Origin of the sequence: Streptomyces sp. NPDC005492 (assembly GCF_040605995.1) — a bacterium.
In the GTDB taxonomy this organism is placed as follows: Bacteria; Actinomycetota; Actinomycetes; order Streptomycetales; family Streptomycetaceae; genus Streptomyces.
Genome location: NZ_JBEXDX010000036.1, coordinates 1 through 56,599, shown reverse-complemented (window position 1 = coordinate 56,599; position 56,599 = coordinate 1). Strand labels below are relative to the sequence as shown.

General features: G+C 68.5%; 55 protein-coding genes and 1 tRNA gene (1 of these 56 cut by a window edge). 27 read left to right on the top strand and 29 right to left on the bottom strand.

Annotated features, from left to right (window positions below):
* A protein-coding gene (locus ABZT04_RS34460; RefSeq protein WP_356061255.1) for a DUF5819 family protein crosses the window boundary here: on the bottom strand, positions 1 to 446 show its 5' portion. 400 nt of this gene lie to the left of the window's left edge; the window shows 446 of its 846 coding nt (coding positions 1-446); its start codon is at positions 444 to 446; its stop codon lies beyond the left edge, outside the window.
* Positions 447 to 849: 403 nt separating this feature from the next.
* Here ABZT04_RS34460 and ABZT04_RS34455 point away from each other — a divergent pair, with 403 nt between their 5' ends.
* On the top strand, positions 850 to 1,992 hold the full coding sequence (locus tag ABZT04_RS34455; RefSeq protein ID WP_356061328.1) for an acyl-CoA dehydrogenase family protein: 1,143 nt from the start codon (positions 850 to 852) through the stop codon (positions 1,990 to 1,992).
* A 33-nt stretch (positions 1,993 to 2,025) separates the two neighbouring features.
* On the opposite strand, the gene ABZT04_RS34450 is transcribed toward ABZT04_RS34455, so the two are convergent.
* From ABZT04_RS34450 to ABZT04_RS34435, 4 genes are all read right to left on the bottom strand, one after another.
* A complete protein-coding gene (locus ABZT04_RS34450; RefSeq protein ID WP_356061327.1) occupies positions 2,026 to 2,355 on the bottom strand; it encodes a rhodanese-like domain-containing protein in 330 nt (109 codons plus the stop codon).
* A 14-nt stretch (positions 2,356 to 2,369) separates the two neighbouring features.
* Positions 2,370 to 3,215, bottom strand: a complete 846-nt coding sequence (locus ABZT04_RS34445) for a J domain-containing protein (protein WP_356061325.1) — start codon at positions 3,213 to 3,215, stop codon at positions 2,370 to 2,372.
* Between the two features lie 235 nt (positions 3,216 to 3,450).
* Positions 3,451 to 4,860, bottom strand: coding sequence for a DUF2252 domain-containing protein (locus ABZT04_RS34440; protein WP_356061253.1), 1,410 nt, complete (start codon positions 4,858 to 4,860; stop codon positions 3,451 to 3,453).
* Positions 4,861 to 5,003: 143 nt separating this feature from the next.
* Entirely contained in the window at positions 5,004 to 5,366 is a 363-nt protein-coding gene (locus tag ABZT04_RS34435) for a helix-turn-helix domain-containing protein (protein ID WP_356061251.1), read from the bottom strand.
* 117 nt (positions 5,367 to 5,483) lie between these two features.
* Between ABZT04_RS34435 and ABZT04_RS34430 the strand changes: the two genes are divergently transcribed.
* Positions 5,484 to 6,134, top strand: a complete 651-nt coding sequence (locus ABZT04_RS34430) for an NAD(P)H-dependent oxidoreductase (RefSeq protein ID WP_356061249.1) — start codon at positions 5,484 to 5,486, stop codon at positions 6,132 to 6,134.
* 255 nt (positions 6,135 to 6,389) lie between these two features.
* Here ABZT04_RS34430 and ABZT04_RS34425 read toward each other — a convergent pair whose 3' ends face one another.
* From ABZT04_RS34425 to ABZT04_RS34410, 4 genes are all read right to left on the bottom strand, one after another.
* Entirely contained in the window at positions 6,390 to 6,620 is a 231-nt protein-coding gene (locus tag ABZT04_RS34425) for a hypothetical protein (protein ID WP_356061247.1), read from the bottom strand.
* Between the two features lie 7 nt (positions 6,621 to 6,627).
* Positions 6,628 to 7,092: a hypothetical protein gene (locus tag ABZT04_RS34420; protein WP_356061245.1), complete on the bottom strand. Its 465-nt coding sequence runs from the start codon at positions 7,090 to 7,092 to the stop codon at positions 6,628 to 6,630.
* 770 nt (positions 7,093 to 7,862) lie between these two features.
* Complete coding sequence (locus tag ABZT04_RS34415) at positions 7,863 to 8,528, bottom strand: DNA-processing protein DprA (RefSeq protein WP_356061243.1); 666 nt, start codon at positions 8,526 to 8,528, stop codon at positions 7,863 to 7,865.
* Between the two features lie 1,102 nt (positions 8,529 to 9,630).
* Positions 9,631 to 10,266, bottom strand: a complete 636-nt coding sequence (locus ABZT04_RS34410) for a LysE family translocator (protein ID WP_356061241.1) — start codon at positions 10,264 to 10,266, stop codon at positions 9,631 to 9,633.
* Between the two features lie 293 nt (positions 10,267 to 10,559).
* Here ABZT04_RS34410 and gntD point away from each other — a divergent pair, with 293 nt between their 5' ends.
* The gene (gntD, locus tag ABZT04_RS34405) at positions 10,560 to 11,600 is read left to right on the top strand and encodes a guanitoxin biosynthesis L-enduracididine beta-hydroxylase GntD (RefSeq protein ID WP_356061239.1); all 1,041 of its coding nucleotides are present in this window, start codon (positions 10,560 to 10,562) and stop codon (positions 11,598 to 11,600) included.
* A gap of 50 nt (positions 11,601 to 11,650) precedes the next feature.
* On the opposite strand, the gene ABZT04_RS34400 is transcribed toward gntD, so the two are convergent.
* The gene (locus ABZT04_RS34400) at positions 11,651 to 12,679 is read right to left on the bottom strand and encodes a histidinol-phosphate transaminase (protein WP_356061237.1); all 1,029 of its coding nucleotides are present in this window, start codon (positions 12,677 to 12,679) and stop codon (positions 11,651 to 11,653) included.
* A gap of 676 nt (positions 12,680 to 13,355) precedes the next feature.
* On the opposite strand from ABZT04_RS34400, the gene ABZT04_RS34395 reads away from it, so the two are divergent.
* The 9 genes from ABZT04_RS34395 (at position 13,356) to ABZT04_RS34355 (ending at position 23,283) form a co-directional block, all read left to right on the top strand.
* Positions 13,356 to 14,783: an amidase family protein gene (locus tag ABZT04_RS34395; protein WP_356061235.1), complete on the top strand. Its 1,428-nt coding sequence runs from the start codon at positions 13,356 to 13,358 to the stop codon at positions 14,781 to 14,783.
* Positions 14,773 to 16,284, top strand: coding sequence for a glutamine synthetase family protein (locus ABZT04_RS34390; RefSeq protein WP_356061233.1), 1,512 nt, complete (start codon positions 14,773 to 14,775; stop codon positions 16,282 to 16,284). Before ABZT04_RS34395 ends, ABZT04_RS34390 begins: the two co-directional genes overlap by 11 nt.
* Complete coding sequence (locus ABZT04_RS34385) at positions 16,284 to 17,477, top strand: saccharopine dehydrogenase C-terminal domain-containing protein (protein WP_356061231.1); 1,194 nt, start codon at positions 16,284 to 16,286, stop codon at positions 17,475 to 17,477. Before ABZT04_RS34390 ends, ABZT04_RS34385 begins: the two co-directional genes overlap by 1 nt.
* Complete coding sequence (locus ABZT04_RS34380) at positions 17,474 to 18,823, top strand: SidA/IucD/PvdA family monooxygenase (protein WP_356061229.1); 1,350 nt, start codon at positions 17,474 to 17,476, stop codon at positions 18,821 to 18,823. The genes ABZT04_RS34385 and ABZT04_RS34380 overlap by 4 nt, the downstream gene beginning before the upstream one ends.
* Positions 18,820 to 19,221, top strand: coding sequence for a cupin domain-containing protein (locus ABZT04_RS34375; protein WP_356061227.1), 402 nt, complete (start codon positions 18,820 to 18,822; stop codon positions 19,219 to 19,221). Before ABZT04_RS34380 ends, ABZT04_RS34375 begins: the two co-directional genes overlap by 4 nt.
* Positions 19,214 to 20,842 carry a class I tRNA ligase family protein gene (locus ABZT04_RS34370; RefSeq protein ID WP_356061225.1) on the top strand — a complete coding sequence of 543 codons (1,629 nt, stop codon included), beginning with the start codon at positions 19,214 to 19,216 and terminating at the stop codon, positions 20,840 to 20,842. The genes ABZT04_RS34375 and ABZT04_RS34370 overlap by 8 nt, the downstream gene beginning before the upstream one ends.
* A gap of 91 nt (positions 20,843 to 20,933) precedes the next feature.
* Entirely contained in the window at positions 20,934 to 21,725 is a 792-nt protein-coding gene (locus ABZT04_RS34365) for a hypothetical protein (protein WP_356061223.1), read from the top strand.
* Positions 21,726 to 21,730: 5 nt separating this feature from the next.
* Positions 21,731 to 22,027, top strand: coding sequence for a PqqD family protein (locus ABZT04_RS34360; protein ID WP_356061221.1), 297 nt, complete (start codon positions 21,731 to 21,733; stop codon positions 22,025 to 22,027).
* Positions 22,000 to 23,283, top strand: a complete 1,284-nt coding sequence (locus tag ABZT04_RS34355; protein WP_356061219.1) for an MFS transporter — start codon at positions 22,000 to 22,002, stop codon at positions 23,281 to 23,283. The genes ABZT04_RS34360 and ABZT04_RS34355 overlap by 28 nt, the downstream gene beginning before the upstream one ends.
* A gap of 46 nt (positions 23,284 to 23,329) precedes the next feature.
* Here the strand turns inward: ABZT04_RS34355 and purB are convergent, their stop codons facing one another.
* From purB to ABZT04_RS34335, 4 genes are all read right to left on the bottom strand, one after another.
* The gene (purB, locus tag ABZT04_RS34350; protein ID WP_356061217.1) at positions 23,330 to 24,643 is read right to left on the bottom strand and encodes an adenylosuccinate lyase; all 1,314 of its coding nucleotides are present in this window, start codon (positions 24,641 to 24,643) and stop codon (positions 23,330 to 23,332) included.
* Positions 24,644 to 24,658: 15 nt separating this feature from the next.
* The gene (locus ABZT04_RS34345) at positions 24,659 to 26,497 is read right to left on the bottom strand and encodes a BTAD domain-containing putative transcriptional regulator (protein WP_356061215.1); all 1,839 of its coding nucleotides are present in this window, start codon (positions 26,495 to 26,497) and stop codon (positions 24,659 to 24,661) included.
* A 43-nt stretch (positions 26,498 to 26,540) separates the two neighbouring features.
* A complete protein-coding gene (locus ABZT04_RS34340) occupies positions 26,541 to 27,008 on the bottom strand; it encodes an NUDIX hydrolase (RefSeq protein WP_356061213.1) in 468 nt (155 codons plus the stop codon).
* A gap of 165 nt (positions 27,009 to 27,173) precedes the next feature.
* Positions 27,174 to 27,305, bottom strand: a complete 132-nt coding sequence (locus ABZT04_RS34335; protein WP_356061211.1) for a hypothetical protein — start codon at positions 27,303 to 27,305, stop codon at positions 27,174 to 27,176.
* On the opposite strand from ABZT04_RS34335, the gene ABZT04_RS34330 reads away from it, so the two are divergent.
* Positions 27,304 to 27,450, top strand: a complete 147-nt coding sequence (locus ABZT04_RS34330) for a hypothetical protein (protein WP_356061209.1) — start codon at positions 27,304 to 27,306, stop codon at positions 27,448 to 27,450. The genes ABZT04_RS34335 and ABZT04_RS34330 overlap by 2 nt on opposite strands.
* 23 nt (positions 27,451 to 27,473) lie before the next feature.
* On the opposite strand, the gene ABZT04_RS34325 is transcribed toward ABZT04_RS34330, so the two are convergent.
* Complete coding sequence (locus ABZT04_RS34325) at positions 27,474 to 28,706, bottom strand: GNAT family N-acetyltransferase (protein WP_356061207.1); 1,233 nt, start codon at positions 28,704 to 28,706, stop codon at positions 27,474 to 27,476.
* Positions 28,703 to 29,791 carry a methyltransferase gene (locus ABZT04_RS34320; RefSeq protein WP_356061205.1) on the bottom strand — a complete coding sequence of 363 codons (1,089 nt, stop codon included), beginning with the start codon at positions 29,789 to 29,791 and terminating at the stop codon, positions 28,703 to 28,705. The genes ABZT04_RS34325 and ABZT04_RS34320 overlap by 4 nt, the downstream gene beginning before the upstream one ends.
* Before the next feature lie 148 nt (positions 29,792 to 29,939).
* Between ABZT04_RS34320 and ABZT04_RS34315 the strand changes: the two genes are divergently transcribed.
* Entirely contained in the window at positions 29,940 to 30,932 is a 993-nt protein-coding gene (locus tag ABZT04_RS34315; protein WP_356061203.1) for a nucleoside hydrolase, read from the top strand.
* Positions 30,933 to 30,966: 34 nt separating this feature from the next.
* Here the strand turns inward: ABZT04_RS34315 and ABZT04_RS34310 are convergent, their stop codons facing one another.
* Entirely contained in the window at positions 30,967 to 31,407 is a 441-nt protein-coding gene (locus tag ABZT04_RS34310; RefSeq protein ID WP_356061201.1) for a hypothetical protein, read from the bottom strand.
* A gap of 235 nt (positions 31,408 to 31,642) precedes the next feature.
* Here ABZT04_RS34310 and ABZT04_RS34305 point away from each other — a divergent pair, with 235 nt between their 5' ends.
* The 4 genes from ABZT04_RS34305 to prs all read left to right on the top strand — a co-directional run bounded on the left by ABZT04_RS34305 (position 31,643) and on the right by prs (position 35,006).
* Complete coding sequence (locus ABZT04_RS34305; protein ID WP_356061199.1) at positions 31,643 to 32,605, top strand: hypothetical protein; 963 nt, start codon at positions 31,643 to 31,645, stop codon at positions 32,603 to 32,605.
* Positions 32,606 to 32,893: 288 nt separating this feature from the next.
* Positions 32,894 to 33,397, top strand: a complete 504-nt coding sequence (locus ABZT04_RS34300; RefSeq protein ID WP_356061197.1) for a ribose-5-phosphate isomerase A — start codon at positions 32,894 to 32,896, stop codon at positions 33,395 to 33,397.
* Positions 33,397 to 34,068 carry an orotidine 5'-phosphate decarboxylase / HUMPS family protein gene (locus ABZT04_RS34295; RefSeq protein WP_356061323.1) on the top strand — a complete coding sequence of 224 codons (672 nt, stop codon included), beginning with the start codon at positions 33,397 to 33,399 and terminating at the stop codon, positions 34,066 to 34,068. Before ABZT04_RS34300 ends, ABZT04_RS34295 begins: the two co-directional genes overlap by 1 nt.
* Positions 34,065 to 35,006 (top strand): ribose-phosphate diphosphokinase, encoded by a 942-nt coding sequence (gene prs / locus ABZT04_RS34290; RefSeq protein WP_356061194.1) that lies wholly within the window; start codon positions 34,065 to 34,067, stop codon positions 35,004 to 35,006. Before ABZT04_RS34295 ends, prs begins: the two co-directional genes overlap by 4 nt.
* Positions 35,007 to 35,067: 61 nt before the next feature.
* Here the strand turns inward: prs and ABZT04_RS34285 are convergent, their stop codons facing one another.
* The 3 genes from ABZT04_RS34285 to asnB form a co-directional block, all read right to left on the bottom strand.
* Entirely contained in the window at positions 35,068 to 35,688 is a 621-nt protein-coding gene (locus ABZT04_RS34285) for a histidine phosphatase family protein (protein WP_356061192.1), read from the bottom strand.
* A gap of 2 nt (positions 35,689 to 35,690) precedes the next feature.
* Complete coding sequence (locus ABZT04_RS34280; protein ID WP_356061190.1) at positions 35,691 to 36,575, bottom strand: metallophosphoesterase; 885 nt, start codon at positions 36,573 to 36,575, stop codon at positions 35,691 to 35,693.
* A gap of 145 nt (positions 36,576 to 36,720) precedes the next feature.
* Entirely contained in the window at positions 36,721 to 38,916 is a 2,196-nt protein-coding gene (gene asnB, locus ABZT04_RS34275) for an asparagine synthase (glutamine-hydrolyzing) (protein WP_356061188.1), read from the bottom strand.
* A 422-nt stretch (positions 38,917 to 39,338) separates the two neighbouring features.
* On the opposite strand from asnB, the gene ABZT04_RS34270 reads away from it, so the two are divergent.
* Positions 39,339 to 39,767: a GNAT family N-acetyltransferase gene (locus ABZT04_RS34270; RefSeq protein WP_356061186.1), complete on the top strand. Its 429-nt coding sequence runs from the start codon at positions 39,339 to 39,341 to the stop codon at positions 39,765 to 39,767.
* A gap of 657 nt (positions 39,768 to 40,424) precedes the next feature.
* Here ABZT04_RS34270 and ABZT04_RS34265 read toward each other — a convergent pair.
* A tRNA-Leu gene (locus ABZT04_RS34265) sits at positions 40,425 to 40,508 on the bottom strand.
* A gap of 420 nt (positions 40,509 to 40,928) precedes the next feature.
* Here ABZT04_RS34265 and ABZT04_RS34260 point away from each other — a divergent pair.
* From ABZT04_RS34260 to pknB, 6 genes are all read left to right on the top strand, one after another.
* The gene (locus ABZT04_RS34260; RefSeq protein WP_356061184.1) at positions 40,929 to 41,780 is read left to right on the top strand and encodes a DUF3662 and FHA domain-containing protein; all 852 of its coding nucleotides are present in this window, start codon (positions 40,929 to 40,931) and stop codon (positions 41,778 to 41,780) included.
* 10 nt (positions 41,781 to 41,790) lie between these two features.
* Entirely contained in the window at positions 41,791 to 42,312 is a 522-nt protein-coding gene (locus ABZT04_RS34255; protein ID WP_043675935.1) for an FHA domain-containing protein, read from the top strand.
* A 98-nt stretch (positions 42,313 to 42,410) separates the two neighbouring features.
* Positions 42,411 to 43,943 carry a Stp1/IreP family PP2C-type Ser/Thr phosphatase gene (locus ABZT04_RS34250; protein WP_355920011.1) on the top strand — a complete coding sequence of 511 codons (1,533 nt, stop codon included), beginning with the start codon at positions 42,411 to 42,413 and terminating at the stop codon, positions 43,941 to 43,943.
* Positions 43,944 to 43,973: 30 nt separating this feature from the next.
* On the top strand, positions 43,974 to 45,410 hold the full coding sequence (locus ABZT04_RS34245; protein ID WP_355919849.1) for an FtsW/RodA/SpoVE family cell cycle protein: 1,437 nt from the start codon (positions 43,974 to 43,976) through the stop codon (positions 45,408 to 45,410).
* Positions 45,407 to 46,894, top strand: a complete 1,488-nt coding sequence (locus ABZT04_RS34240) for a penicillin-binding protein 2 (protein ID WP_356061181.1) — start codon at positions 45,407 to 45,409, stop codon at positions 46,892 to 46,894. Before ABZT04_RS34245 ends, ABZT04_RS34240 begins: the two co-directional genes overlap by 4 nt.
* Before the next feature lie 170 nt (positions 46,895 to 47,064).
* The gene (gene pknB / locus ABZT04_RS34235; protein WP_356061179.1) at positions 47,065 to 49,059 is read left to right on the top strand and encodes a Stk1 family PASTA domain-containing Ser/Thr kinase; all 1,995 of its coding nucleotides are present in this window, start codon (positions 47,065 to 47,067) and stop codon (positions 49,057 to 49,059) included.
* A gap of 68 nt (positions 49,060 to 49,127) precedes the next feature.
* On the opposite strand, the gene ABZT04_RS34230 is transcribed toward pknB, so the two are convergent.
* The 6 genes from ABZT04_RS34230 to ABZT04_RS34205 are packed head-to-tail and all read right to left on the bottom strand — an operon-like array spanning position 49,128 to position 53,296.
* Positions 49,128 to 49,880, bottom strand: a complete 753-nt coding sequence (locus ABZT04_RS34230) for a class E sortase (RefSeq protein WP_356061177.1) — start codon at positions 49,878 to 49,880, stop codon at positions 49,128 to 49,130.
* Positions 49,881 to 49,892: 12 nt separating this feature from the next.
* On the bottom strand, positions 49,893 to 50,966 hold the full coding sequence (locus tag ABZT04_RS34225; RefSeq protein ID WP_356061175.1) for a class E sortase: 1,074 nt from the start codon (positions 50,964 to 50,966) through the stop codon (positions 49,893 to 49,895).
* The gene (locus tag ABZT04_RS34220) at positions 50,963 to 51,601 is read right to left on the bottom strand and encodes an aminodeoxychorismate/anthranilate synthase component II (protein WP_356061173.1); all 639 of its coding nucleotides are present in this window, start codon (positions 51,599 to 51,601) and stop codon (positions 50,963 to 50,965) included. Before ABZT04_RS34220 ends, ABZT04_RS34225 begins: the two co-directional genes overlap by 4 nt.
* Entirely contained in the window at positions 51,598 to 51,795 is a 198-nt protein-coding gene (locus ABZT04_RS34215) for a hypothetical protein (protein WP_026150117.1), read from the bottom strand. Before ABZT04_RS34215 ends, ABZT04_RS34220 begins: the two co-directional genes overlap by 4 nt.
* A gap of 16 nt (positions 51,796 to 51,811) precedes the next feature.
* A complete protein-coding gene (locus ABZT04_RS34210; protein ID WP_356061170.1) occupies positions 51,812 to 52,495 on the bottom strand; it encodes a class E sortase in 684 nt (227 codons plus the stop codon).
* Between the two features lie 21 nt (positions 52,496 to 52,516).
* Positions 52,517 to 53,296, bottom strand: coding sequence for a DUF881 domain-containing protein (locus tag ABZT04_RS34205; RefSeq protein ID WP_356061168.1), 780 nt, complete (start codon positions 53,294 to 53,296; stop codon positions 52,517 to 52,519).
* Between the two features lie 142 nt (positions 53,297 to 53,438).
* Between ABZT04_RS34205 and crgA the strand changes: the two genes are divergently transcribed.
* Positions 53,439 to 53,693, top strand: coding sequence for a cell division protein CrgA (crgA, locus tag ABZT04_RS34200; RefSeq protein ID WP_356061166.1), 255 nt, complete (start codon positions 53,439 to 53,441; stop codon positions 53,691 to 53,693).
* Positions 53,694 to 53,976: 283 nt separating this feature from the next.
* On the opposite strand, the gene ABZT04_RS34195 is transcribed toward crgA, so the two are convergent.
* Together ABZT04_RS34195 and ABZT04_RS34190 are read right to left on the bottom strand one after the other, a co-directional pair.
* Positions 53,977 to 54,888, bottom strand: coding sequence for a rhomboid family intramembrane serine protease (locus ABZT04_RS34195; protein WP_356061164.1), 912 nt, complete (start codon positions 54,886 to 54,888; stop codon positions 53,977 to 53,979).
* A gap of 97 nt (positions 54,889 to 54,985) precedes the next feature.
* Positions 54,986 to 55,513: a peptidylprolyl isomerase gene (locus ABZT04_RS34190; protein WP_356061162.1), complete on the bottom strand. Its 528-nt coding sequence runs from the start codon at positions 55,511 to 55,513 to the stop codon at positions 54,986 to 54,988.
* 315 nt (positions 55,514 to 55,828) lie between these two features.
* Between ABZT04_RS34190 and ABZT04_RS34185 the strand changes: the two genes are divergently transcribed.
* Positions 55,829 to 56,548 carry a DUF5324 family protein gene (locus tag ABZT04_RS34185; RefSeq protein ID WP_356061160.1) on the top strand — a complete coding sequence of 240 codons (720 nt, stop codon included), beginning with the start codon at positions 55,829 to 55,831 and terminating at the stop codon, positions 56,546 to 56,548.
* Positions 56,549 to 56,599: the final 51 nt, after the last annotated feature.

Genomic DNA, 56,599 nt, shown 5'->3' with positions numbered 1-56,599 from the left:
ACGTCCGCGCGGACCTCGACCTCGATGTTCTGCTGCAACGGGTTCGGCGCGAACAGCTTCCAGTTCTGCTCGAACTCCGGGTAGATCCATTCGTCGATCGCCGTGCCGTGCTGCTTCGTCACCGTGTTCGACGGCGCGACATGCAGGAACACCATCCCGAGATGGACGAGCGCGGCGACCGCGACGACCGCGACCGCCAGCGCGGCACCGACCTGATAGCGCAGGGACAGCGCGGCGACTCCGATACGGGCGTCGGGGTACGCGGGGTCGTCCGAGGAGGCCGGCGGCTGCGGCTCGGGCGAGGGCGGCGACGGGGAGGCGTGCGGGGGCTGCTGGGCGGGCACGTGCGGACCATCGGGGGCGGAGGACGGGCGCGGGCCCTCGCCCGCGGAGGCAGGCGTCCGCTCCCCCTCGGGGGCGTTCGAGCCTCCGTCGTTCGCGTCCATTCCGCCCCGTCTCCGATTCCCGTCGGTCTTCCGGCCACCGTTCCCGCCCGGCCGGAGGGCCCCGCGGCGCTCCACGCCTACCGCGCCCCGCTGTCGCACGGAACGGTACTCAGGCGCACGCCCCGGGCACAGTGCTCCGCCTCACAGGCCACACACGTTGTCCACAGCGGCTGCCCGCAGGTTATCCACAGCCGTTGACACCTCTCCTCGGCGCATCCCACCATGACACAACGGGACCGAACGATCGGTCGGCCAACCCGTGCCCGGACAGCGGATACCCATGGCGCACACCCAGGAGGTGCGACCGTTCCCTTCTTCTAGAACCTGTTCTATCTTGACGCTCCGTCAGATCCAGTCGGACGCCCGGCCGTTGGCCGGTGTGCGTGCGGGAGGGCAGGGGACCGTGGACTTCACCTTCAGCGAGGAGCAGCGGGCGGCGGCCGAGGCGGCGGCGGGGGTGTTCGCCGATGTCGCACCGGACGGGGTGCCCAGTCCGGCGGACACCACGGGCGCCGTCGCCGACGACTTCGACCGGGCGCTGTGGGCCAGGCTCGCCGACGCGGACCTGCTGAGCCTGCTGCTCGACGAGGCGTACGGCGGAGCGGGCCTGGACGCCGTCGCCCTGTGCCTGGTGCTGCGGGAGTCCGCGAAGGTGCTGGCCAGGGTGCCGCTCCTGGAGAGCAGCGCGGCCGCGGCGGCCGTACAGGCCTACGGCGGCGAGGAGTTGAGGTCCGCCCTGCTCACCCGGGCCGGCCGCGGCGACCTCGTGCTGACCGTGGCCGCGCACGGCCGTACCGGCCACGACCCGGCCGAACTCGCCGTGACCGCACGGCGGGACGGCGACCGGTGGCTGCTGGACGGGATACAGACGGCGGTGCCCTGGGCGCACAACGCGGACCTGGTCGTCGTACCGGCACACACGGCCGACACGGACGCCGACCGCACCGTCCTCGCGCTGGTCGCCCCGGACCGGGAGGGCGTCGTACTCGCCGAGCAGATCTCCACCACCGGCGAGCGGCTCGGCGAACTGCGCCTGGAATCCGTGCCGGTCGCGAGGGTCGACGTCATCGACGCCGACGGCGCCTGGGAGTGGCTGCGCGATCTGCTGACCGCCGGCACCTGCGCGCTGGCCCTCGGGCTCGGTACGGCCGTACTGCGCATGACCGGCGAGTACACCAGCAAGCGGGAGCAGTTCGGGTTCCCCGTCGCGACCTTCCAGGCCGTCGCCGTACAGGCCGCCGACCGCTACATCGACCTGCGCGCGATGGAGGCCACCCTGTGGCAGGCCGCGTGGCGCATCGCCTCGGGCGCACCGGGCGCGCTGCCCGCCGCCGCGGACCTGGCCGTGGCGAAGATCTGGGCCTCGGAGGGGGCACGACGGGTCGTGCAGACCGCGCAGCATCTGCACGGCGGGTTCGGCGCCGACACCGAGTATCCGCTGCACCGGTACCACGCCTGGGCCAAGCACCTGGAACTGTCGCTCGGCCCGGCGGCGGCACACGAGGAGGCACTGGGAGACCTGCTGGCGGCCCACCCGCTCGGCTAGGCGCCCAATTGCTCCCGACAGCTACGGCTACAGCTACAGCACGAAGCCCGGCTGACCCTCGTCCGTGACGACGGGTCGGCCGGCCGCCGCCCACACCTGCATGCCGCCATCCACGTTCACCGCGTCGATGCCCTGCTGGGTCAGATACATCGTGACCTGGGCCGAGCGCCCGCCGGAGCGGCAGATCACGTGGACCCGGCCGTCCTGAGGCGCGGCCTCGGTCAACTCGCCGTACCGGGCCACGAATTCACTGATGGGGATGTGCAGCGCCCCCGTGGCATGACCGGCCTGCCACTCGTCGTCCTCGCGGACGTCCAGCAGGAAGTCGCCGTCCTTGAGGTCTCCGACCTCGACTGTGGGCACACCAGCTCCGAAACTCATGGCCCGACGCTACCCGACGGGCCTTCCGACGCGTGCGGCTGTCCGAGCAGCGTCGCCAGCTCCGCCTCCCGCTCGGCGACCTGGGCGAGCAACTGCTCAGCGATCTCCTCGAGGAGACGGTCCGGGTCGTCCGGGGCGATCCGGAGCATGGAGCCGATGGCGCCCTCCTCCAACTCCCGGGCGACGAGCGTGAGCAGTTCCTTGCGGTGGGCGAGCCACTCCAGGCGGGCGTACAGCTCTTCGCTGGGGCTCGGGCCGCGCTCCGCCGGGGCCGGTCCCGCGGCCCACTCCTCGGCCAGTTCCCGCAGCAGCGGGGCGTCGCCGCGGCTGTAGGCGGCATTGACCCGGGTGATGAACTCCTCACGGCGCTTGCGCTCGTCGTCGTCCTGCGCCAGGTCGGGGTGGGCCTTGCGGGCCAGCTCGCGGTAGAGCTTGCGGGCCTCCTCGCTGGGGCGCACCCGCTGCGGGGGCCGTACCGGCTGGTCCGTGAGCATCGCCGCGGCCTCCGGGAACAGGCCGTCGCCGTCCATCCAGCCGTGGAACAGCTCCTCGACCGCGGGCATCGGCATCACCCGTGCCCGGGCCTCGTCCGCCCTGCGGATGTCCTCGGGATCGCCGGTGCGGGCGGCCATGGCCTCGGCGATCCGCGCGTCCAGCTCGTCGAGCCGGGAGTACATCGGGCCGAGTTTCTGGTGGTGCAGCCGGGAGAAGTTCTCGACCTCGATGCGGAAGGTGTCCACCGCGATCTCGTACTCGATCAACGCCTGCTCGGCGGCGCGCACGGCCCGCTCCAGCCGCTCCTCGGGCCGGGGCGCCGCTCCGTCCCCGGTGCCCTCGCTCACGGAACCGTCGCCCGCCGCGGCTCCACCGGCGGACGGCGCCTCGGCACCCGTCTGCTCCGGCGCCGGTTCACCAACGGGCGCGGACTGGGTCTGCTCAGCTTCCGGGGTCGTCACCCGACCAGCGTAGGCCACGGCCCGACCGGCGACGGGGCATCGGCCGAGCCGGTGCCCGGGAAGGCGCGGAGGCGGACCGTACGCCCGTCTCCCCGCCCCCGCCCCGCCGCCCGCGCGCCGCCTACACCCCCAGCTCCGCCGCGATCCGACCCGACCGCACCGCCGCCACCAACTCCGCGTGGTCCGCCTCGGTGCGGTCGGCGTAGGCGACGGCGAAGGTGGCTATCGCCTCGTCCAGCTCGTCCTTCTTGCCGCAGTAGCCGGCGACCAGGCGCGGGTCGGCGCTGTGCGCGTGGGCGCGGGCCAGGAGGGCGCCGGTCATCCGGCCGTAGTCGTCGATCTGGTCGGCGGCGAGGGCGGCCGGGTCGACGCTGCCCTTGCGGTTGCGGAACTGCCGTACCTGGAACGGCAGTCCGTCGACCGTCGTCCAGCCCAGCAGGATGTCGCTGACGACCTGCATCCGCTTCTGCCCGAGCACCACCCGCCGGCCCTCGTGCGCGACCGGCGGCGCGTCGAACCCGGCGGTCAGCAGATGCGGCACCAGCACCGAGGGTCGGGCCTCCTTCACCTGGAGGACGAGCGGTTCTCCGCGATGGTCCAGGAGCAGCACGACGTACGACCGGGTACCCACGCTGCCCGTGCCGACGACGCGGAAGGCGACGTCGTGCACCGTGTGCCGGGCGAGCAGCGGGAGGCGGTCCTCGGAGAGCGTGTCCAGATACTCCTCCAGGGCCGCCGCCACCGCCGCGGCCTCCTCGTCCGGGATCCGGCGCAGCACCGGCGAGGCGTCGACGAAGCGGCGCCCGCCGTCCTCGGCCGCCTCGGTCGACCTGGCCGCGAACTTTCCGCTGGTGTTGCCCCGCGCCTTCTCGGAGACCCGCTCCAGGGTGCCGAGCAGGTCCCGGGCGTCGGCGTGCGAGACCAACTCCTCGTCCGCGATGGCGTTCCACGCGTCCAGCACCGGGAGCTTCGCCAGCAGTCGCATGGTGCGGCGGTAGGAACCCACCGCGTCGCGCGCCGCCGCACGGCAGGTGTCCTCGTCCGCACCCGCCTCCCGGCCCGCGAGGACCAGCGAGGCGGCGAGCCGCTTGAGGTCCCACTCCCAGGGGCCGCGCACGGTCTCGTCGAAGTCGTTCAGGTCGATGACCAGGCCGCCGCGGGCGTCGCCGTACAGGCCGAAGTTGGCCGCGTGGGCGTCGCCGCAGATCTGGGCGCCGATCCGGGTCATGGGGGTGCGGGCGAGGTCGTAGGCCATGAGGCCGGCCGAACCGCGCAGGAACGCGAAGGGCGTGGCCGCCATCCTGCCCACCCGTATCGGAGTGAGCCCCGGGATGCGGCCGCGGCCCGACTCCTCGACCGCGGTCACCGCGTCGGGGCGGGATCCGTCCAGGTCGAGAGCGGCGTGCGCGCTGCGCGGGACACTCTCCCGCAGCGCCTTCCCCTCTTCCTTGGGCGACCCCTCCACGGGCCACGCGGCGAAGCCCCGCACCCCGGGCAGCCTGCGCCCCACACCGATTCCGGCCTCGGTCATCCCGACCGCCTCCCCCGTACACCCGCACGAACATCAACTCGCGACGACCGTACAGCCGGTGGCGAGAACGCGTCAGACCCTGTGGACAACTCCGCGGCTGTGGAAAACCCACGGTGCCCGAGGCGCGTCGCGCCGGACCGGCCTCAGCACCGGCCCGACTGCCACCCCTCCGGCAGATGCGTCTTGGCCCACGCAGCGAGCTCCCGAAGGGCCGGCTCCAGTGCCCTGCCCGCCTCCGTCAGCCGGTACGCGACGCGCAGCGGCGGTCCCTCGTCGACCTCGCGGACGAGCAGCCCGGCGGCGCCGAGTTCGGTGAGCCGGTCGGAGAGCATGCGTTCGCTGATGCCCGGGATCGCCCGGCGCAGGTCGGCGAAGTGGACGGGCTGTCCCATCAGGACGGCCACGATCGGTCCGGTCCAGCGCTTGCCGAGCAGCTGGAAGACACGGGTGATGCCGTCGTCGACCTTCTTGCACTCACCCGTGTCATGACTCTGCTCGACCGCCATGCCCTCAGCGTACTGCCCTCCCGTACGGGGGTGAAAAAAAGTAAGTACCTGTGTTATTCATAGTCAAGTACGAAAGCTTAGTAACTGAAACAGAGTCACCGACCCCCGGAGATCCCCATGGCCACGCTCCTGCACATCGACTCGTCCGTGTTCCCCACCGGCGCCTCCGCCTCCCGCGCCGTAGCCGACGCCTTCCTCACGTCCTGGAAGGAACAGCACCCGGAGGGCACGGTGATCCACCGCGACCTCTCCGCGAACCCCGTCGCGCACATCACCGCCGACGCCCACACCGCCGGCTTCGCCGACCCGGCCACGCACACGCCCGAGCAGGCGGCGGCCTTCGCCGAGCGCGTGAAGCTCATAGAGGAGCTGGAGCAGGCGGACGCGGTGCTGATCGGCGCCCCGATGTACAACTTCACGATCCCCTCGACCCTGAAGGCCTGGCTGGACAACGTGATCCTCATCGGCCGCACCGCGGGCACGGAGGACGCGAAGGTCAAGGGCACCCCGGTCACCGTGATCGCCAGCCGCGGCGGCGCCTACGGACCGGGCACCCCGCGCGAGGGCTCCGAGTACGTGCAGAACTATCTGAGCGCGGTCTTCACCACCCTCGCGATGGAGGTGGAGTTCATCGTCCCGGAGCTGACCATGGCCCCGCGGAACCCGGCGATGTCCGACCTGATCCCGCTCTACGAGGCGTCCCGCGAGCGCGCCCTCGGCGACGCGGCCACCAAGGCCAAGGAACTGGCGGAGCACCTCGCGGCCTGACCGCAGGGCCCCGTCCGACGCGCACGGCGACAGCGTGTGGTTGTCCTCACCCGAGACGAGGATCACCGAAGCCGGCACCGGACACGAAGAAGCCCCTCAGGTCCGAGACCTGAGAGGCTTCTGTTGTGGGCAAGGACGAACGTGACGATCAGGTCCTATGAGTCAGGCAAGGCTCGGAGTGCCCCGCACCCACAAGACGTCTGCTCTCGGTGGTCTCGGAGATCCTTTTGACGGCCCGCATCCCTGTGCCCGAACTCACTTGCCCGCCTTGCTCCTTTTTCCCATCCAGGACCGGCAGATCCATCTGGTGAGAGCTCCTACCAGGACGGCGACGACGATCGCCCCCCAGTCGATGACGTGCGGAAGCCCGGGAAAGAAGGCGAAGAAGGCGAGTGTCAGTACAAAACCCGCCGCGAATGCTGCGACCCCAGCCGACTGCTGTCGCGCTTCCCCCAATGGTCCCCGCCCCTGCTGTTGATCGGTCATGAACGGCTCACCTCGTGATGTGATGACACTGACTCACGCGCCGCACCCCATTGACGTAGAGATGTGCACACGCCTTTCCATAACGAGGCAGCGTCTGAGGAGAGTTGTTCCTCATCGGATCGATCTTGCACTCGTCGTGCGTCCGCCCTCGGGAGGTCCGATAGGTCCTGTTGTCGGTGTCGGCGTACGTGAAGTCGATCCGCCAGTTACAGAACCCGCTGCTCAGCGCACCGACAAAGGCGCAGTCGACACCCGCGTTCTGGTAGGTGATCTTCTTCCCGCCGCCTCGGATGATGTGTGTGAACAAGCAGCCGGTCGGAACCTTCATCTCCATGCCGCCGACGCTGTACTCGAAGGTCCGGACGGGAGTCGACCCGACAGCACCGGCCTCCGCCACCGAGGAACTCGTCAGCACAAGTGCGCACGCGGCAGCAAGATCCGTGAAAAGCCTGGGTCGATACAGCGCAGCCATGAACAATCCTCTTCCGGTGGAGAACCTCTTCCGGCCGAAAGAACTCCGTCGCCGCGATCATGTTTCTGGCCGATTGGAGGGTTCACCGACTTGAGTGATCAAGAGGTAGTGCGCTGACCAGGTGATTCGTTTCTTCGGTTCACCTCAGCGAACTGCGTGTCGGTAGCCGCAGGCAGAGCCGCCTTCCACGCGACTCAGGCGTGGCTCCATGGCCGAAGCGCACACGCGTCCCAGGCGAACCGGCGGAGTCGCGCCTGCTCGACATGTGCTGCGGTGTCGCCGTAGCTGATGTTGAGGTGGCGCCCAAGCACCAGGATCGGCTGCGGGTGACACCGACCATGTCGGCGACCAGAGTGCGGAAGGGACGGTCCAGGCGGCCGCTGGTGCTGGGGACCGTGGTGACGGTGTCAAAGCCGGTGACCGCACAGTGGGCTGCGATGCAGGCCCCGTGCAGGGCAAGAAAGCGCCACAGGACGGCTGCGAGCCCCATCCGGAAGTACTGCTGCTGAGGGCCTGCGGCGTTCTTGTAGCGCCACAACTCGTTGGCGGACTGCTCGCCTTTGAGAGCCAGGCTCACCGGAACCACTGCGTCGGCGACGCACGTGCCGAGGGTGGTGCTGGCCTGTTGGCACGGCCAGCAGGTGGGGTAGCCGGCCTTCGCCGGACCGCGGCAGATCTGTCAGACACCCGGGCCGGGCAACAGGGGGTGGACGAGAAAGTTGGCGTAGCGGGCCGACAGCCCGACGACGGATGCCACCCAGGTCCGCCGGTTAAGCCCAGGTGAGCTCGCCCGTGGCGGGGACGAGAGAGTCGAGTTCGCCGAAGACGTCGTCAGGGCCGTCGATGACGGTTGTGTTGGGCCTGGTCGCGTACTCCCGTGCCCATTCGTGGGTCATGAGAGAACGCATGAGGAAAACCCGTCGACCGTGCTCCAAGGCGAGGCGGGCCTGCATGCGGGCTCCACTGCGGTACGCAGCCTCAACCACGACGGTCGCCAAGCTGTAGCCGCTCATCACAGCGTTGCGCATGGGGAAGGATGCCTTTGAAGGCGAGGCGTCCGGCCAGAACTGGGAGAGCAGCAGCCCCCGCTCGGCAATCTCCTGCTGCAGGCGGGCGTTCTGCACGGGGTAGGAGCGCCGCAGGCCGGTGCCGATGACGGCGACAGTCCGGCCGCCGACGGCGAGAGCTGCTCCGTGTGCGGTCGTATCGATCCCGGCAGCGAGGCCGCTGACCACCGTGACGCCCCGCTCGGCCAGCCCTCCCGCGATCGCGCGGGTGTGGGCGATGCCCTCTGGAGTGGGGGTACGAGTACCGACAACGGCAACTCGGAGATCGTCACGCATGGACGTACCACGCATGAACAGGAACGGCGGACGCTGGTGGACCAGGCGCAGATAGAGCGGATAGTTGTCGTCCAGGATCGTCACCAACCGCATGTCCTCGCGCTCCCAGGCAGCGATCTTGGCGGCGACAGACTCCAGGTCCGTGGCAGGTTCGGTATCAAAGAGGGCGCCCTGCCCAGAGGCATCGAGCGCGTTCTCAAGTACGTCCGCGCGCTCCCGACAGTCTCGATCTGGTCGGTGAGTTCGGACCAAGTGCGATCCCCGCGCCGCAAGAGTGCGACGACGGCGGCTCGCTCCAACTCGTGGTCCATGCCGCAACTATAGGAAGGGCGCCCGGGTCAGGCAGGCGACATTGCGCGTTGGAACCGACGCACGCGGCCAAGGAACTGGCGGAGCGCCTCGCCGCCTGACCGCCGCGCACGGTACGACGCGCACGGCGACAGCGTGTGATCGTCCTCACCCGAGACGGGGATCACCGAAGCCGACACCGGACACGAAGAAGCCCCTCAGGTCTGAGTCCTGAGGGGCTTCTGTTGTGGGCAAGGACGAAAGTGCGCTGGCAGGTGCTGCAGCCCCAACCATGGAGATCGTTTCCCACGCTGTGCCGCCGCTTTTCCTGCAGCCCAGGCCAGAGGGTTCGTCAGGGGTGGCGGCGCATTCGCGAGCGGCACATCAAGGCTCCTGTTTCGAGACGGTGACTGGCAAGCCTGTGCAGACCTTCCGGGTGCTGACCTGCTGGGTCGGTGCGGGCCACGGAGACTCGGCTGTGGAGGCCGGCGTCCGAGTGACGTCCGCCATGAAGTAGCCGCAGGTACGCAGGCTGACGAGGATGTCGCGGTGGTGATCGCAGAAACCGCGGATCAGGGCGCGGTCCATTCCTACGGCGATCTAAATAGCCCCGGACCCGGATGTCCACGTGGCTGAGATGTGTCTCCGAGACCCGACGAACGACAGGCGTGAGGAGAACCAGTCACTGGAAGCACTTTGACGCAATCGAGACCGAGATGCTGTCCCGTGGGACTTCGGGGCCGCAGGCGACCCGCTCGTTATAAGGGGCGGAGGCGGTACTGCCGCGTGCCGACGGCGGCATCAAGGTGCCCAGCGCCTGCGCGAGCGGAGCGGGTCCGGCAAAGAGCCAGCTGAGTCGGATTCCGGCGGGTGAGGACTCCGCACTCTCCATCCCCAACGGAGAGTGTCAGCTTGCCGTGGCGGTGGCGATGAGGACGACGCCGAGTCCCGTCATGAAGGCCCCCCCGACCCCGGTCACGGTCTCCAGCCGGCGCGGTGAGGTGGCGAACCAGGCACGGGCACTGCTGGCAAGAAGGCTCCACAGCGAATCGCATACGATCGCGATGACCGCGAAGATCATTCCGAAAATGAGCATCTGAATCGGCGCATGCCCTCCGTCCCGGTCAACGAACTGCGGCAGTGCCGAGGTGAAGAAGATCACGTTCTTGGGATTTGTGACGCCGACGACAAACCCGTCGCGTGCCGCGCGCCAAGCCCCTCCCGGGGCGTCGCCGCCTCCCAACTCGATCTGCACCCGTCGCCGCCGGAAGGCCTGGACACCGAGATAGATCAGGTAGACCGCGCCGGCAAGCTTCACGACGGTGAAGAGAGTCGCCGACCTCTCCAGAAGAGTGCCGATTCCCAGGGCTACGGCGGCAGCCTGAACGAACGTTCCGAAATCATTGCCCAGGACACCGACCAGAGCGGTCCTGCGCCCATGCGCAAGAGCCCTGCCTATGACGAACAGGACACTCGGCCCCGGCACAGGGATGATCAACAGGGCTGCTGCCGCAAAGGCCAGAATGTGACCGGTGGAGATCATGAAACGACTCTAGACGAGGAGCATTGCAATGCAGGAGCAAGTTTCAGCCATTCCGGCATGAACTCCCTTCAGGAAACCCTCCCCGCATGACTCGAACATTTAATGGAATCGATAATCAGGCACACGGTGGTAAATTACGTGAAACGTGCACCTACCAGACCGCTCAATATCAGGAATAAGAAAGGCGATTGACTGGCGGCGCCGGATCTGCTTAACGTGGAACTGCATGATCGAGTGCGCCATGAGCGCAGCATCATGGGCCGGGAGACACAACACGGGACCACACAGCAAGGATGAGGATTATGCACACGGTAGCTTTGACGAGCGCAGAACTGAGCCAGGTCAAAGAACTTGTCGATGAAATCGCAGAAGAGATCCGCACGGTCGAGGACGCGGAATTCTTAGCCAACGTCGCAGTGTACGCGCACCGTATGCCCGAGGACCTTCGGGCCGGCCTCAACTCCTTCCGGCTCAGGGAACCCTCGAGTATCTGCCGAATATCCGGCTACGAGATCGACGACTCCGCGATCGGGCGGACACCGGCTCACTGGAGCCAGGTGGACACTCCGTCCCCAGCGCTGCGGGAGGAAATCTTCTTCATGCTGTGCGGATATCTCCTGGGCGAGCCCGTCGGGTGGGCCACACAGCAAGCCGGCCGCATCCTGCACAACGTCGTGCCGATCAAGGGCAGGGAGACCGACCAGGTCGGCTGGGGGAGCACGGTCGAGCTCAAGTGGCACACCGAGGACGCCTTCCACCCCTACCGCACCGACTACGTCGCACTGATGTGCATGCGGAATCCCGACATGACCGGCACCACATACGCGTCGAGCGAGAGCCTTTCCCTGTCCGACGACTGCGTCGACCTCCTCTTCAGCCCGCGGTTCGTCCTGCGGCCGGACGACTCGCATCTCGAGGAGCTGGACCCTGACGTCCTCGACCGGACCGGAGCCACCACCGAACTGGTGGAGAGGTCCCGTACGTGGCTCCAAGGCATGATCGACACCCCGGAGCCGGTTGCCGTCCTCTACGGCGACCGCCGGCAGCCGTACATGCGTCTCGACCCGTACTACATGGACGCGGTGAGCGGAGACCTCGAAGCCCGGGAGGCCCTCGACGAACTGTTCAAGGCCATCGACGGGTCCCTGCAGCAGGTCACCCTTGAAGCAGGCGACATCTGCTTCATCGACAACTTCCGCGCGGTGCACGGCCGCAACCCCTTCAAGCCGCGCTACGACGGCACGGATCGGTGGCTCAAGCGCCTGAACATCACCCGCGACCTGAGGAAGTCCAGGTCGGGTCGGGTGGCGTCGGACGCGCGCGTCATCTTCTGAGCCCTGCGAGGACGCCCACGGTCCCTCGGGGTCCCCGAGGAGACCCGCCTTCACGGCTGGTCGCGGCCGAGCCCCGTCGCCGGGTCGGCTGCGGCCAGGGCGTCCTTGAGACGCCGGGCAAGCCGGAGGATCTCGTCGGGGCGGCCGACGGAGATGCGCACATTCCCGGGCAGGCCCATGTCGGCCGTGTCCCTGACGAGGACGCGCTGCTCCGACAGGTGACGCACGATCCGCTCGCTCGGGTCCGGCAGCCGGGTCAGCACGAAGTTCGTCTGCGAGGGCAGAGACGCCAGCCCCAGGCGCTCCAGGCAGCTACGCAGAAGCCGCCTCGACGTGGCGTTGTTGACCCGGCTCCGGCGGAGGAACTCCCCGTCCTCCAGAGCCGCTGCGGCGGCCGACTGGGCAATCTGGCCGACCCTGAGGGGTACGGCACGGCGCATGACACCCACCTTGCCCACGGCCTCCGGGTCGCCGACAAGGTATCCGACACCGAGCGATGCGAGACCGTACGCCTTGGAAAATGTGCGCAGTACACAGACATTACTGCCCTCGGTCGCCCAGGGCAGTGCGGAACAAAAACTCTCGTCGGCGAATTCGGCATACGACTCGTCGAATACGAGGAGAGTTCCGGAGGATTGAGCGGCGGCGCAGAGATTCGCCACGTCCAGTCTGTCCAGCACGGAGCCGGTGGGATCGTGAGGATGGGAGAGGAAACAGATACTCACCCCCGATCGCATCCGTTCGATGATTTCCTTCGCAGGAACACGGAAATGATCCAGGGGAACGACCTCGTACGGTTGTCCCGCTGCTTCCAATGCCTTCGCGTAAGTAGGGGACCCGACAGAATTCACCAGGGCGGCTCGCCTGGTGTCCCGTAGAGCCAGGGTCAGCAGCAGGACGAGTTCATCGGTCTCGTTTCCCACCGCCACCCGGTCCGCTGAGACCTCGAACCGACGGGCGATTGCCTCGACCAGGCCGCCTCGTTCGTCGTCCGGATACCGATGACTGTAACGAAGTTGCTCGGTGGCCGCGGAAATTGCCTTGAGACTCGCGCCCCAGGGATTTTCTCCCAAGTGCACCCGTAAGTCCGCCGACGGGTGCGCTCCGACACGGTCGATATCGTGATTCCTCGCCCCACGCGGCAACATGATCCCCCAGTCCCCTCCACCCGTTGCGCGCCCACTCACCGGGATACACCCTTCAGAAGTGACCGCTCCATGGACGATACATCGACCCCCGCAGGCCGAGGGTGATCGTTTCAGACGACGTTTGCGTTCGAAACCGCGAACGCCACGACAATCGAGATATCGCCGCGAACACCGCGCTCAGCTCAGGTTTCGATCCGATGTCCGAGGTGTGACGCGAGACGCACCGCCCGGAACCATCCCGTCAAACCAGAATCAATCGGTCGTCGGTGGGGCGCCGTTGTCCGCCTCCGGAGTGGCCGAAGAGTGCCCCCGGCGACAAGACCATGCCCAGTGTCCGAAAACCCGGCAAGAGGCGCGGTGAGGCCCGTGATCCAGAGCGTCGTGACCACTTACGGAAGCTTCACAGCAGGGAAATGCTGGACCAACTGTCCCCGCACTCCTTAGAGTTCTCAGCCGTGACCTGGCCGAACGTGTGTAGCAACGGGACTCGCACACGTACCGCATCCGGTGAAGGAGACGAGGAAGCCGCGGCTGACGCCAGCCGGATCGCCTGACCACTCTGGACCGACGAACCCACAGACACTGTTCGTTCCGCGACCGAGGAGCCATGCACATTCACAGGATCACAAGCTTCGAGAGCTTACGCACGGCGCTGATCTCGGGTGAGACGACGGTGCAGGAAGCGACCGAGTCGTCGCTGTCCGCGCTCGACGCCGCCAAGGAACTGCAGGCCGTGCGTCACACGCGGCTGGACGAGGTCAGGAGGGAGGCCGCGGAAGCCGACCGCGTCCTCGCCCGGGAAGGCGAACGCGCTTGGGTCACCCGCCCGTTACTCGGACTGACGCTGACGGTGAAGGAGCTGACCGCTGTCGCGGGCCTGCCCCACAGCCGGGGCAGGGAAGCACCGGCCGAGGTCGCACGACAAGACGCACCGGCCGTGCACAGGCTGCGTGCGGCCGGTGCCCTGATCCTGGGCTCGACCACGTCCCCGCAGGGCGGATGGTGCGGAGCCGGCCTGAACGGCAACCGCCCGCCCACGGCCAACCCGTGGAACACCACCCTCACCGCGGGCGGGTCAAGTGGCGGTGCCGCGGCTGCCGTTGCCGTCGGATTCGGCCTCGCGGCCATCGGCACGGACGGCGCGGGCTCCGTGCGCATCCCCGCGTCGTTCTGTGGCGTGGTGGGCCACAAACCGACCTTTGGTGTCGTCCCCTACGTGCCGGTCAGTCCCGAGGGACTCTCGCACCTCGGCACGCTCACCAGCACGGTCGACGACGCCGCGGCCCTGGTGCGGGCCATGGCCGGCCCCGACCCGGCCGACCCGGCAGGCAAGGGACTGCCCGGGCAGGCGGCACCCGGCGTCCCGTCGGCCGATGCCCCGCTGCGGATAGCCTGGACGCCCTCTCTGGGGATGGCCTCGCCCGATCCGGCCGTACTCGCTGCCTGCCAGGCAGCGGTCGACAGGCTCGCGGACGCCGGTCACCTCGTCGAACAGGTCGACCCGCCCGCAGCCGACGGCTACCCCGCCCTCGCCACCATCCTGGCAACGGAGGAGGCACGGACGGCCGACCCGGATGACGACGACCGATTACACCCCGTCCACCGCGAGGTGGTCCGATGGGGGCGCAGCCTGACCGCCGTCGACCTCGCCACCGCCATCGGGGAACGCGCCCGGCTCCGCGTGGCCTACGACGCACTGCTGGAGGCGTTCGACGTTCTCGTCACCCCGACCGTGCCGGTACTTCCCTTCGACGTCGGCCTGCCCGCCCCGGCGGACTTCCTGGACCAGGGAGCGACGCGCTGGCTCGCCTGGACGCCCAACACCTACACCTTCAATCTGTCTCGACAACCGGCCACGACGGTGCCCGTGGGCCGGACGGCCACCGGACTGCCGATCGGCCTGCAGGTCGTCGCGGCACGGCACAGGGACCACGCCGCCCTACGCATCGCATCCGAGGCGCACGGCGCAGCCGTGGCCGCGGCCGCGGCTCTTCCCCTACCGGCATTCGACGTTGGAGCAAGCATTGGCCATTGACATCTCCGGCATCGCGTCCACGGGGCGTCCCGGCTTCGTCGGGCACCACGCCGAGTGGAGCGACGTACAGTCGGCCGAGGCGGAACGACTGCTGGCGCGCCCACTCGACTTCGACTTCGTCCGGGTCGGGTTCACCGATCCGCACGGGCTGCCGCGCACCAAGACCCTGACCCCCCAGGCGTTCCGCGGCACACTCCTGAACGGCCTGGACATGAGCCCCGGCCCGCTGGTCTTCGACAGCGGCCATGCGCTGCCCAACGACATCTTCGCCGTCGGCGCCGGACTCGATGTCCAGGAACTGACCGGCGCGGGGGACTTCATCGTCATACCCGACCCGATGACCCTGCGGGTGGAAGAGGCTGACGGGTTACGCACGGCGGTGGTCCTGGGCGACGAGTACACCAGGATCGGCGAGCCGCATCCGCTCTCCTCCCGCGGAGTGCTCAAACGCTTGCTGAAGCGCGCCGAGGCCGAGGGGTTGTTCCCGGTCGTCGGGCTCGAACTCGAGTGGTATCTGCTCCGCCTGGCCGATCCACTGGACCGCGGCGGCGTCGGCGGCTTCGGTATCCAGGGCCGCGCCCCGGCGGTCGAGACCGTCAACGGCGGCTACCAGTTCAACTCCGACCTGCTCCTCGCGGATCTGCTCCCGCTGCTGGCGCCCCTGGGCCGGCAGTTGGCCGACGACCTCCGCCTGCCTCTACGCACGATGGAGCACGAGTCGGGCCCGGGACAGATCGAGTTCACCTTCGACCCCCTGAGCGCGCTGGAGGCCGCCGACGGGGTCGTCCTCGCTCGGTCGCTGCTCAAGCAGGCGTGTCTGCGCAAGGGCCATCTGGCCTCGTTCATGGCTGTCCCCGGCTTCGCCGGAGCCGACCCCAGCGGCTGGCACCTCCACCAGTCGCTGACCGACACGGCGGGCAACAACGTGTTCGTGTCCGACTCCCCGCGACAGGTGCTCTCCGACCTGGGACTGGCCTATGTCACCGGACTCGTGGAGCACGGAGCCGAGACGGCCGCCTTGGCGGTTCCGACGGTCAACGGCTACCGCAGACTCGATCCGGTCAACTCACTTTCGCCGGACCGCCTGGTGTGGAGCCACGAGAACCGCGGAGCCATGGTCAGGGTCCTCGGCGGTCCGCAGGACGCGGGATCGCACGTGGAGAACCGGATCGGCGAGCCCGCCGCGAATCCCTATCTCTACATCGCCTCCCAGATAGCGGCGGGTCTCGCCGGTATCGGGCGCGGCGGCATCGCGGCCCCCGCGGAGCACCCGCACGCGGGAACCGCGGCCGCGGTTCCCGCGGACCTCGGCGAGGCACTGGCAGCCATGAGAGAGAGCACGCTCGTGTCGGAAGTCCTGGGAGAGCCCTTCACGAAGAACCTCCTGGCCCTGAAGACCAGTGAGTGGGAGCGATACCGCAAGTGGGTCGAAGAGGCTCCGGACCGGGACGTCGCCGGTGTCTCACGGTGGGAGAACGACGAATACCTGATGGCGTTCTGATGACGGCTCCGTCACCGGACCACTCGGCGAACGCCTCCGCGGAGGGGGGACGCGCTCTGCACCTGATGATCGTCGGGCTGGGCATGATGGGACGGGCCGCCGCCGTCGTGGCCGTGCGGGAACTACCGCTGGCCCGTCTCCACCTGGTGGACATCGACCTCGACCGGGCCCGCGCCGTGGCTCACGAACTGGCGGGGCTCGACGTGCCCGTGACGACGGGCACCTCGTGGAGCGAGGCCGCCGACGGCATGGACGTCGCGCTGCTGGCCCTGCACTGGCCGCAGACGGAACGGTTCCTGGCCGACACCCGGCGGGCCGGTCTCGCCGTGGTGAGCATCACCCGGCCACCGGTCGCACCAGCGCCGTACGTCCCGGACGTGGTGCGCGAGCGCACGGGACCAGCCCTGTTCCCGGTCGGGCTGGAGCCCGGACTGACAGAGATCATGCTCGGCCACATGGTGCGGAAGCTCGACCGGGTGCACCACGTCGAGACGCTCTGCGGCGGGCTCACCACCGAGGCCCCGCACGGATTTCCGTACCGGCTGCTGTTCGGCGGCACGGTCCTTCCCTTCGCACGGCGCCCCGCTTTCGTGCTGGCCGCGGGGCGTCGTCGGACGCTCGAACGTTTCTCCGAGGTCCGGCCCGCGTCGCTGCCCGGTCTGCCCGCCCTGGAGTCGTACCACGACGGAATGGTGCCCTGGCTGCACGAGACCCCGGGCCTGAACGGCGTCGACGTCGAGCAGCGCTCGGTGCGCTGGCCGGGCTTCGTCTCCGCGGTCTCGCTCCTCCGCTCCGGCGGACTGCTCGACGAGGACGACATCGAGGTGGCGGGTACGAGGCTCACCCCCCGCAGCGTCACCGACGAAATACTCGGACGCCGGCTGAAGCGTCAGCCGCACGAACGTGAGGTCACCCATCTCCAACTCACCGCACACGGCGTCCTCGACGGGAGGGAGGTGATCCGCCGCGTCAATGTGTGGTGCCGCGACGACGAGACACCGCTGGACTCGGGCATGGCCTGCCTCACCGCGGTACCAGCCGTGGTCGCGGCCGGCCTGGTGACAGCCCGGGAAGGGGGCTGGTGCCGCCCGGAGGAAGCCTTCGACGCCTCCGCGACGACGGTCCTTCTCGCCGCTCTGAAGCGGCACGGCGCACACATCCGGGATCGAATCAACGAGGGCGAGCCGATATGACACGGGGGGACGACCTGATCACGTACCGGCTGATCGGCATCGGCGCCGGGCCTGCGAATCTGAGCCTGGCCGCACTGCTCGACACATCGGAGAACTCCTCCGACGACATCTTCTTCGAGGCCAAGGAACGCTTCCAATGGCATTCCGGGATGATGCTCCCGGACGCCGAGATGCAGGTGCACTTCCTCAAGGACCTCGTCACACCCGTCGACCCCACCAACCCTCACTCGGTACTGGCCTACGCCGTCAGCCGCGGCGAGCTGTACCGGTTGCTGAACACCCGTCGGCAACGGGTGTCGCGGCGGGAGTTCGAGGCGTACTGCTCCTGGGTCGCCGGGCGGCTGCCCAGCGTCCGGTTCGGCAGCGAGGTCCTCGACGTCCGCTGGGACGGTTCCTTCGTGGTGACCACGACCGACAGCACGTACCGAGCTCAGCACCTCAGCGTCGGAACGGGAGTGGTGCCGAAGGTACCGCCGTGCGCGGAGGGCCGTGACCTGCCCGGCGTCATCCATTCGGCCGACTTCCTCCACCACCCGCTGCCCGGTGACACGCGGACCGTGGTGGTCGTGGGCGGCGGCCAGAGTGGAGCCGAGGTCGTCGCCCACCTCCAGGAAATCCTGCCGTCCGGTGTGACGGTCGAGTGGATCACGCGCCGCCGCAACTTCCTGCCGCTGGACGAAAGCCCGTTCGTGGAGGACTTGTTCACCCCGGAAGCCAGTGAGGAGTTCTTTCGCCGGCCGGCCGACGTGCGCATGCAACTGCTGGCCGAGCAGCGACTCGCCAGCGACGGGGTCTCGGACTACCTGTTGGAGCGCATCTACCGGCGCATGTACGACGTCCGCAACGGCTATCGCGGGGGAGCGAGGGTGCGGACGAGCGTCGCGACGGAACTCGTCGGCCTGGACATCGGTGCCCCGCGGGGCGTCGAGGTGGCCGTCCGTGACCTGCTCGGCGGCGAACGGCGCACCCTGCGCGCGGACTTGGTGGTGTTGGCCACCGGATACGAACAGGCCCTGCCCCAGGCCGCGAGCGCACTCCATCCGTTGATCTCGTGGGACGGCGGCCGTCCGAACCTGCGCCCCGACTTCTCGATCGAGTGGGACGGCCCGGCGTCGAGCAGGATCTTCGTACAGAACGGAGCCCGGCACGCGCGCGGCGTGGCCGATCCCAACCTCAGCCTGCTCGCATGGCGTTCCGCCACGATCGCGGTCTCGGTCGCTCCGGATCTCGGCAAGCGACTGCTGGAGCAGCATCTCGCTCCCGACCGCGATCCGGACACCCCTGCCGCACACGACAGCGAAGAACTACAGAACGAGGCACGAAGTGCCCGAAGGAGCGTCGAATGAGCCTGGCCAAGGAGCCGGACATGACGAGTGTGCTCCCCGTCGAGCAGCTCAAGGTCACGCCGAGCGGACCGGTCGAAGGGTTTCGTTTCCCGGAGCTCGGCGGCCGTCCGTCAGCGCCCTTCAAGGCCTCACGATGGCGCCTCGACCCCGGTGAGTGGAGCAACTGGGACCAGCACGAGGTGCTCGAGATCTGGATGGTGGCCACGGGCACCGGATCCGTCTGGCGGGAGGAACAGGAGACCGCCGTCGGGCCCGGTGACGTCGTCCTCATGCCCAGCCAGGTCCGGCACCGGCTGCACAACACGGGCACGGTTCCCGTAACGCTGTTCAGCGTCTGGTGGCCCTTCGCCGCGCAGGCCGACTCGGTGACCGGTACGGAGGTGACGGACGGTGCTTGAGTCCGTGGGCAGGGTGCTGGACCGGATCCGCGCTGCGGCGCCCGTGCGGGAGTCGTACTTCTTCTTCGCCGGCTATCTGACGCCCAACGGCGAATTACATCTGGGTCACCTCGGCGGACCCTATCTCCGCTCCGACGCGGCGGCCCGCTGCCTGGGCCTGTACGGGGCCGACGTCGCCTGTGCGACCGGCTCGGACGCCTTCGAGAGCAGCGTGGCCTACGCGGCCGCGGCCGCCGGCGCCCCGGAAACGGCCGGTGCGACAGCCACGCACTACACCGACCGCGCCGCGCGTGCTCTGCGCGGGATGCGGATCCGGCAGGACGACTTCGTCAACCCCTGCCAGGAGCCGGTACGACGAGACGTCGCGGCCTCCTGCCACGCGCTGGCCTCCGCGCTGAACAGCGCCGGTCGACTCCTCGTGCGGGAGGAGCAGTTGTTGCTCGGAACCCCGCCGGCGCCGGCGGCGGCGACCGGTACCTTCCTCTCCGGTGCCTGCCCCTTCTGCGAGGTGCCGCAGTCGGGCAACGTCTGCGAACAATGCGGGCGGTGGATGCACCCGGAACGGATGACCTCGGCCTGGGCGCCCGGCGGTACGTCCGGCCGTGCCACTCGGGGAGGCGTCGAGTCGGTCTTCGTCCGCACGGCCGCCGCGCTGAATGCCGAGACCATGCGCGATGTGCTGGAACCCGGGTTCCGCTACCTGGTACGCGACTACGCCGAGGTCTTCGGCGACACCCTCAGGCTCAGCTACCCGTCGTGGTGGGGCATCCCCTGGAGCACACCGCTCGCCCGCGCTCCGCACCCCCAATCGGTCTTCTCCAGCTACGTGCTCGGCAAATACGGCTCCACCCGCGTCCTCGGCGCACGGCAGCGCGAGCGAACCGGCTCCGACCCGTTCAGTGCCGGCGGCGGAGTGACCACCGTCGCGGTGGGCGGCCTGGACAGCGCCTTCGGCTGGATCTCCCTGCAGGCCTTGGTGGACGACGCGGTGGACTTCGCCCCGTTCGACCACATCGTCGTCAACCGTTTCATGCTGCTGCGCGGTGAGAAGTTCTCCACCTCGCGCAGGCATGTCATCCGGGTCAACGACGCGCTGGATCGCGGCCTGTCCCCGGACGTTCTCCGGCTCATGCTCGCCCGTGTATCGCCCGGCCACGAGGAATCGGACCTGGTGCCCGAGAAGGCCGCCGCTCAGTCAGCCGAGGACTGCGCCCTGCTCATCGATGCCCTGGGGCGCTCTCAGCCCGGCGATGAGGAACCCGGGGTGGAGCCACGGCTTCTGGACGCGGCCGAAACGTGGCTCACGCGTCAGCGCGCGGCGTTCGCCCTCCCGGCCGTGGACCTGCCGGCGGCGGCCGAGGCCTTGCTGGGGTGGGCATCGCTCCTCCGCGAGGGCGCCGCACAGGGCCACCCGCGGTTCGCTCGGCAGGTCATGGCGCTGCTCGCCCTGCCACTGATGCCCGACTGGGCCGCCGCCGTGTGGAACACCGCGGCGCACGGCCCCCTTCCCGGCCGGCAGAACGAGCCGGGCGGCCGGGAACAGCCGGTGGACCCCTTCGTACTGCCGCCTGTCGCCGCCGCCGATCTCGACGCCCTCGCCGAGCAGGGCCGCGCGGCGTGACCCGCGCAGCGTACGAACCCGACCGAATCCCGCCGGTCCGGCCCCGTCCGGACCCCTGCCAGCCCCTCATCACTTCCTGGAGGATTCCTGCATGAGCGGTCAGAAGCTCGATCTCTCCGTCCTCGTTCCCGAATTGCGCTCCCGGGACCTGCTGCCTCCGGACACGGCGGGAGTGTTCGCCAGCGGTTCCATGGTTCGCGGCTGGGGCAACGAGACGAGCGACGTGGACGTGCATGTCATCACCGGATCGCTCCGCGAGTCCTCGGTCGCGGAGACCGGCCACGTCTCCCTTGAGCCGAACATCTTGACGTATGAGCGCATCTTCGTGGACGGCCGCAGGTGGGACGTCGAGTACTGGACGGAGAGCCAGGTCGACCAACTGCTCGCCAAGATCACCTGGGAGGCCTACGACAGCCCCGACGCGCCCTGGTCCAAGCTGAGCAGGACGGAGCTCGGCATGCTGGAGCGGTTGCCCTACGCGGTCGCCGCCGATGACGGTGCCTGGCTCTCCGCGGTGCACCAGCGCATCCGGGACTCGGCACACCGGGTCATCCTCGTCGGCATCTCGCTGCGGGAGTCCGACGGCCTGGTCGAGGACGCGGCGGGACAACTCGCGGCGGGCGACGTCCACAGCGCCGTCATCGCGGCCCGCCTCGCCTTCAACCATGTGGTCGACGCCCTCCAGGCGCATGAGGGCCAGTTCGGCAGTCTGTGGCCCAAGTGGCGAGCCCGGCGCATGACGTTGATCCGCTCCAAGGCGCTGTCCTTCGAGACCTACTGGAAGACGGAGACCATGACGACGTTCGATCCGGCACACCCCGGAGGCTGGGTGGAGCAGACCATCGGGCTGTGCCGGGAGATCTCCGCCGAGCTGGAGGTATGACACACATGACCGACCTGACCAGCGGTTCGCAGGTTCCCCGCATCCCCCTCAACGTCCGCCTGCGCAAGCACCGCGGCCAGTACCTCGCCATCGGCTACGAGCATGCCCTGGAGCTGTCGCCCACGGCCGTGTTCATCTGGGGGCAGATCGACGGCACCACGGACGTCGACGGCATAGCCCGGGCCGTCAGCACGGAGTACGCGATCGACACGGAGACCGCCACGGAGGACGTACGAGCCCTGCTCGACGAGCTGGCCGGCCACCAACTCGTCGTGTGGGACAGCTCAGGGCCCGCACGGTGACAGAAGCGGTGCCGGACTCACCGACCCTCGCCGAGCCGTCCCGGGGCGAGCGGATGCGACTGCTGGCGGCGCTCATGGCCCGGTTCTTCGGATCCGGTTTCTGGGCGCCGCTGCAGGTGCTGTTCTTCGTGCGGATCGCCCACATCCCCGCGTTCACGGTGTCCGTGGGGCTCACCGTCGCCACCGTCGTCGGACTCGTCGCCGGGCCCTACATCGGCGGGCTCGCCGACCGCCACGGAACCCGCACCGTGGGCGCCGCCGTGTTCGCGTTCGCGGCCTGTGCCTCGGCCACTCTGGTCTTCGTGGAGTCCGTGCCCACCTTCCTGCTCGCCATCACCCTGATCTCCATCGGCCGGGGCGGCCAGGCCGCCGTCTCGGGGGCCCTGGTGGCCACCGTCGCGGGAGACTCCAAGCTCGACTTCCGGGCGCGCGTGTACTCCATGCAGAACCTGGTGATGACGGTCGGCCCGGTCTTCGGCGGCCTCGTCCTCCAAGCCGACCAGCGCCGCTGGTACATGGCGGCTATCGCCGTCGAGGTCGCCGCCTGTCTCCTCGCGTGCGTCCTCGTGGCGAGCCTTCCGGCGCGTCCGTCCACCGTCGCGAGCTCCGCGGAATCACCGTCCAACGCGCTGCGCGACCGGCCCTACATGGTCGTCAGCGGGCTGGCCGGCGTCCTGGTGCTGTTCGACGCGGTGCAGACGGTGTTGCTGCCCCTGTGGATCACCGAACGCACCGCCGCGCCCCGGTGGTTCGTCTCCGCCGTGTGGATCACCAGCAGCTTGATCGTCGTAGCCTTCCAGCGCCGGATATCGGCGGGCACCGAGGAAGTGGCCGCGGGAGCAAGGATGTTGCGCCGTACGGCGCCGCTGGCCGTGGTCGCGCTGGTGCTGTTCTACTCCGCCGCACACGTGGGCGAGGCGGGCACCGTGGCCCTGCTGCTGTGCGGACTGGGCTTCCTCACCTGGTCCGAGATGTGCTTCGCGGCCGGTGAGTACTCCCTGTCGTACGGGCTCGCCCGCGACGAGCGGCACGGCCAGTACCAGGGAGCGTTCGCGGTGGGGGTGGGCCTCGGATCAGCAGCCGCACCGCCCGTCGTCACCGGCCTGTGCCTCGGGCTCGGGCCGGTCGGCTGGGCCCTGCTCGGCGCCCTGCTGCTGGGGGCGGGCACCCTGGTCCCGGCAGCCACACGGCACGCGTCCGCCGCGCTCGCGACGCCACTCCCCGCCGTGAACGGCGGCAGGAGCCGCACAGGGTGAGGGACGCGGGGCCGGGGCGGTCACCGAGGCCGCCCCGGCCCCTTGATCAGGAACCCGACCGGGACCGGGAGTCGTGCTCCCGCAGCCGCTCCTCCAGACGCTCCCGCACCACGTCCTCGTCCCGCAGGAACCTCCTGGGATCCAGCACACCGGGGTCGAGGGCGATGCCGTCCGCCTTGAGTTCATCGGCGAACAGCGTCCCCTGCCGCAGGCTGCGCAGCGACGCGTCCTGCACCGAACGGTACGCACGCTCGCGCTCGACACCATCGCGTGTCAGTCGCAGATAGGCCTGCGCGCTGAAGATGCGGCCCCGCGTGGCACCCAGGTTCTCGGCCATCCGGTCCGCGTTCACGACCAGGCCTTCCACCAGCTCCGTCGCCGCCGTCACCTGGTAGTAGGCAAGGTTGCACGAGTCGGGCAGGACCACCCGCTCCACCGAGGAGTGCGCGAGGTCGCGTTCGTGCCACACCGCGACGTCCTCCAGCGCCGCGCCCACGTTGGCCCGCAGCAGCCGGGCCAGTCCGCACAGCCGCTCGCTGGTGGTGGGGTTGCGCTTGTGGGGCATCGCGCTGGACCCCTGGTAGGCGGAGGTGCGAGGCTCCTCGACCTCGGCGACCTCGGTGCGCTGCAACAGCCGCAGCTCCAGTGCCAGTTGCTCGACACTCGCACCGAGAACCGCGAGGCCCGCGACCAGTTCGGCGTGCCGGTCCCGGCAGACGATCTGGGTGGGAGCGGGCTCGGGCGTCAGTCCCAGCCGGCCGAGAACGTCGGCCTCGACGGCCGGCGAGGTGGTCGCGTAGGTGCCGACCGCTCCCGAGAGCGTGCCGACGGCCACCGAGGCGCGCACCGCTTCGAGACGGGTCAGGGAACGGTCCATGGCGAAGGCGAGGGCGGCCAGCTTGTGTCCGAATCTGATCGGCTCGGCGTGGATGCCGTGGGTCCGCCCGACGCAGATGGTGTCCCAGTCCTGCAGCGCCCGGCGGGCCAGCACCCGGTACAGTCCGCCGACCGCGTCCAGGACGAGGTCGACCGCGTCCCGCATGGCCAGCCCGAGTCCGGTGTCGACCAGGTCGTAACTCGTCAGCCCGTGGTGCACCCAGCGTGCGCTCTCCTCGGGAATCGCCTGCGTCCAGGCGGCCAGGAAGGAGAGGACCTCGTGGTCACGCGTGCGTTCGGCCTCGCGTACGGCTGCGATGTCCGGCGCGGGGGCGGCGGCGATCGTCTCGGCCGCTTCCGCGGGGATGATCCCGTGCTCGGCCTGAACACGCGCCACCAACGACTCGATCGCGACCCAGCGTCCGAGCGTGGCCTCCTCGGTCCAGATCCGAGCCATCTCCGGACGTACATATCGGTCGATCACGTACTCCTCCTTGGTTCAGGGGCGCATCAGCGGACGGGCCCCTCTCGACTCGTCCCAAGGGAGCGCGGCGGTCGGCTGCCCCGCCGGACTGAAGGGATTGGACTGCCACGCGCTCAGGGCTCGTCGTACGGCGGCGTCGCGCAGGGTCTGGTCGTCGGTGTAGTCGCTGATCTCCCGAGCGAACGACCGCCCCAACGGGTTCATCTGATAACGCAGTTCGCTACCGCGCCTGTCCACGCGCACCAGCCCGGCCCGGACCAGTTCGGCCAGCGCGGCTTTCGCCTGCTCGACCGAGAGGTCCAGGGCCGCCGAGGCCGCAGTGTCGTTGAACGAGTGCGCGTCAAGCCACCCCAGCAGCCGAAAAGCACGGCATGCGGAATCCCGCAGGCGATCGTAGGCCTTGTGCAGATGCCCTCGTACGTCGACGGACCGCGAGGCCAGCAGGTCGAGCCGACGCCGGGGGTCCTGGAGGCGCTTGCCGACCTCGTCCCATGTCAGGTCCGGTTCGTCGGCCATCCGTTCGGCCAGTGCGTGTACGGCCGCGGGCAGGCCCTCCAGGACGACGTCGAGCACCCGTACCGTGGACCGGGGCAGGCCGCCGGGCGGCAGCTCGCGGGCCTGCGCGAGCACCGCGAGGGCACGACCGGGCGCGTAGGGAGGCAGTTCGACGACCTCCAGCCGCCCGGTGCGCAGCGAGACGGTCGTGCAGACCACCAGCCCGCTCCCGGGCGGCACCGGTAACAGCCACGCGTATTGCTCGGTGTGGGTCACGTCGTCCAGCACGAGAAGCGTCGCCGAGCGCGCCCACACCTCCCTGAGCGCAGCAGGATCGGCACCGCGAGTCCCGCCGCCCCAGATCCCGGACATCTGCTCGGCGAGCACCCGTGCCTGGTCGGAGCCCCCGGCCCCGGGCCGGACCGGCACGACCACGGGCGGCTGCCCGGCGGCGCCGGTCCTGCGGACCTCGTCCACCACCGCGCGCACGGTCCGGCTCTTGCCGGAACCGGGTGGTCCGACGACGGCGACAGCCGCCCCCTCGGCGCGCCGGCGGGCGAGCAGATCGGTGATCCGGGCCTGGGGAACGCCCGGGTCGTCGGAGGTCCCGGCGGCGGACCGCGGTGCGGGAGGCGAAGCCAGGGCGTTCTGCTGAGCCCGGCGCAGCGCGGGGCCCGGTTCGATGCCGAGATCGTCCAGGAGCAGGCGCCGGGCCCGCCCGTAGTACTCCAGCGCCTCCGCTCGGCGTCCCGAGGCGGTCAGGGCATCGATGAGGAGCGCCCAGAGCGACTCCTGGTGGGGATGGCTCAGCGAGGCCTCCCTCAGCGGCCCGACCGCCTCGGCCGGATCGACCCGTATCTGTTCACGTGCCCAGTGCTCCAGAGTCAGCAGGTGCAGATCGCGCAGCACATGGGCGTGCGCCCGGTGGAGCGGCTCGGCGGGGGCGTCCTGAAGGGGCTCACCGCGAAAAAGCCCGAGCGCCGAGACGAACCGCCGCAGGCGCTCGCCGGGTTCGTCCGAGCGACAGCCGGCCTCAAGGTGCTCCCGGGCCAGCTGGACGTCCACCTCGAAGCGGTCGGTGTTCAGCACGTATCCGCCGGCCTGCGTGAGGATCGAGTCGGCGCCGAGCAAGCGCCGCAACCGGGCGATGTAGCCGTGCAGCGTCTTGCGCCCGGACCTCGGCAGCTCCCCGGGCCACAGCGTGTCGAGCAACGCGTCCGCGGTGACCCCCTGTCCGTCGGCCAAGGCGAGCGCGGCGAGCACGATGCGCTGATGTGCCTGGGGCACCGGTACCAGGTCGCCGTCCTCGTCCCTCACCCGGAAGACACCGAGCAGTTCGATCCGTGCGCGTGCCGCCAAACGGCTCCCTCTCCTCTCGGCTCCCGTGAACGACGGCCTCGGCTCACCGATGGGACGGCTCCGCCGCCGGGAGAGGGCGGCGTACCAGGATGCCGTGCCCACCGTCGGGAACCAGCCCCAGTGCGACCTTCAGCCGGTCCGTCATCCTGGGCGTGACCATGGTGAGTGCCGTTTCGGGCGTGTGGTACGCGACCTCGGTGATCTCGCCGTCGACGAAGTCGAAGTCCTGCGGAGAACGCGCGTCCAGCTCCACGAAGAAGGTCAGCATCAGTACCTCGGCGCCTTCCCAGTCCGACGCCCCGTAGTCCACCGATCGCAGCTGGCCCACCCGGCAGTCGACCCCCAGCTCCTCACGGATCTCCCGGCGCAGTCCCCCGACCGGGTCCTCACCGGCCTCCAGAATCCCCCCGGGAAGGTCCCATCGGTCCTTGTAACTCGGGTTCACCAGCAGGATGCGGCCCTCTCCGTCGAAGGAGATACCACCCACCGAAACCTTTTTGCGGTTCGTCACCCTCACGCTCCCCCATGTCGGCCTCGTCCGGCGGTGTGCCGATCGGTCGGCGCACCCACATCGACGCAAGGTTCCCGTGCGACACCTGCGGCCCGCGACGCCCGACCAGTATCATGCGCCGACGAGTCATCGGCAAGATCACACTTACGGCCAAGTCACCGCCTGCTACGGCTCGTTGGGCCTGCGTCCCGAACACCCCGCGGCCAGGGTCCAGCGGACGGTACTGGGCATCGTCGTGTCGACGCCGGTCGGCCATGCTGCCGACTGCTGGAACCCGCTGCGGCTCACCGTGCTCATGACCGTACTCCGGTCAATCGCCGCCATGGGCCTCGTCCTGGTCCAGGACGAGGTCAACTGCGCCGCGATGACAGGTATCCAGGCCGTCACCGTGGCTTCCGCCTCTCCCTGCGGGGCACGCCGTTCCCGCACCCACGCCCGGTGAGGAGACAAGCGGTTGAGGAGCGCTCAGCCGGCGGCCGACGGCTGCCCGTCGAGGAGCGTCTCCCAGCCCTGGCGCCTCGCCACCGCGTGCACCGTCGGCGTGACGACCCGCTCGTCGACCGTACGGAACTCGCTCAACATCCGCTCCTGCCGCTCCCCGACGAGGCGCCGCTGTTCTTCGGACCAGTCGGGTGCGATCACCAGCGCCCATCGGGCGTGCAACCGGCCCCCCCTTATGATCTTCGCGTCGAAGGAGTCAGGACCGAGGTCGATCCGTTCGTAGCCGTGTTCCGCCGCCCACCGGATCGCCGCGTAGTACGTGAGGTTGAAGTAGACCGACGCCCTGCGGCCGTACTCCTCGGCCACACCGTGCCCCCGCGCGAACATGGTGCTGCCGCTGAGGAAGAACTGAGTGAAGCCGACCATCTCCCCCTTGCGGAAGGCGGCCATGACCACGCAGTCCTTCAGGCGCTCCGCCTGGTCGCGGAGCTTCTCGATCTCCGCCTGAAGCGTCATGTCGTGGCCGTAACGCAGCGACACCTGATGGGCCAGCGCGCCCATCTCCTCAAGATGGTCACCCATGGGCAGGATCCGCAGTTCGCACCCCTCGCTCTCGAAGCGGCGCATCTCGTGCCGGAACTGCTTCCAACGGCTCTTGCCCACTACGTCCCGGTAGCCGTCGAGTCCGCCGGACGGCACGACGAGATCGACCGAGCCGTCCATGAGGACCACCTGGTCATCGGGGACGAGGTCATCCAGTACCAGAGCCAGACTGTCGTCGGTGACGTACAGCATGGCGCCCGGCTCGCCCCGGTCCGCGCACCGCCGCCGGAAGGCATCCAGCAGCGCGCGTGCCGCGTGGGCACGCCGACCCGGGTCCGTCAGCGCGCCGGTGAGGAACTCGCTGGTGTATCCCAGCCGGGTACCGGCCACGCACACGGGCGGACGGTCGCCGTCGGATTCGTCGTCCGAGCCCTCGGCCCGGTGCAGCCCCAGGACGGCATCAGGGTCGTAGTAGAACGGGCGGGTGCCTTCGAAGGTGTACGTGGGGAGCGCCGAGACGGGGCGATCGCCCTCGAACAGCACCAGATGTCCAGGTACGCCGTCCCGCATGAGGTCGGCGTGGCGGATCCAGTCCGGACCGGAATAGAGCGAGTGCCCCGCGGACAGCGTCGCCCAGTGTGCCGCTCCGACCGACGAGGCGGGCCCCACCTCCTCGACCTGCCACGGCTCCGCATGAGTCGGCACACGGGTCATGATCCCTCCTCAATCACTGGGTCGACGCTCGCTGGATCGGCGAACCGGACCGCGGTCGCACCTGCGGCACGGCCGAAGTGCAGGAAAGCGGTCCTGGCCGCGATGACGCCGCGCCGCTCGTACTCGCCCACGATGGCCGTCACACACGCGGCGAAGTCGCCTTCGCTGCCGGCGGCCTCGTCGGCAAGTGTCTGGACCAGGCTCGACCCGGCGTCCACGGCCCAGCCTTCGCCGAGCCGGACAACCAGTTCGCGCCCCGTTCTCCACGCGAACTCCCGCACCCCCTCAGGGAGTACGGCGCCCTCGGCGGTGATCGGCAGCAGAGCGGTCAAGCACGCGGTGCCGTCGGGCGCCAGCCACTCCGACAGCCGACGCAGGATGGCCCGGCCCACGGCGAAGCCGTCGGGACCATTGGCCGCCCCCGGCAGGAAGGGCAGGTTGGCGATCACCTGGTCGTAGACGGTGCCCTCCGGCAGGGGCGCGTACAGGTCGCCGGACCACAGACTCACCCGGTCTTCACACCCGTTCAGGATGATGTTGGCCTCGGCGACCGCGACCGCCACCTTGTTGATCTCCACCGCGTGCACCGTCGCCCCCCGGAGAGCGGTCGCGAGCGCCTGCAGGCCCGTGCCGGAGCAGAGATCCAGGACCGACGAGCCGGGCCGGACGTCGAGTTGACCGGTGAGCTCGACCGAGTCCGCACCGAAATACAGATCGGTCTCGAACGGAGACGGCGGCGCGGCGAAGAGCCACACACCCCGAGGCCGCATGAGAACCGTGCCGACCAATTGGGCTGTTTCACCCGAGCGGTCGAGAATACCGGCCGTTTGCAGGACCGGGAAGAAATCCCGCAGCGACCGCGGCAACGCGGCCGTCATGACGGGGCGTCCGAGCAACAGGAACTCGTGCAGGGGACGCACGTCCGCGGGAAGGGAGTCCAGCGCCGCCGCCCAGTCGGCAAGCCGAGGCCGGTCAGCGGGAAACCGGGCCAGGAACTCGGAGACACCGAACGCTTCCAGGTCCCGGACCAGCAGAGCTGGTGAGGTTGCTTCCATACGAACCCGCGAAGACAACCTGCCGCGCATACACCACCTATTCTTCACGGCCTTCGACGATCGTTGCAGTATTCATGTACGGGCTTGGTCCTGTCGAGGAGCTCTCCAAGTGAACGCCCTTGTCTTTCCCGTAAGTTGACGGTAGACGCCGCGTTTCTGCCACACCCTGAGGACACATATGACACCGCTCGCAGTGGTCATCGACGCCGATCCGGGAACCGATGACGCCATCGGTATCCTGGTGGCCCTGGGGAGCCCCGGCCTGCACCTGCGCGCTGTCACGACGGTCGGCGGCAATGCCTCCGTGGACATCACCACCGACAACGCGCTGCGTCTGCTGTCGGCCGTGGCGGGCCCGGTGCCCGTGTTCGCCGGATCCGCGTCCCCCATCGGATCGCGCGAGCGCTTCGGCCACGGGTCCCTCGCCCGCCCGCACCGCCCCGGCCGCGACCGGGTGGGGTTCGGCCTGCCCGCGACGGACCTCCGGGCCGAGGACATGCCGGCGGTGGAGTTCCTCGCGCAGACCTTCACCGGGGAAGAGGCCCGCGACACGGTACTGGTGGCCACCGGCCCCCTCACCAACGTCGCCGCGGCGCTCCTGCGCGCCCCTGACATGGCACGTTCATTGCGCCGACTGATCGTCATGGGAGGTTCCCGGGGCGGGGGAAACGTCACCGCGTCCGCCGATTTCAATTTCTGGGCCGACCCGGAGGCCGCGCACATCGTCCTGCGCGCGGGAATCCCGAGCGTCGTCCTCTTCCCCCTGGATGCCACCCGTCGGGCACCGCTCACGGAGGCCGACTGCACGGCCATCGAGCACACCGGGGAGGTCGGAGCACTGGCCGCCGACATCATCCGCAGCCGTATGCCGGCCGTTCGTTCCGACGGCCACGACGCCCCGCCGAGGACCGCGACCGTCCACGACGCCCTGTGCACCGCCCACTTGATCGCACCGGTGGTGCAGGCGTCCGAGTGGTGCGCGGTGGAGGTCGACACGACCAGCAGCAGCCGACGCGGTACGACGGACATCACCCCCGTCGACTTCACCCCGACCGCGGGAACATCCGCCCCGGGCACAGAGGTCGTACGGCACGCGCGGTCGGAGGTGCTGGCCCGCACGATCGCCGAGGCGACGCGACGGCTGTCGTCCCGTGGGGCCCAGGTGCCTTGAGCCACCCAGCTCGGCGCCCGGCCCAGCCGCACGCTCAGGCCCAGGAGTGCCGATCGGCCCAGTTCGCGCAGGCCAGCACCGGTACCCCGGTGGTGTCTTCCAGCCGCTTGCGGGCCTGGCTCTCGCAGTCGTTGGCGCCGTCGAAGATGGTGATGACGCTCTCGACGGCGACATCCCTGGCCTGCAGGTGCTTGATGACCGTGGCGACCGAACGGCCCGAGTGCATCGAGTTGTCGACCACCACCACGGACTCGCCGGGACCCGCCTGAAGCTCCGGCGAGTCGAAGTCGAAGGCCCGCTTCACGACGGTGACGGAACGAAGCCGGCCCGCGGGCGCCGTGGCCGCCGCCGATATCCCCATACCCACTCCGCCGGTCGCCACCACCACCAGATGAACGGGGCGGTCGGCCGGTATCCGGGCCCACATCGCCTGCCCCAACCGATCAATGACGGATGTGTCGAGCGTCAACGGCATGAACCAGTCACGTTCGTCACCATGGCCGGTCGAAGATTGACAGAACTCGCACGGGTTCGCGTCGGATGTCGCCAACGGTCCACTCCTCACGGGCACTTGATCGAAAGCCCACAGTAGCCGAGACTCCCAGAGCGGGCTTCTCGGATCTCGAACCCTTTGGCGCGTTCTCCAGGTGAAGTACAGCTGACGCTCCGTAGGATGCCGCCCGTCCAACAGGCCAACAGGAGTTGAGCAGATGAGCCGACCGGCGCATCATCCCGCCGTAGCAACGCTGACCCGGAACCCGCTGAAGTCCTCCCTCTACAGCCAGGAGCCGTACTTCCGGGAATCCTTATGCGACCTCGAACACCTGCTGGGCGAGAGCACTCCGACGACTGTGCTGCGGCACGGGCTGGTGGTGGTGAAGCCGGACGGCCACGCGCTGGGTGCGACGAGCACCGTCCTCGACTTCTACGCACGGCACGGTTTCACGCCCGTCGACGCCCGTCCGGTCACCTTCACCCGGAGCGTCTGGCGTTCGCTGTGGGTATACCAGATGACCCAGGCTTCGATCGACCGTCTGCTGGTCAACGACCTCGTCATGGACGGGGAAGGCATCGCGTTGCTGCTCCGCGACACCACGGACGCCCCCCTGCCGGCCGCCGTCCGACTGAGCGAGCTCAAGGGGCCGGCGCGGATGGAAAAACAGAGCGAAGACTGCCTGCGTCGGGCTGTGGGCCAGCCGAACCGCATCTTCAGTCTCGTGCACTCGGCGGACGAACCGGCGGACCTGGTCCGCGAGTTGGGCATTCTGTTCGGTCAGGGCGAGCGGCGCGCGATGGCCACCGCGATGGGCTCAGGCACGCTGTCCGAGAGCGGGATCCAGCTACTGGAGACGGTGCGGCGCTACGACGAGCGACCGCGCAGGATCTTCGACCAGGACGCTTCACGCAAGCAGGTCATCGCCGCGATCAGCCAGCGATTGGCCGAAAGGGAACTCCCCACCGCATCTCGGGAGGCACTTGTAAGCGCCATCGACGACCTGGAGTCGGGTCGCGTGCTGCGGGCGTCGGCGTTCTTCGCAGCTCTTCTCGATGCCGCTGTGACAGCGGATTCCTGGGACTTGGCGGTCGCTGTGAGCGATGTCATCGAGGACGACGTTCCCGGGGTTTCAAAGGTTATCGACAACTTCGGCGCTGCCGCTTGGGAACAAGGCTGAGAAGCCGGTTGAATCCACTTCTGATCTCAGCGAACACTTGCAGAGCAGGTGCCCGCCCGCTTTACTTCCATTCCAGCGATCACCGGCTATGAAGTAGCACAGATCTGCATCTAGACAGGCGACTTGGGGGCTGATTTTATGTCAGGAACACCTAGCCGAGGGCAGACTGGGAAAGCGGTGGCAGCGGCTGTCGCGACCGCGATGATTCCACCTGGTACGCGCCTGGCCCTGGGCACGGGTTCCACTGTCGAAGCAGCACTTCCAGCACTCGCCGGAATTCCCGGTCTCGTGGCGACTCCGACCTCGGACGTCATCGCCGACCGGGCCAGGGACGCGGGTATCGAACTCGTCCCCGTTCAGGGCTCGTACGACTTCTATCTCGACGGGGCCGACCAGGTGGCGCCGACCGGTGATGTCGTCAAGGGCTCCTGGGGCGCCCACGTCCGAGAGAAGACGCTGGCGGAACTCTCCGCTCGACGCGTTCTGATCTGTGACGAGTCCAAGCTGGTGGACAAGCTCGTCGGACCGGTACCCGTCGCCATAGTGCCGTACTTCGGCGGGCTGTACGCCCCCGAATCGGCCGACGTCAAGACGGACGACAACGGACTGACGATCGTCGCGATGAGCCCCGGTGAAGTGATCGACGCACCGGGAGCCTGGAACGAGGAAATCTGCTGCAAGCCAGGCGTGGTCATGACCGGGATTTTCCCGGTCGGATTCGTCGAACAAATCATCGTCGGGTGTGAGGACGGCTCCCACCGCATTATCCTGACCAAATCCAACGGGGCGTGATGGTTCACATACAGTACGCAATTGACGTCGTCACCAGGGCAGAGGCCCTTTCGTCTGCCGCCTTGGCAACGGAATCTGGAATTCGGTCCCTCGAAGCGGGGCACGTGCTCGTGAAGGCGGTCGGCGTCGGAATCGTCACCGAGTTACGGGAAAAATATCCCGACGCCGAGATCATCGCCGACATGAAGACCATGGACATGGGCCGCGAAGAGGTCTCGGTGGCCGCCGAAGCCGGGGCGGACCTCATCATTGTCTGCGGGGCGGCCAGCGACGGAGTCCTGCTCTCGGCGCAGAAGGAAGCCCGCTCACGCGGTGTCGACCTCCTTGTCAGTCTCATGGGCGTGAAAAATCGACTCTCCCGAGCGCGCGCCGTCAACGATCTCGGGCTGCACCGGATCATCGCGCATCGCGGCATCGACGACGACTTCCTGTGGACCGACAAGGAACCGCGACAACAGCTTTCGCAACTCGCCGCGCTGCCGGGCATCAGCCTGACCCTCGCCGGCGGCATCAACGCCCGTACCCTGCGGGAGTTCCAGGACGTGCCCGTCGAGCGCCTGATCGTCGGCCGCGGCATCACCGAGGCGCCCGATCCGCGTTCCGAGATCCGCGACCTCCTCGACGCGGCCCCGCGGCAGCCCGCCCCCGCCGGAACGGGAGCCGCCGAATGACCGCTGCGAACGACCACTCGCTCTTCGTGGTGCCCGGCACGGGCGACGAGGGACAGACCTTCGCGGCGGCGCTGAGCGCCCGGCTCGGCTTGCCGGTCACCGGCCATGGACGGACCGTCTTCGCGTCGGGCGAGATGATCGTGCAGCTGCCGGAGGAGGTCACCCAGACGGCGGTCATCGTACTCGCCCCCTCCTCCCGCCCCTCCGACGCGATCCTGGAACTGGCTCTGCTGGCCGATGCGCTGCAGCGGCACGGGGTGCGCTCGCTCACCTGCGTACTGCAGTACGTCCCCTACAGCCGCAGCAACCGGCTCAACCGCCCGGGGCTGCCGCTCGGTTCCAAGGTCGTCATCTCCCAGCTGGAGAACTCTCCGATCGACAGGTTCGTCGTCTTCGACCTGCATGCGCGGGAAACCCTCGGCTACTTCTCCAAGCCGGTTACCTGGATGCCGACCCTGCGGCTGATGAGCGACGCGATCCCGGCCCACGCGCCGGAGGTCGTCGTCAGCCCTGACCGCGGCCGGTACGACGATTGCATGCAGTTGTCCGCGATGCGTTCCTGCACGCTGGACATGCTCATCAAGGTGCGGCGCGACGACAGCGGCTCCAGCGAACTGGTGGCTGGTGCCCGCACAGACCTCGCGGGGCGGTCGGTCCTGCTGTTCGACGACGAGATCTGGTCGGGCATCACCGCGGCCCATGCGGTGGAATCACTCTTCGCCGCGGGCGCGGCGCGCATCGACTACCTGACGGTGTACGACTTCACCAGCCCCGGCATCCGCAAGAACATGCTGGAGAACCTGGGCGTCTCCAGCTTCACCACCACCAACTTGGCCCAGCACGGCACGGACGAGTTCGACGGACGCTACCGCGTGCTCGACGCGGCAGCTCTGGTGGCTGACGCCTGGCCGCGCATGGTCGGCGCGGCAGGCCGCTGAGCCCTCCCGTCCGGCCGCCGATCGAAGGATTCCGCGGCCGGACAGGTGGGCCGTCACCGCTTCACTGCACGGGGTTGACCCAGATCTCGTGCACGGTCAGCCGCCCTTCCTCGGGCACCTTGCACTTGACGTAACTGGCCTGAAAGATCTTGAAGGCCCGTGGATGGCTCTCGTCTATGCCCAACGCGGCGTACAGCAGCGCCTTCAGCGTCCCGGCGTGCGAGACCAGCCCGACGGACTCGTTCTCCGGCACCGACGCGACAGCCGTGTGCCAGGCTCGGGTCATGCGCTCCTGGACCTCCCGGATCGGTTCCACGCCCTCGAGCCCGGGCGGGAAGTAGCCAGTGGGGTCCTGGTTGTCGAGATCGAGTTCGGAGCGCGCGCGAAGGAGGGTCGGCCGGTCCATGCCGTCGAACGGGCCGAAGTCCCGCTCGATCAGATCCTCGTCCACGGTCGGCACCGCGCAGCCGGCGGTGTCGGCGAGAATGCCCGCCGTCTGTACGGCCCGGCGCAGCGGCGAGGTCCGGAGCACACGCACACCCTGGTCCTTGAGCCGCTCCCCGAGGCACACCGCCTGCCGCAGCCCGATGTCGTTGAGTTCATGGGCCCCTTGTCGGCCGATCAGCAGATTCTGCTGGTTGGCGTGTGACCGGGCGTGCCGTATGAAGTAGACGAACTTCATGGTCAGTTCTCCGGTCCCAGTCGCTCGATGACGGAGCTCAGCTGACGCTCGTCGAGTTCGTACACGGTTGTGCCCGCCTGTGGGTCGCGTGCGTGGAGGGTGTGGAACAGCGGCGAGGCTGGGGTTCCCAGTTGGACCAGCGTGGCCGAGGCACCTTGGACGGCACGCTCGGTACCGACGGGGGCAGTGAGGTCGATGCGGCTGACGACCCCCGGGGTGACCCACACCGCCGTCGACTCCAGGTATCCGAAGATCTGCAAGTGGAAATGCCCGCAGAGGATGAGCTGGACGTCGCTGCCCCGCACGGCGTCCGCCAGCGCCTCTGGGTTGCGCAGCCCGAGGGCGTGCTGCACCCCCACATCGAGCGTGATCGGCGGATGGTGGAAGACCAGAACGGTGCCGCGGGGTGCAGGAGTCCTCAGTACGTCGCGCAGCCAGGTCAGTTGTGCGTCACTGATCCAGCCATAGCCCTTTTCGGGAACCAGCGAGTCCAGCGTGACGAAGCGGAATCCGTCGACCAGGCTCACTGCGGCCCGCTCGCCCACCGCCGTGTCGATCGCGGTATCGGCGCGGTCATTCCCCATGGGGTCCAGGTGCCCGCTGCCGAGGACTTTCGCAAAGGCGCGCCGCTCGTCGTGATTTCCGGTGCTGTAGAGCACGGGAACATTCCGTTCCGACGCGTAGGCCCCGATGAGATCACGGGCTCTGGTGTAAGCCTCCTGTGATCCGTCGTCAGCGATGTCACCGCTGACCACCACAACGTCGATGTGCGGTGCCGTGACCAGATCCGCCAACATTCGACGCAGTGACTCGGTGGCATTTACGCCGTGTTTGTTCGGGCCGTCGAAGCGATCGAGATGAGTATCCGAAAGATGCAGAATCCGCATACCCAGAAGTTACCGGAAATCACACCGCCGAACCATGCCCCGTATCATTCAATGGAATTCAGTTCGCCGCATCAGGGCTGGTCCGGCCTGAATTCGACTCACCCCGGTGGGCGACAGGTGGATTCCTGACGCCCACCGGACAGGATCAGGACACCGCGGGAGCGAGGGCCGGCTCGGCGACCCGCACCAGCAGCCCCATGAGAAGGGACTGATCGACCAGTTCGGTCACCGACTCCAGCTCACAGTCGGCCCGGGCACAGACAGAACCGAGGTCGGTGGCGCCGTCCAGGCCCCGCAGCACCGACAACCACGCGGCGTCGGTGTCGTGGTCGATGACGAACCGCAACTCGCCATTCATCGCGACGAAGCTCTGTCCGTCGGCACCGTCCAGCAGCAGGACATCGTCGCCGAGCCTGAGCACCAGGCCGGAGTCGACCGTGGGCCGGCCGAACACCAGCTCGCGCTGCTCCTCGCGACTGCGCTCGCCGCTCACTTCGACGGGCAGCGCCGCCTCCGACGGCCGGGTCGGCGGGAGAGACTGCGTCATCTCGTCGAGCAGCCCCAGGTTGACCAGCCGCAGCAACAACTCCAGGTGCGTGTCGCTGCTGCCTTCGATGATCTCGTTCAGGCAACTGCGCAGATGGTCGGCGTTCAGGAACTGCGCCGCGCGCGGCGATGAGAGCGCCTGCTCCAGGAGTTCACCCGAGTCGGCCGCGAGCATCTGGGCGAAGGTGAGGTGGGTGTAGCGCACACCTTCGCCCTCGTAGAACGCGATCTTCGGGCGCTGGGTGACGTCCAGCGGAAGCAGGTCGGTGAACGCCCGGCGAATGATCTGTTTGTCCCAGAACAGTTCCTGCCGGTACTTGCGCGGGACGGAGGCGAGCAATTCGACGATGCGGTGGTCCAGGTACGGCACCCGTGCCTCGACCGCGTTGCCCGAGGCCGTACGATCCTCGACCCAGAAGTTGTACTGCTGCCAGTCTCGTACCTTCCACTGCACGTAGTCGTCGTAGACATCGCCCAGGGACCCCGGAAACGCCAAGCGCACCGCTTCGTCGCTGACCAGCGGTCGGCCGCTCTGCCACCACACGTCCATGGCCGGGGCATGGGCGGCGAGCGCCCGCCGCCGGGACAGGTCCGTGAGGTTGCGGATGAAGTCGTGCCAGTCGCCGCCGCCGGCGAGCATGCGGGAGTAGCCGCCGCTCAGTTCGTCGGCGCCGGACCCGAGCAGAACCGCCTTCATCTCGGGACGGCTGGCCCGTACGAAGCGGTAGACCTCGCTCTTGAAGTGCTGCTCAGGACCGCACAGCGGCGACTCCATCAGCCACAGCAGACGGCGCCAGACGTCGGGAGACGGATGACCGCCGACTTCGAAGGCCAACTCGTGGTGGGTGAGTCCCAGCGCCTTGGCCGTGGCACGGGCGTAGTCGGCGTCGCTGTTGAGCAGGGTGCTCGCGCTGAGCGCACTGAAGCTGTGCTCGATGGTGTCCCGCCCCAGCGCGGCGATGCCGGCCGAGTCGACACCGCCGCTGAGCATCAGGCCGACCTCCGCGTCGGCCACCAGGCATTCCTGCACCGACTCCGCAAGCAGAGCGCGGAAGCGTTCGATGACTTCGCCGGACGTCACATCGTCGTGCGAGACGGGGCCGGGCATGGACCAATACCGCTTGGTGCGAGTGCTGCCGTCCCGCAAGCCATAGGTGACAACGGTGCCCGGCTCGATCTGCTCGATGCCGACGAACCAGTCACGCGGCGGCCCGCCCGGAATGATCGGCGCCGCGTTCAGCCCCTGGTCGGCCAGAGCGCCCGCCCAGTCCAGCTCTCTGGGACACAGCGGATGCTGGAAGAGCGCTTTGACCTCGGAGCCGAAGACAAGGGTGTCGCCCGAGCGGTGGACAAAGAGCGGCTTGAGGCCGATACGGTCGCGTGCGAGTACGAGGCGCTGCTCACGCAGGTCGATGACGGCGATGCCGAACATTCCGCGCACACGGTCGAGAAACTCCAGACCGTCCCGTTCGTAGAGGTGCAACAGAACCTCACAGTCGGAACGGCTACGGAAGAGATCCTCACCCAACTCGCGCCGTAATTCACGGTGATTGTAAATCTCACCGTTGGCGGACAAGGCCACCAAACCGTCGCGGGAGACAAACGGCTGTCTTCCGCCGACAGGGTCGACCAGGGATAGCCGGGTGAACGACATGGCCGCCTGGCCGAGTTCGATGAACTGCATGTCGTCCGGGCCACGCGGTCGAAGAGCCTGTGCCATCGCCTCCAGTACAGGACGTGTGGACGCATCGAGATCAGAGCCGTTGAGGTGGGCAAAGCCCGCTATGCCGCACATGATCACGCACCCTACATGCCAACTGCCCCATGAAACAGGGTTGTTGGAGCGCTGCAGAACCTGTCCGAAAAGGACCTGCACGACGGCTCCGAAGGCCCTTGCGCACATACGCGAGAGGCGCCACGCCGAAGCGCAGCGCCTCTCTTCAGCGCATCGTTCAGCGGACGACCGCGACGATGTCGGGCTGCGAAACCGGCTTGGCGGTCGGCTTGGTGTAGGCCTTCATGGGAAACACCCCTTTCCGATGGAGTCGGGTAACTCGACGATCTGAGAATGACACGGGACGGTGGTCTGGCGGTGGTTCGGGGAAAAGCCGCTGCTCCCAAGAGCTGTTGACGAATGCCCACGCAGTCCTCAACACTGAATCGCCGATCAGCCGGGGAATGCCTGGCGCCGTCCTCATCGACCGCAGGGGAGCATCCGTGGCCAGCGACACCTCGACCGAGGTGACCTTCTCGATCGCAAAACCGGCCGACCTCGACACCGATGCGGTGATGAGGGTCTACGAGACCTCGGGGCTCGCCGAGCGGCGTCCACTCGCGGAACCGGGACGCCTTCGGAACATGCTCGACGGGTCCAACCTCATCGCGGTCGCCCACCACTCCGACGTGCTGATCGGCATCGCCCGCTCGATCAGCGATTTCAGTTACGCCACCTATCTGTCGGACATCGCGGTCGACTCGGCCTACCAGCGGCAGGGAATCGGGCAGGAGCTCATCCGGCTGACCGGTGAGACGGCTCCGCAGGCGAAGATCATCCTGCTGTCCGCACCCGCCGCGGTGGAGTACTACCCGCACATCGGGTTCACCCGGCACCAGTCCGCCTGGACCCTGCCTGCCCGACGGAACTGAGCTGTCAGCGGACTCCCCAGGTCTCTTCGCGGCATCGCGGAGGAACGGGCCGGTCCCCGCCACCGGCCCCTCTGCGTCACAACAGCGGCCCCGCCCGCCCCGCGCCGACAACGCCGTCGTCGGCGCGCCCCCGCACGCACCTGCTCCCGCGGCCTGCGCACCACCGGCCCACCCCACCCGGACACGAAGCCCGGACACGAAGAAGGGCAGCAAGCGGTAACGCTCCACGATCAGGGCGATGTTCGGCCACGACGACGCCACCCTCACGATCGCCCGCACCCCCGCCGCGACCGAACACCGCGCCCCGACGACGCTGCCGACCCTCGGGTCCCGCCCGCCGCCGCGCCGACGATCCTTCCGGCCTTCCAGCTCGCCCGCGCGAACCACCGCAAGATCGACCGTCGGCTCACCGCTGTCCCGCCCGACGGGCGCCCACCCCGTCGACGGCCCACCCGCCACCGACCGACCGAACCGATCGGCAGCCTGCTCCCGCAGGCCACCTCACCCGCCAGTGAGAGAGACCTCACACCGACAGGAAAATCACACTCCGCGCAGCCCCGGCCCTGAGCTGCGACGACAACGTGAAAGACCCCCACCGTGTCCCCGGTGGGGGTCTTTCGTCACTGCTCAGAAGCACATAACGACCATGCTTCGCTGTGCGCGAGGGGGGAGTTGAACCCCCACGCCCTTTCGGGCACTGGAACCTGAATCCAGCGCGTCTGCCTATTCCGCCACCCGCGCATTGGGTGTGTCCTCGGGCCCTTCCCGCTAGGGGCTGGCGCCTTCCGACATGCAGAAGATTAGCACGGTGCCCGGGGTGGATTCACATCCCTTTCCCCTGGGCAGGACCCCGCGCGCGGGACCCCGACCGGGCCCCACCAGCCCCTCCGAACGCCCCGCCCCCCTCGCCACGTATCAACGTGGACCGGTTCACGTATCAACCTCGTACCGGTAACCGCCATCTCACCAGGAGGCGGGCAAGGTCCACAGTCAGGTGCGGGACACTTGTCTGCGGCCCCCTCTACGATCCTGGGCAGGAGTAGTGCACAGGTAGTGGTGCAGAAGGAGTTCGACCGGGCCGACAAGGGGGAACCAGCCGATTTACCGGCGCGTGGATACGATCAGTAAGCAGTACGAAGGCAACGACGGAGGAGGTGCCCCATGGGAGTCCTGAAGAAGTTCGAGCAACGCCTCGAAGGTCTGGTCAACGGCACCTTCGCCAAGGTGTTCAAGTCCGAGGTCCAGCCCGTCGAGATCGCCGGCGCGCTCCAGCGCGAGTGCGACAACAACGCGACGATCTGGAACCGCGACCGGACCGTCGTACCCAACGACTTCATCGTCGAGCTGAGCACACCGGACTTCGAGCGGCTCAGTCCCTACTCCGGCCAGCTCGGCGACGAGCTCGCCGGCATGGTGCGCGACTACGCCAAGCAGCAGCGCTACACCTTCATGGGACCCATCAAGGTCCACCTGGAGAAGGCGGACGACCTCGACACCGGTCTGTACCGGGTGCGCAGCCGTACGCTCGCCGCCTCCACCAACCAGCAGGCTCCGGGGACCCCCGCTCCGGCGGCACCCCCGTCAGCGGCGGGCCGTCCCGGCGGCTACGGCTATCCGCCCGCCGCCGCCCCCGCGAGCGCCCCGCCGCCCATGCCGGCCGCACCGCCGCCCGGCGGTCGCGGCTCCGCGCCCTACCTCCAGCCGGCCCCGGCCGCCCCGGCGGCGGGCGCGCGGATGCGCTACTGGGTGGAGATCAACGGCGCCCGCCATCAGATCTCCCGCGCGACGTTGGTGATGGGCCGCAGCACCGAAGCCGACGTGCGGATCGACGACCCCGGCGTATCCCGTCGGCACTGTGAGATCCGGACCGGAACGCCCTCAGTGATCCAGGATCTCGGGTCCACCAACGGCATCGTGGTGGACGGGCAGCACACCACCCGCGCTACGCTCCGCGACGGCTCGCGGATCGTCGTGGGCAGCACCACCATCATTTACCGGCAAGCCGAAGGGTGAAGCGGGGGCAATGTCAGAGCTGACCCTCACGGTCATGCGGCTGGGTTTCCTGGCCGTACTGTGGCTGTTCGTGATCGTGGCCGTGCAGGTCATCCGCAGCGACCTGTTCGGAACGCGTGTCACTCAGCGCGGCTCGCGACGGGACGCCGGACGACCTCAGCAGCAGGCCGCCCGGCAGGCGGCGCCTCCGCAGCAGCGCCAGCAGCAACCGAGCGGGGGCGGCCGGCAGCGCCGTAACGCCCCCACGAAACTGGTCGTCAGCGAGGGCATCCTCACCGGCACCACCGTCGCGCTCCAGGGCCAGACCATCACCCTGGGCCGGGCACACGATTCGACGATCGTGCTGGACGACGACTACGCGTCCAGCCGCCATGCCAGGATCTACCCGGACCGCGACGGCCAGTGGATCGTCGAGGACCTCGGATCCACCAACGGCACGTACCTGGACCGGTCCCGGCTGACGACCCCCACACCGATTCCGCTGGGCGCGCCGATCCGCATCGGCAAGACCGTCATCGAGCTGCGGAAGTAGTACCACGTCATGAATCAGCGCGAGCGGAGCGAGCACGCAGCGGCGGACCGCCTGGCGGACCCCGGCGCGCTCCCGACCGGAGGGTGGGCACCGTGCGGATGTACCCGGAGCCGACGGGCGAGGTGCGCATGAGTCTGTCACTGCGCTTCGCCGCCGGATCGCACAAAGGCATGATCCGCGAGGGCAACGAGGACTCCGGCTACGCCGGTCCACGCCTGCTCGCGATCGCGGACGGGATGGGCGGCCAGGCCGCCGGCGAGGTCGCCTCCTCCGAGGTGATCTCCACCATCGTCTCCCTCGACGACGACGTGCCCGGCTCCGACATCCTCACCTCGCTCGGCACCGCCGTGCAGCGGGCCAACGACCAACTGCGGATGATGGTCGAGGAGGACCCGCAGCTGGAGGGCATGGGCACCACGCTCACCGCCCTGCTGTGGACCGGGCAGCGGCTCGGCCTCGTCCATGTCGGCGACTCCCGCGCCTATCTGCTGCGCGACGGCGTGCTGACCCAGATCACCCAGGACCACACCTGGGTGCAGCGGCTGGTCGACGAGGGCCGGATCACCGAGGAAGAGGCCACCACCCACCCGCAGCGCGCCCTTCTCATGCGCGCGCTCGGCAGCGGCGACCATGTCGAGCCCGACCTCTCGATCCGTGAGGTGCGCGCAGGCGACCGGTACCTGATCTGCTCCGACGGGCTGTCCGGAGTCGTCTCCCACCAGACGATGGAGGACACCCTCGCCAGCTACCAGGGCCCCCAGGAGACCGTGCAGGAGCTGATCCAGCTCGCCCTGCGCGGCGGCGGCCCCGACAACATCACGGTGATCATCGCCGACGTCCTCGACCTCGACACCGGCGACACCCTCGCCGCGCAGTTGTCGGACACCCCGGTGATCGTCGGCGCGGTCGCCGAGAACCAGCTCCACCACCACGACAACGGCATCATGCAGACCCCGGCCGGCCGCGCCTCCGGGCTCGGCCGCCAGGTGCCCGGGCAGAACGGCGGGGGCGGCGAGTTCGGCCCGCCCGGCTCCGGCGACACCACCGGTTACGTCCCCACGGGCAGCTTCGGGGACTACACCGACGACGACTTCGTGAAGCCCTCCAAGGGCCGCAAGTGGCTGAAGAGATCCTTCTACAGCGTGCTCGCGCTCGCCGTCATCGGCGGCGGTCTCTACGGCGGCTGGCGCTGGACGCAGACGCAGTACTTCGTCGGGGCCAACGGCGAGCACGTGGCGCTGTACCGCGGCATCAGCCAGGACCTCGCCTGGGTCTCGCTGTCGAAGGTGGAGAAGGACCACCCCGACATCGAACTCAAGTACCTGCCGCCCTACCAGCAGAAGCAGGTCAAGGCGACGATCGCCGAAGGCGGTCTCCAGGACGCCCAGAAGAAGATCGACGACCTGGCGGTGCAGGCTTCCGCGTGCAAGAAGGAGTCCGAGCGCGAGGCCGCGGCCGCCAAGCCCAGCAGCACCACGGGAACCACCAGCACCTCCCTCACGTCCAAGGCCACGTCGTCACCGACCCCCTCGGCGTCGACGACCCCGTCCCCGACCAAGTCTGCAACTCCCAGCCCCGGTCCCAGCCTTTCGGAGGAAGAGCAGCAGGTCGTCTCGCAGTGCAGCAAGTAACAGGCAAGCCGTGAGAGGCCCCGTCACACGATGAGCAGTTCTACCAACACGCCGGCGCACCATACGTCCACGATCGGTTCCATCGGCGCACCGAGCAGACGCAACACCGAGTTGGCGCTCCTGCTGTTCGCGGTCGTCATCCCGGTCTTCGCCTACGCCAACGTGGGCCTGGCAATCGACGACAAGGTCCCGGCCGGCCTGCTGAGCTACGGCCTGGGCCTCGGCCTGCTGGCCGGCGTCGCCCACCTCGTCGTACGGAAGTTCGCCCCGTACGCGGACCCGCTGCTGCTGCCCCTGGCCACCCTGCTCAACGGCCTCGGCCTGGTCATCATCTGGCGGCTCGACCAGTCGAAGCTGCTCCAGTCCATCAACCAGGCGGGCAACGCGGCACCCCGGCAACTGCTGTACACCGCGATGGGCATCGGGCTGTTCGCCGTCGTCCTGATCTTTCTCAAGGACCACCGCGCGCTGCAGCGCTACACGTACATCTCGATGGTCGGCGCGCTCGTCCTGCTGCTGCTGCCCCTCGTGCCGGGCCTCGGCGCCAACATCTACGGCGCGAAGATCTGGATCTCGGTCGGCGGATTCTCCATCCAGCCCGGTGAGTTCGCGAAGATCGTCCTGGCGATCTTCTTCGCCGGCTACCTGATGGTGAAGCGGGACGCGCTCGCGCTGGCCAGCCGCCGCTTCATGGGCCTGTATCTGCCGCGCGGCCGCGACCTCGGCCCGATCCTGGTCGTCTGGTTCATCTCGATCCTGATCCTGGTCTTCGAGACCGACCTGGGCACCTCGCTGCTGTTCTTCGGAATGTTCATCATCATGCTGTACGTCGCCACCGAGCGGACCAGTTGGATCGTCTTCGGTCTGCTGATGTCCGCGGCCGGCGCGGTCGGCGTGGCCAGCTTCGAACCGCACGTCCAGCAGCGCGTCCAGGCCTGGCTGAACCCGATGAAGGAGTACACGCTCAGCAAGACCGTCGCCGGCCACTCGGCGCAGTCGATGGAGGCTCTGTGGGCCTTCGGCTCGGGCGGCACCCTCGGCACCGGTCTCGGCCAGGGCCACTCCGACCTCATCCGGTTCGCCGCCAACTCCGACTTCATCCTCGCCACCTTCGGCGAGGAACTGGGCCTCGCCGGCATCATGGCGATCCTGATCATCTACGGCCTGATCGTGGAGCGCGGTGTCCGCACCGCCCTGGCCGCCCGCGACCCCTTCGGCAAGCTCCTCGCCGTGGGCCTGTCCGGTGCCATGGCCCTCCAGGTCTTCGTCGTCGCCGGCGGTGTGATGGGCCTGATCCCGCTGACCGGTATGACGATGCCCTTCGTGGCGTACGGCGGTTCCTCCGTCATCGCCAACTGGGCCCTCATCGGCATCCTGATCCGCATCAGCGACACCGCCCGCCGCCCGGCGCCCGCGCCCGCCCCGAACCCCGACGCCGAGATGACCCAGGTGGTCCGCCCGTCATGAACAAGCCCCTGCGCCGGATCGCGCTCTTCTGCGGCCTCCTGGTCCTCACCCTGCTGCTGCGCGACAACTGGCTCCAGTACGTCAAGGCCGACGGCCTCAAGGACGACCCGTCGAACCGCCGTGTCACCATCGCGCGCTACTCCACCCCGCGCGGCGACATCATCGTCGACGGCAACCCGGTCACCGGCTCGACCGAGACCAGCACCTCGGGGCTCAACGACCTGAAGTACAAGCGCACCTACAAGAACGGCGCGATGTGGGCGCCGGTCACCGGATACGCCTCGCAGGCCTTCGGCGCCAACCAGTTGGAGTCCATCGAGGACGGCATCCTCTCGGGCACCGACGACCGGCTCTTCTTCCGCAACACCCTCGACATGATCACGGGCAAGCAGAAGTCGGGCGGCAACGTCGTCACCACCCTCAACGCGGCCGCGCAGAACGCCGCGTGGAAGGGGCTGAAGAAGCAGGGCGGCAAGGGCGCGGTCGTCGCCCTCGACCCGTCCACCGGCAAGATCCTGGCACTGGCCTCCTACCCGTCGTACGACCCCTCGTCGTTCGCCGGGAACTCCACCTCCACGGACGCCAAGGCCTGGCAGAAGCTCCAGAAGAAGTACGACCCGAACGACCCGATGCTCAACCGGGCGCTGCGCGAGACCTACCCGCCGGGCTCCACCTTCAAGGTGGTGACCGCGTCCGCGGCGCTGGAGAACAACCTCTACTCGTCGGCCGACGAGGCGACGAACTCGCCGCTGCCGTGGATCATGCCGGGCACCACGACCCCGCTGAAGAACGAGGGCAACATCCCCTGCAAGAACGCGACCCTGCGCGTCGCGCTGCAGTACTCCTGCAACAGCGTCTTCGGCAAGATCGGCTCCGACCTCGGCAACGACAAGATGCTGGCCGAGGCGAAGAAGTTCGGCTTCGACGCCGAGCAGTTCACCCCGATCCGCTCCAGCGCCTCGGTCTTCTCCGACAACATGAACCAGTCGCAGACCGCACTGTCCTCGATCGGCCAGTACAACACCGCCGCCACCCCGCTGCAGATGGCCATGGTCGCCTCCGCGGTCGCCAACGACGGCAAGCTGATGAAGCCGTACATGGTCGACAAGCTCCAGTCGTCGAACCTCGACACCATCGCGCAGACCGAGCCGGAGGAGATGAGCCAGCCGCTCTCTTCGAAGAACGCGCAGATCCTCCAGTCGATGATGGAGACGGTCGTCGAGAAGGGCACCGGCACCAACGCGAAGATCGACGGCGTGACCGTCGGCGGCAAGACCGGCACCGCGCAGCACGGTGTCGCCAACAGCGAGAACCCGTACGCCTGGTTCCTCTCCTACGCCAAGCTCGCCGACGGCAGTTCGCCGGTGGCCGTGGCCGTCGTCATCGAGGACTCCAGCGCCAACCGTGACGACATCTCCGGCGGCGGCCTCGCGGCCCCCATCGCGAAGAGCGTGATGGAGGCGGTCATCGACAGCAAGAAGTGACCCCGATCACGTCCCCTTCACATCGGTGCACGTTGGGATACCGGTCCTGTATCGGGTGACGGGCTTGGCCAGGTCACACAAAGCCAGCCGGGTACGGTAGGCCCGGACGGCTAGCCTCCGACCGCACATCCGTGCGGGTCGGGACCGACGGAGAGGGCTGGTAGGGAACTATGGAAGAGCCGCGTCGCCTCGGCGGCCGGTACGAGCTGGGCCACGTGCTCGGCCGTGGTGGCATGGCGGAGGTCTACCTCGCCCATGACACACGCCTCGGCCGCACGGTGGCGGTGAAGACGCTGCGCGTCGACCTTGCGCGCGACCCTTCCTTCCAGGCCCGGTTCCGCCGGGAGGCCCAGTCGGCCGCCTCGCTCAACCATCCCGCGATCGTCGCGGTCTACGACACGGGCGAGGACTATGTCGACGGGGTCTCGATCCCGTACATCGTCATGGAGTACGTCGACGGATCCACGCTCCGCGAGCTTCTCCACAGCGGCCGCAAGCTGCTGCCGGAGCGCACCCTGGAGATGACCATCGGGATCCTCCAGGCCCTGGAGTACTCCCACCGCAGCGGCATCGTGCACCGCGACATCAAGCCGGCCAACGTCATGCTGACGCGCACCGGCCAGGTCAAGGTGATGGACTTCGGCATCGCCCGCGCGATGGGCGACTCCGGGATGACGATGACGCAGACGTCCGCGGTCATCGGCACGGCCCAGTACCTCTCGCCGGAGCAGGCGAAGGGCGAGCAGGTCGACGCCCGCTCGGACCTCTACTCGACGGGCTGCCTCCTCTACGAGCTGCTGACGGTACGGCCGCCCTTCGTGGGCGACTCCCCGGTCGCGGTCGCGTACCAGCACGTACGCGAGGAGCCGCAGCCGCCGTCGGTCTTCGACCCCGAGATCACGCCCGAGATGGACGCGATCGTCCTGAAGGCCCTGGTCAAGGACCCCAACTACCGCTACCAGTCGGCCGACGAGATGCGCATGGACATCGAGGCCTGCCTCGACGGCCAGCCGGTCGCGGCCACGGCGGCGCTGGGTTCGGTCGGCTACGGCGGCTACCCCGACGACCAGCCGACCACGGCCCTGCGCTCCGACGCGGGCGCCGGCGCCACCACGATGCTGCCTCCGATGAACCCGGACGACGGCGGCTTCGGCTACGACGACCGCCCCGACCGGCGCCGCCAGCAGAAGAAGAAGTCGAACACCTCGACGATCCTGCTGGTCGTGGCGGCGGTGCTGGTGCTGGTGGGCGCGATCCTGATCGGGAAATGGGCGTTCAGCGGGAACGGCAGCGCGAACGACGCCTTCGCCGCCCCGAACCTCGTCGGTCAGACGAAAGCCACCGCCACGACGATGGCCGGCAACGTCGACCTCACAGTCACGACCACCGAAAAGACCTGCGCGGACCAGCCCAAGGGCAAGGTCTGCTCGCAGGACCCGAAGGCGGGTGTCGACGTCAAGAAGGGCGACACCATCAACCTGGTGGTCTCGACCGGCGCCCCGAAGGTCGTCGTACCGAGTGTGGTCGGCCAGAGCTTCGACGACGCCTCCTCGACGCTCACCGGCGACAAGTACCAGTTCAAGGTAGAGAAGAAGGAGAAGGTGTCCGGCGAGGACCCCGGCACGGTCCTGGAGCAGAACCCCGCCCTCGGCGCACAGGTGGAGAAGGGCACCACCATCACCCTGACCGTCGCCAAGGCCGAGGAGAAGTCCACGGTCCCGGATGTCAGCGGTCAGAGCTGTGACGACGCCAAGAAGCAGATGTCGGACAACGACCTCGTCGGCAACTGCACCGAGGTCGCGACCACCGACAGCAACCTGGACGGCAAGGTCGTGGCGACCTCGCCCACGGCCGGTACACAGGTCGACAAGAACTCGTCGGTCAACATCCAGATCGGCAAGCTCTCCCAGACGCAGGTCCCGAGCGTCGTCGCCCAGACGGTGAAGAACGCCAAGCAGTTGCTGCAGCAGAGCGGCTTCAACAACATCCAGTTCGCCGACGGCAGCGATCAGAGCGACAACGCGATCGTGACCCAGCAGGACCCGGGAGCGGGCAACCAGGCCGACCCCAGCAACACGACGATCACCCTCACCACGGTGAGCACCGGCAACGGCAACAACAATGGTGGCAACAACGGTGGGCTCTTCGGAGGCAACTCCGGATAGGCGGCACCGGACAACGACGGAGCCCCGGCACCCTGGGAAGGGTGCCGGGGCTCCGTCGTGTCAGCGTGTCAGCGCAGTTCCTTCGGCGGCGTCCGCGCGCTGTCCACCTTGTCGACGCGGACCAGTTCGCCCCACACCACGTACCGGTACCGGGACGTGTACACCGGCGTACAGGTCGTCAGCGTGATGTAGTGGCCGGCCTTCTTCCTGCCGGACTCCGTGGGGATCTGGGCGAGGGTCTTCACGTTGTACTTCGAGGTCTCGGGAAGGATGTCGTAGACCTTGTAGACGTACCACTTGTCCTTCGTCTCGAAGACGATCGCGTCGCCCTTCTCGATCTTGTCGATGTTGTGGAACTTGGCGCCGTGACCGTCGCGGTGGGCGGCGAGGGTGAAGTTGCCGGTCTTGCCGGTGGTGGGGAGGACGGCCTTGACGGGGTCGGTGTAGTAGCCGGCGACGCCGTCGTTCAGGACGCTCGTCTCGGTGCCCTTCTCGACCAGCACCTCGCCGTTCTTCATCGCGGGCACGTGCAGGAAGCCGATGCCGTCCTTGGTGTCGAGCGCGCCCGGGCCCGTGTCGGTGGTGCCCTTGGACCAGTTGTCGCGGACCTTGTCGCCCTGTTTGTCGGCCGTGCGGTCGGCGACGACGTTCGTCCACCACAGGGAGTAGACGACGAACAGGCCCAGGATCAGGCCCGCCGTGATGAGGAGTTCACCGAAGACACTGACGGCCATGGCGATCCGGCCGGTGCCGCGGCGGCGGTCCGGCGGGGACGCGGGCGTGTCGGTCTGCTCTGCGGTGTCGTCGGTGGTCGCTGCCACGTTCAGGTGCCCCTACTCGATGAGCGCATCCGGCTTGCCCTTGCTGCGCGGCCGTTCCTCGACCATCTTGCCCCAGACGATCAACCGGTACTTGCTGGTGAACTCCGGCGTACAGGTCGTCAGCGTGATGTAACGGCCGGGTTGGGTGAAACCCGAACCCTTGGGGATGGGGTCGATGACGCTGGTGTTGCTCGGCGAGGTCACGGGCAGCGTCTTCGTCATCTTGTAGACGTAGTACGTGTCCTGGGTCTCGACGACGACCTCGTCGCCGGGCTTGAGCTGGTTGATGTACCGGAACGGTTCGCCATGTGTGTTCCGGTGTGCGGCGAGCGCGAAGTTGCCGGTCTTCGCGTCCGGCATCGCGGTCTTCAGGGCGCCCTCGCTGTAGTGCCCGACCATGCCCTTGTCGAGCACCTTCTTGTTGCTGACGCCCTCGGCGATCGGCGCCACCACGTCCAGCTTGGGAATGTGCAGGATGGCGAAACCCTGCCCCGGCTCGAACTCCCCCGGTGCGCGCTTCCCGCTCGCCCAGTCGTTCTGGAGCTGGCTCGCCTCGCTGCCGGCCTGCGCGTGCGCGCGCACGTTCGTCCACCACAACTGGTAGGTGACGAACAGCAGCATCAGCACGCCGGTGGTGATGAACACCTCACCGATCGCACGGCTCGCGAGAACCGCGGCACCCGGCTTGTTCGCCCGGGCCCGCCGCCGCGCCTCGACCCGCGAGACGCGCGCTCCTGAAGCGGATTCCGAGGCCTCGGCGTTCTCCTCCGGCGCGGCCGTGCCGCCATGACGCCCGTGACGGCCCTTGGCGGCCTTTCTGCGGGCCGCACGGCCGCCCGTCGGGGTTCCTGTGGCGGAGGAGGCGGATGAGGCGTCAGACGCCGGTACGGATCGACCGTGCCCTCTCCGCTCCGGCGGTGGGTCCGGTATCCGCAGCGCCACGGTCTCTTCGTCGATCGGACCGTACGGCACCCCCGGCACGCCCTGGGCCTGCGCGTCGTACCACTCCTCGAACCCGCCCGGCTCCCCGTACGGCTGCTCCCCGTACGAGGCCTCGGACTCGCGCTCGGGGCGCAGCGCGGTCACGCCGTGGCCCTACCCACCACCGGGGCGAGCCCCACCGACCTCGCCACGGCACCCTGGTCGCCGCACTCCACCAGCCAGTTGGCCAGCATCCGGTGCCCGTGCTCGGTCAGCACCGACTCCGGGTGGAACTGGACGCCCTCGACGGGCAGTTCGCGGTGGCGCAGGCCCATGATGATGCCGTCGTGCGTCCGGGCGGTGATCTCCAGCTCGGCCGGGACCGTATCCGGCTCGGCCGCCAGTGAGTGGTAGCGGGTCGCCGTGAAGGGCGAGGGCAGTCCGGCGAAGACGCCCTTGCCCTCGTGCTCGACGAGCGAGGTCTTGCCGTGCAGCAGCTCGGGGGCGCGGTCCACGACCCCGCCGTAGGCCACCTGCATCGACTGCATGCCGAGGCAGACGCCGAAGACCGGCACGCCGGTCGAGGCGCAGTGCCGCACCATCTCGACGCAGACGCCGGCCTCCTCGGGGGTGCCGGGGCCGGGCGAGAGGAGGACGCCGTCGAAGCCGTCCTGGGCGTGCGCAGTCGACACCTCGTCGTTGCGCAGCACCTCGCACTCGGCGCCCAACTGGTACAGGTACTGGACCAGGTTGAAGACGAAGCTGTCGTAGTTGTCGACGACGAGAATCCGTGCACTCACTGGTTGTCCACCGTCACATCGTTGAAGGGCAGCAGCGGTTCGGCCCACGGGAAGACGTACTGGAAGAGGATGTAGACCACGGCCAGGGCCAGGACGAGTGAGATCAGCGCCTTGACCCACACGTTGCCCGGCAGATGCCGCCAGATCCAGCCGTACATGCCGTCCCTTCCGTCGCGCCACGGCACCAGACTCACGCCGTACAGCACCAGACTAACGGCGCAGGGCGTCGGGTTTCCCGGCCTCCACAGGCTGTGTGGAGTCGAGATGGGCCCAGACGATCAGCCGGTGGCTGTGCCCCCACTCCGGATCGCACGTGGTCAGCGTGAGATAGCGGCCCGAGGCCGTGTACCCCGATTTACGTGGCACAGGATCGATCACCTCAATGTCGGTGGGCACTGTTTTGTAAGGCCCTTTGTCGATCCGATACGTGAACCAGGTCGTCCCGTCCGTGAGCACCACCGCGTCGCCCTCGCGCAGCTTCGGAAAGTCCACGAAGGGGTCCCCGTACGTCCGCCGGTGCCCGGCCACCGCGAAGTTGCCGACCTGCCCCAGCTTCGCGGTGCCCGCGTAGTGACCGAGCCCCTTCTTGAGGGTGTTCACTGCGGTGTCCTCAAGAACCGGCTTGTTCCACGTGAAACCAAGACGCGGGATGTACATGATCGCGAAGGGCTTGCCGTCCTTGTACGCGGCCGGTTCCGCCGGTGCGGTGGGTGTGGGGGCCGCCTTCGGGTGCACGGTCTGCTTCGACCACTGGTTCCGCAACTGGTGGATCTGGTCACTCATCGTGTGGTCGGCCTTCACGCCGGTCCAGAACAACACATAGACCACGAAGAGGACGATCAGGGTGCCTACGGTGATGCAGAGTTCGCTGAAGCTTCTGACGATCACGCGCACCGGCAGCTCCCGTACGGCCGCTTACTCCACTGGCTTCGCGTAGTGCAGATCCACTGTGCCCGAGTACCCGGGAAGAGTCACCGTGCCGTCGTCGGTCACTTTCCACCCGAGCCCGTAGACGTCGACGTACACCATGTAGTTCTGGATCGCCTTGGACGCCGTCAGCGCCTGCCGCAGCTTCCCCGGGTCACCGACCGCCGTGATCTTGTACGGCGGTGAGTAGACCCGGCCCTGGAGGATCAGGGTGTTGCCGACGCAGCGCACGGCGCTGGTCGAGATCAGCCGCTGGTCCATGACCTTGATGCCCTGGGCGCCGCCCTGCCACAGGGCGTTCACGACGGCCTGGAGGTCCTGCTGATGGATGACCAGGTAGTCGGGCTGCGGCTCGGGGTAGCCGGGGAGCTTGGCGGTGGCGTTGGGCGGGGCGTCGTTGAGGGTGACGGTGAGGGCCTTGCCCTTGAGCTGCTGGGCGCCCGCGGTCCGCTCCAGCGCCGTGAGCTTCTTGTTGTCGGCGCCGGTGCCGGTGTCGTCCTCCTTGCGGAGGGAGTCGACCTCGTCGCGCAGGACTCCGTTGGCGTCCTCCAGCCGGCCGTTCTTCTGGCTGCGGGTCTGGATGAGGTCGGACAGCTTCAGCAAGGAGGCGTCCGTGCGGATGTTGGTGCCCTTGGCCGTGTTGAAACTGGTGAAGAAGATGAGCCCCGCGAGGGCGAAGACGGCCACCGTGAGAATCCGCACCGGACGGAATCGGCGGATACGGGCAGGAGTGGTACCCGTCCCGGGGGAGTCGGCAGAATTGCTCAACGTACCCTTATCTCCTTCGGCGCCGCGGAAGCACTACGCTAACGGACGCCCGGGGGAGCACTCAGTGTCCCCTTGTACGCTGCCCCGGAGCCCGCCCCAGTTCCCTGCGCGGCCACGCAGCGCATCGACAGGAGAGACCCTCGTGCCGAAGTCACGTATCCGCAAGAAGGCCGACTACACGCCGCCACCGGCGAAGGCGGCGACCGCCATCAAGTTGAACAGCCGCGCCTGGGTCGCACCGGTGATGCTGGCCATGTTCGTCCTCGGCCTGGCCTGGATCGTCGTCTTCTACGTCACCGACGGCTCCATGCCCATCGACAGCCTGGACAACTGGAACATCGTGGTGGGCTTCGGCTTCATCGCCGCCGGATTCGGCGTCTCCACGCAGTGGAAGTAGCGGCGGAAGCCCCGGCTTCCTCCCGGTGAACGCAGCTCTGCCCAGGGCTTTCCGGTGAGTTATCCACAGGCCAGAGAAGTATCCACAGCGGGCCTGGGGAAAAAGAACGACGATCTGTGGATAACCCACTGGGTGTTGACGCCGGTGTGACTGACACACCGGCGACCGCAAACCTGTTCGCCCCCTGCCTGACCTGCACAAACACGGGTCAGCGACAGGGGGCACAGTTGTTCCCGCACGGTATGCACAAGATCCGCCACGCACTGTGGACAACGGTTTGGTATCAGGTGAGCTGAGCCGTCCTGATCAGCGTCAACACCACGATGACGACCAGAACGACGGCGCAGGTGCCGTACTGGATCAGGGCCCGCCGCTCGCGCGGGGCGTGGACCATCGCGTAGCCGGTGATCACACCGGCGACCAGGCCGCCGATGTGGGCCTGCCAGGCGATGTTGGCCCAGCCGAAGGTGAAGATCAGGTTGATCACCAGTAGGGCGATGACCGGCCGCATGTCGTACCTGAGCCGGCGCATCAGCACCGCCGTCGCGCCGAAGAGTCCGAAGATGGCACCGGAGGCACCGAGCGAGGGCTGGTTCGGGGCGGCGATGAGATAGGTGAGCGCGCTGCCCGCGAGACCCGAGACGAAGTACAGGGCGAGATAGCGGGCGCGGCCGAGGGCCGCCTCCAGGGGACCACCGATCCACCACAGGCTGAGCATGTTGAAGATGATGTGGATCGGGCTGGCGTGCAGGAACATCGCGGTCAGCAGCCGGTACGGCTGGCCTTCGGCGATGCCCTCGACCGAGCCGAAGAGCGGGACGTACGCCTGGCCGAGCAGTTCGAGGCGCTCGGTGAAGCGGTCGCCCACCGCGAGCTGGACCACGTACACGGCGACACAGACGCCGATCAGGATCTTGGTGGCGAGCCGCGGGTCCGCCGCCACCGCGCCGCCGGCGATCGTACGGGGCTGGGCGGCGGCCGGGGCGTGCCCCGTACCGGAACCGTCGCGCACGCACTCGGGACACTGGAAGCCGACCGAGGCGCTGACCATGCACTCGGGGCAGATCGGGCGCTCGCAGCGGGTGCAGCGGATGCCGGTCTCACGATCCGGGTGGCGGTAACAGCCCGGCAGGCTCTGGGCATCCTGGGGCCGCTGTTCCTCCGGGCCCTGCGGGCTGCCTGGCGCCTGATCCATGGGGTCCCCTCAATCCTTCGTACGCAATGCACCGCCCCGCCCATCCTTACGGATGAACGGGGCGTTTGGTTCCCGCCGGTAAGTACTGGTGCAGGCCTTAGCGGGTCTCGACGACGACCGACTCGATGATGACGTCCTCGACCGGGCGGTCGGTGCGCGGGTTGGTCTTCGTGGCCGCGATGGTGTCGACGACCTTCTGGCTCGCCGCGTCGGTGACCTCACCGAAGATGGTGTGCTTGCGGGTCAGCCAGGCCGTCGGGGAGACGGTGACGAAGAACTGCGAGCCGTTGGTGCCCGGACCAGCGTTGGCCATGGCCAGCAGATAGGGCTTGTCGAAGCGGAGGTCGGGGTGGAACTCGTCCTCGAACTGGTAGCCGGGACCGCCGGTGCCGTTGCCCAGCGGGTCGCCGCCCTGGATCATGAAGCCGCTGATGACCCGGTGGAAGATCGTGCCGTCGTAGAGCTTGTCCGTGGACTTCTTCCCGGTCTCGGGGTTGGTCCACTCACGCTCGCCCGTGGCGAGCTCGACGAAGTTCTGGACCGTCTTGGGCGCGTGGTTCGGCAGCAGCCGGACTTCGATGTCGCCGAGGTTGGTCTTCAGGGTGGCGTAAAGCTGCTCAGCCACGATCTGCCTTCCGTTGTCTTTCTGTGACTCCCTGATCCTCGCACGGGCGGCCCGCCGCGTCGCCCGACGACTTCCTCCGGCCCCGTTTCCACACGATTCACTCGCAGAAAACCAGTCGAGTGGCGCCAGGGCAGGGGCAAGGAGCGGCGATCCGTGGCATTGTCGGAAAGAGCTTCCGTTCCCCGTATTCATCCGTTATGGCACGTGATCGTGACCCGGATGCCCGCCCTCACATGCCCCGTGGTCCGTCGACAGGCATGATCCCTAATTGGGTGGATAGACGAAGAAACATACGCCACCGAGGAGGAGGATCTCGTGACCCGCATCGACAGCGTGCGCTCCGCGACCGGCTCGGCGAAGGACAGCGTGCTGCACGCCGCGGAAGTGGTGGCGCCCTACGCCGACACGGCCAAGGACAAGGCCTCGTATTACGCACACGAGGCACGTGTACGACTGGCGCCCAAGGTGTCCCTGGCCGCCGACCAGGCCCGTGTGCAGTACGACGCCCATCTCGCACCGCGCCTGGAGCAGGCGCGCACGCATGTGCCACCGAAGGTCGACCAGGCCGCCCAGGAGGCGGCCGTCCGTACCCGCAAGGCCGCCCAGCAGGCCGCCGACTACTCGCGGCCGAGGATCGAGCAGGCGGTAGCCGCCGCGGGCCCGGTCAAGGACGAGGCCGCCGCCCGCAGTGTGGCGGCCATCGCCGCACTGCGCGGCCAGGTGACGCCCAAGGAAATCCAGAAGCTGGTCCGCAAGCACGAGCGGCGGGCGAAGGCCGGCCGTCTCGCCAAGGGTCTGGCCGTGCTGGGCATCCTCGCGGGCGGTGCTTTCGCCGCCTGGAAGTGGTGGGACAAGCAGGCCAACCCCGACTGGCTGGTCGAGCCGCCCGCCGCGACCGAGGTGCCCGAATCGGGTCGGCTCACGTCTGTGGACGGCAGCGACCAGTCCGTGCTCGACCCCGAGGTTCAGGCCAAGCAGGCCGAGGACGAGGCCGCCGACGCCGCGCAGAACGTGGACCGCGACGAGCACCACTGACGTCCGGCGCACTTCCAACATCGCCGTGGGGCGGGAGACTTGAGGGTCTCC

Coding starts and splice junctions, on each gene's coding strand:
- ABZT04_RS34440 (WP_356061253.1), bottom strand. CDS start 4,860: ATGACCGAGGCCGGAATCGGTGTGGGGCGCAGGCTGCCCGGGGTGCGG.
- ABZT04_RS34435 (WP_356061251.1), bottom strand. CDS start 5,366: ATGGCGGTCGAGCAGAGTCATGACACGGGTGAGTGCAAGAAGGTCGAC.
- ABZT04_RS34430 (WP_356061249.1), top strand. CDS start 5,484: ATGGCCACGCTCCTGCACATCGACTCGTCCGTGTTCCCCACCGGCGCC.
- ABZT04_RS34425 (WP_356061247.1), bottom strand. CDS start 6,620: ATGACCGATCAACAGCAGGGGCGGGGACCATTGGGGGAAGCGCGACAG.
- ABZT04_RS34420 (WP_356061245.1), bottom strand. CDS start 7,092: ATGGCTGCGCTGTATCGACCCAGGCTTTTCACGGATCTTGCTGCCGCG.
- ABZT04_RS34415 (WP_356061243.1), bottom strand. CDS start 8,528: ATGCGGTTGGTGACGATCCTGGACGACAACTATCCGCTCTATCTGCGC.
- ABZT04_RS34410 (WP_356061241.1), bottom strand. CDS start 10,266: ATGATCTCCACCGGTCACATTCTGGCCTTTGCGGCAGCAGCCCTGTTG.
- gntD (WP_356061239.1), top strand. CDS start 10,560: ATGAGGATTATGCACACGGTAGCTTTGACGAGCGCAGAACTGAGCCAG.
- ABZT04_RS34395 (WP_356061235.1), top strand. CDS start 13,356: ATGCACATTCACAGGATCACAAGCTTCGAGAGCTTACGCACGGCGCTG.
- ABZT04_RS34385 (WP_356061231.1), top strand. CDS start 16,284: ATGACGGCTCCGTCACCGGACCACTCGGCGAACGCCTCCGCGGAGGGG.
- ABZT04_RS34380 (WP_356061229.1), top strand. CDS start 17,474: ATGACACGGGGGGACGACCTGATCACGTACCGGCTGATCGGCATCGGC.
- ABZT04_RS34375 (WP_356061227.1), top strand. CDS start 18,820: ATGAGCCTGGCCAAGGAGCCGGACATGACGAGTGTGCTCCCCGTCGAG.
- ABZT04_RS34365 (WP_356061223.1), top strand. CDS start 20,934: ATGAGCGGTCAGAAGCTCGATCTCTCCGTCCTCGTTCCCGAATTGCGC.
- ABZT04_RS34360 (WP_356061221.1), top strand. CDS start 21,731: ATGACCGACCTGACCAGCGGTTCGCAGGTTCCCCGCATCCCCCTCAAC.
- ABZT04_RS34330 (WP_356061209.1), top strand. CDS start 27,304: ATGACCGTACTCCGGTCAATCGCCGCCATGGGCCTCGTCCTGGTCCAG.
- ABZT04_RS34335 (WP_356061211.1), bottom strand. CDS start 27,305: ATGAGCACGGTGAGCCGCAGCGGGTTCCAGCAGTCGGCAGCATGGCCG.
- ABZT04_RS34325 (WP_356061207.1), bottom strand. CDS start 28,706: ATGACCCGTGTGCCGACTCATGCGGAGCCGTGGCAGGTCGAGGAGGTG.
- ABZT04_RS34320 (WP_356061205.1), bottom strand. CDS start 29,791: ATGCGCGGCAGGTTGTCTTCGCGGGTTCGTATGGAAGCAACCTCACCA.
- ABZT04_RS34315 (WP_356061203.1), top strand. CDS start 29,940: ATGACACCGCTCGCAGTGGTCATCGACGCCGATCCGGGAACCGATGAC.
- ABZT04_RS34310 (WP_356061201.1), bottom strand. CDS start 31,407: ATGCCGTTGACGCTCGACACATCCGTCATTGATCGGTTGGGGCAGGCG.
- ABZT04_RS34305 (WP_356061199.1), top strand. CDS start 31,643: ATGAGCCGACCGGCGCATCATCCCGCCGTAGCAACGCTGACCCGGAAC.
- ABZT04_RS34295 (WP_356061323.1), top strand. CDS start 33,397: ATGGTTCACATACAGTACGCAATTGACGTCGTCACCAGGGCAGAGGCC.
- prs (WP_356061194.1), top strand. CDS start 34,065: ATGACCGCTGCGAACGACCACTCGCTCTTCGTGGTGCCCGGCACGGGC.
- ABZT04_RS34285 (WP_356061192.1), bottom strand. CDS start 35,688: ATGAAGTTCGTCTACTTCATACGGCACGCCCGGTCACACGCCAACCAG.
- ABZT04_RS34280 (WP_356061190.1), bottom strand. CDS start 36,575: ATGCGGATTCTGCATCTTTCGGATACTCATCTCGATCGCTTCGACGGC.
- asnB (WP_356061188.1), bottom strand. CDS start 38,916: ATGTGCGGCATAGCGGGCTTTGCCCACCTCAACGGCTCTGATCTCGAT.
- ABZT04_RS34260 (WP_356061184.1), top strand. CDS start 40,929: ATGGGAGTCCTGAAGAAGTTCGAGCAACGCCTCGAAGGTCTGGTCAAC.
- ABZT04_RS34255 (WP_043675935.1), top strand. CDS start 41,791: ATGTCAGAGCTGACCCTCACGGTCATGCGGCTGGGTTTCCTGGCCGTA.
- ABZT04_RS34250 (WP_355920011.1), top strand. CDS start 42,411: ATGTACCCGGAGCCGACGGGCGAGGTGCGCATGAGTCTGTCACTGCGC.
- ABZT04_RS34245 (WP_355919849.1), top strand. CDS start 43,974: ATGAGCAGTTCTACCAACACGCCGGCGCACCATACGTCCACGATCGGT.
- ABZT04_RS34240 (WP_356061181.1), top strand. CDS start 45,407: ATGAACAAGCCCCTGCGCCGGATCGCGCTCTTCTGCGGCCTCCTGGTC.
- pknB (WP_356061179.1), top strand. CDS start 47,065: ATGGAAGAGCCGCGTCGCCTCGGCGGCCGGTACGAGCTGGGCCACGTG.
- ABZT04_RS34195 (WP_356061164.1), bottom strand. CDS start 54,888: ATGGATCAGGCGCCAGGCAGCCCGCAGGGCCCGGAGGAACAGCGGCCC.